The organism is Paraburkholderia solitsugae (assembly GCF_013177695.1).
Taxonomy (GTDB): domain Bacteria; phylum Pseudomonadota; class Gammaproteobacteria; order Burkholderiales; family Burkholderiaceae; genus Paraburkholderia; species Paraburkholderia solitsugae.
In genome coordinates this window covers 1-56,270 of record NZ_WOEY01000009.1, presented here as the reverse complement: position 1 = coordinate 56,270, position 56,270 = coordinate 1, and the positions used below count along the sequence as shown (strand labels likewise).

The window sequence follows — 56,270 nt, the reverse complement described above, 5'->3', positions numbered from 1 at the left end:
GACGGCGGTTTCTGGCTGATCAAGGAATACTTCGGTATGACGGTGGGGCAGACCTTCAAGACATGGTCGCTCCTCGAAACTATCATTTCACTGATGGGCTTGGGTTTGACTTTCGCGCTCGCGACGGTCGTGTAAGGAGTTTTTGATGATTCTGATCGCAATGGGCGTGTCGGGCGCCGGCAAAACGAGGATTGGCGAAATGCTGGCAGAACGCCTGCACTGCGCGTTCACCGACGGCGACGCGTTTCACAGCGCCGCCAACAAGGAGAAAATGCACCACGGCATTCCGCTCACCGACGAAGACCGTTGGCCATGGTTGCAAACTATCCGTGCGGCGATCGAAGAGAAGCAGAGGGCGGGCGAGAAGGCGGTGTTCACGTGTTCATCGCTGAAGCGTTCGTACCGCGATGTGCTGCGCGGCGGTAGCAACGGTGATAAGGACGTGTGCTTCGTCTATCTGAAGGGTTCGTTCGAGGTGCTGCGCGGGCGGTTGACCACGCGTACCGGTCACTTCTTCGATCCGTCGCTGTTGCAAAGCCAGCTCGATACGCTCGAGGAGCCGGGCCCGGACGAGGCGATCACAGTGAGTATCGAATTGTCGCCGGAGGAGATTGTCGACGAGGTATTGGTACAGATGACCGCGCGGTGAGGCTCTAAGGCACACACTGCATATCGACGACCCGGCCGCGTAAGTGGCCGGGTCGTTTCAATTTGGGCGCGGTTTGCGCATGTGCGCCGAAGTTTCGGTCAGGAATCTGTGCGCTTTAGGATGCATCCGATTCTTTTGTTTTCCGCGCTTTGGTCCAATCGCAGTCTCTCTGGCGGATCGAAACTCAAAGGCGGCGAACATGATGCATATCGAGGGCGACAGGCTCGACCCGGTCGGACGCGTTTCAATCTGCAAGATTTGCCGGAGCACGGCACCGCTTTGCGGGGTGGTCGATTTCAACAAGAACTGCGAGGAACGCCGCGGACATTTCTTGCCGCTTGCCGCGATCCCCATTTACTACCACCGCTGCGATGACTGCGGACTGGTGTTCACGCATGCGTTCGATCGGTGGAGCAAGAGCGCGTTTGCGAAGCACATTTACAACGCGGCTTATGCGGATGTCGATCCCGACTATATCGAGGCCCGTCCGGCGGCCAATGTGGCGACGATCGCGAATTTCATCGCGAAAGGCGACGGGCTCAAGTGTCTGGACTACGGAGGCGGAAATGGCCTCATGGCGGAGTTGTTGCGCGAACGTGGCGTGGATGCCCACAGTTGGGATCCGATGGGACAAGGGGGCGCCGAACCTGCGTCTGACTCATTCGATCTGGTGACGGCCTTCGAAGTGCTGGAACATACACCCGAGCCGCGCGAGACGGTCGCAAGTGCACTCAGCATGCTCAGGCCATACGGTGTGATGCTGTTTTCGACATTGACGATCGACTCTCTGCCGCCGCGCGCGATGGACCATTGGTACATCGCACCGCGTAACGGACACATCACGATCCACTCATCCCGCTCATTGGACGCGCTCTTCGAGCCGTTCGGCTATCGAGTGCATCACTTCGACCAGAATATCCACCTGGCCTTGCGCGAAGTGCCGGACTTGTTGTCGTAGCATCCCTGCGGCGCGCAAATGAAAAACGCCGTTCAGGGTTCAACTGAACGGCGTTGACTGCGCGGGCGGTTGTCGCGCGGCAGTGTGCAGTTGCGTGCTGCCTTAAGCGATCCGCTTCGCCAGTTCGACCGCCTTGCCGATATACGAACCCGGCGTCATGGCGAGCAAACGATCCTTCGCATCTTGCGGAATCGCCAGACCGGTAACGAACGTTTGCAGCGCTTCGCGCGTGATGCCCTTGCCGCGCGTCAGTTCCTTCAACTGCTCGTACGGGTTCTCGATGCCGTAGCGGCGCATCACCGTTTGCACCGGCTCGGCCAGCACTTCCCAGCAGTTGTCGAGGTCTTCGTTCAGACGCTGCGCATTCACTTCGAGCTTGTCCAGACCGCGGATCAGCGAGTCGTACGCAAGCAGCGAGTAGCCGAACGCGACGCCCATATTGCGCAGCACCGTTGAGTCGGTCAGGTCACGCTGCCAGCGCGAAATCGGCAGCTTGTCGGCGAGGTGGCGCAGCGTGGCGTTGGCCAAGCCCAGGTTGCCTTCCGAATTTTCGAAGTCGATCGGATTGACTTTGTGCGGCATCGTCGACGAACCGATTTCGCCGGCCTTCGTGCGTTGCTTGAAGTAACCGACCGAGATGTAGCCCCACACGTCGCGATCCAGATCCAGCAGGATCGTGTTGGCGCGTGACACGGCGTCGAACAGTTCGGCCATGTAGTCGTGCGGTTCGATCTGGATCGTGTACGGATTGAACGTGAGCTTCAGGCGCTGTTCGACCACTTCGCGCGAGAACGCTTCCCAGTCGAATTCCGGATACGCCGACATGTGCGCATTGAAGTTGCCGACCGCGCCGTTCATCTTGCCCAGCAGTTCGACCTTCGCGATACGGTCGATCGCGCGTTCCAGACGCGCGGCGACGTTGGCGATTTCCTTGCCGAGCGTGGTCGGGCTGGCCGGCTGGCCGTGCGTGCGCGACAGCATCGGCTGTTCGGCTTGTGCATGAGCCAGCGCAACGAGGCGCTGATGCACCGAGCGCAGCGCCGGCAGAATCACGTGTTCACGGGCGCCGGCGAGCATCAGGCCGTGCGACGTATTGTTGATGTCTTCCGACGTGCAGGCGAAGTGGATGAACTCGCTTGCGCGTTCCAGTTCTTCCTGACCCTTCACGGATTCCTTCAGCCAATACTCGACCGCTTTCACGTCGTGATTCGTCACACGTTCGATGTCCTTGATGCGCGCGGCGTCGTGCGCGGTGAAACGCTCGGCCAGTTGCAGCAGGAATTGTTCGGCGGCTTCGGAAAAGCGCGGCACTTCGGCGAAACCGGCGTGCGAGAGCGCGATCAGCCAGTGGATCTCAACTGTCACGCGATTGCGCATGAAAGCGGCTTCCGAGAGCCACTCGCGCAGGGCTTCGGTCTTCGAGGCGTAACGGCCGTCGAGCGGGGAGAGCGCGTTCAGCGCGAACAGGGTGTCGGGGCGGGTGTCGGACATGATGGGGGCGCGAGTTGTGGCGGATTGGGGCGTTGAGCGCTCGGGGGCGCTCAGTGACCAGTTCGGGAACGGAGGGAACCGCGAATTTTACCACTCAACCCGGCGGCGGCACCCCGCGCCGCTAGAATGCTGACTTCCTCCCTCCCGCTGGCAGCAGGCTCCGCATGGAACTGAAATGGCTCGAAGACTTCGTTTCGCTCGCGGAAACGCGTAGTTTCAGCCGCTCGGCCGAATTGCGTCATGTCACGCAGCCGGCGTTTTCGCGGCGGATTCAGGCACTGGAAGCGTGGCTGGGCACGGAACTGATCGATCGTTCGGTTTACCCGACGCGGCTGACGGCGGCAGGCCAGGTGTTCTACGAGCAGGCGCTCGCCATGCTGTCGCAGTTCCACGAGGCGCGTGCCCTGCTGCGCGGGCACACGGCGACGCCGCAGGCGACCATCGAGTTCGCAGTGCCGCACACGCTGTCGCTGACGTACTTCCCGCGCTGGCTGCAGCGCATCGAAGCGCAGATGGGCCCGATCCACACCCGGCTGCGGGCGTTGAACGTGCACGATGCGGCTTTGGCGCTGGTGGAAGGCGGCTGCGATCTGATGATGGCCTATCACCATCCGAGCCATCCCATCGCGCTCGATCCGGCGCGCTATGACATGCTCACGCTCGGCAACGAGCCGATCAGCCCGTTCTCGGCGCCGGGCCGCGCCGGGCGTCCCCGGCACACGCTGCCGGGCACGGCCGAAGCGCCTACGCCCTATCTGACCTACACGCCGAACGCGTACCTCGGCCGCATGACCGAAGTGATCCTCGCTAATGCGCCGGAGCGCCTGTATCTCGACCGCCTGTACGAAACCGACATGGCCGAGGGACTCAAAGCGATGGCGCTGGCCGGCCACGGCATCGCCTTCCTGCCTTACAGCGCGGTGGAGGAGGCGGTCGCTGACGGCAAACTGATCCGCCTCGATCGCGCAACGCGTGGGACGCCCGAGGGGCAGCTCACGCTGACCATGGAGATCCGCCTCTATCGCGACAAGCTGGCCGCGAAAGGCGACGATGCGCGGCAGATACTCGTGCGGCAGTTGTGGGACGTGGTGTCGGAGGAGTTGGCGCAAGGCGCGGGCGCGGCCTGAAAACCTGCGTCCCCACGACGCGAATTTGCAGCTTCTTAACGGTCATGCAAAAAAAACATAATCGGATAAGGAAACGGCATTGGATTTCAAAACGGCGTTTTTCGACAATGCTGTCACTCGATCAACGCCGGAGCGTTCATGTCATCCCAGCAACAAGCAGCACAATCCGCATCAACGTTGCAGTCGGTTCCTTCCTACCTGAATAAAGACGACCTCGGCCCGTGGGGCAACTACCTGCGTCAGGTCGACCGCGTCGCGCCGTACCTCGGCTCGCTGTCCCGCTGGCTCGAAACCCTGAAGCGCCCGAAGCGCATTCTGATCGTCGATGTGCCTATCGAACTCGATAACGGCACGGTCGCGCACTTCGAAGGCTATCGCGTGCAGCACAACGTGTCGCGCGGTCCGGGTAAGGGTGGCGTGCGTTATCACCAGGACGTGACGCTGTCGGAAGTGATGGCGCTTTCGGCGTGGATGTCGGTGAAGAATGCTGCTGTGAACGTGCCGTACGGCGGCGCAAAGGGCGGTATTCGTGTCGACCCGCGCACGCTGTCGCGTGGCGAGCTGGAGCGCGTGACGCGCCGCTACACCAGCGAAATCGGCATCATCATCGGACCGAATACCGACATCCCCGCGCCGGACGTGAACACGAACGAGCAGATCATGGCGTGGATGATGGACACGTACTCCATGAACCAGGGCCAAACGGCCACGGGCGTGGTGACGGGCAAGCCGATCGCGCTGGGTGGTTCGCTGGGCCGCCGTGAAGCGACGGGCCGTGGCGTGTTCGTGGTGGCTTCCGAAGCTGCACGCCGCATTGGCGTCGACATCGAAGGCGCGCGTATTGCCGTGCAGGGCTTCGGTAACGTGGGCGGCATCGCAGCGCGCCTGTTCCAGGAAGCGGGCTCGAAGCTGGTCGCGGTGCAGGATCACACCGGCACGGTGCACAAGTCGACTGGTATCGATGCTGTCGCGCTGGCGGATTACGTGGCGAAGAATGGCGGCGTGGGTGGCTTCCCGGAAGCCGACGCAATCGCGAACGACGACTTCTGGACGGTCGAATCCGACATCCTGATTCCGGCCGCGCTGGAAAATCAGATCACCGAAAAGAACGCCGGCAAGATCAAGACGAAGATCGTCGTGGAAGGCGCCAACGGCCCGACCACCACGGCAGCGGACGACATTCTGCACGACCGTGGCATCCTCGTGATTCCGGACGTCGTGGCCAACGCTGGTGGCGTGACGGTGTCGTACTTCGAATGGGTCCAGGACTTCTCGAGCTTCTTCTGGACGGAAGACGAGATCAACCAGCGTCTCGAGCGCGTGATGCGTGAAGCCTTTGCCGCAGTGTGGCAAGTGTCGAGCGAACAGAAGGTGTCCGTGCGGACCGCGGCGTTTATCGTCGCGTGTAAGCGGATCCTGGAAGCGCGCGAATTGCGCGGCCTGTACCCCTGATCTGATTGCGTGAAACGGCGGGGCCGCTACCTCGCGGACCGCTAAAAACTTGCTCCAACGCCGTTCACAAGACGGCGTGCATCACCCGGCGGGCGGCATCGTATCGATGCCGCCCGTCTTCGCATGTCCGAAAGATTGACCAACCGTCCAGGAAGCGCCATTTAGAACGACAATGCGGGTAGCGGCGCGCGCACCGGAGGAAGTCCCCCGGCCCGAAAGACGTCCCGTTGGGGGATTGGCGGACACGCAACAAACATGGTTTATAGCGATACTTTCAGAATAATTACTTTGCTAAACTGGCGCCGGTTCTTGCCAAGGAGATCACACATGAAGATTAAAAAAGCTGCGCTGCTGCTCGCGACTCTCGGACTGTTTACGGTTGGCGCGCATGCGCAAGACGCCGGTACGCTGAAAAAGATCAAGGACACGGGCGTCATTTCGCTGGGTCATCGCGAATCGTCGATCCCGTTTTCGTATTACGACGACAAGCAGAATGTCATCGGCTACTCGCAGGAATTCGCGCTGAAGGTGGTGGAGGCGGTTAAGCAGAAGCTGAACATGCCTAACCTGAAGGTCAAGCTGACGCCGGTCACGTCGCAAAACCGTATTCCGCTGGTGCAGAACGGCACCGTCGACATGGAATGCGGCTCGACCACGAATAACGCCGAGCGCCAGCAACAAGCTGCGTTCTCGAACACGATCTTCGTGATCGGCACGCGCCTGATGACCAAGAAAGACTCCGGCATCAAGGACTTCGCGGACCTGAAGGGCAAGACGGTCGTCACGACCGCCGGCACAACCTCCGAGCGCCTGCTTCGTAAGATGAACCAGGAAAAGAGCATGGGCATGAACATCATCAGCGCGAAAGACCACGGCGAGTCGTTCCTGACGCTCTCCACCGGCCGCGCTGCTGCGTTCATGATGGACGACGCGCTGCTGGCAGGCGAGCGCGCCAAGTCGAACAACCCGGGCGACTTCGTTATCGTCGGCACGCCGCAATCGCATGAAGCGTACGGCTGCATGATTCGCAAGAACGATCCGGAATTCAAGAAGGTGGTCGACGACGCGATTGCGAAGGTCGAGACCTCGGGCGAAGCCGATCAGATCTACAAGAAGTGGTTCGAATCGCCGATTCCGCCGAAGGGCCTGAACCTGAACTTCCCGGAAAGCGATGACATGAAGGCGCTCTACAAGAGCCCGAATGACAAGGCAATCGATTAAACCTTAGCTGTTTTTTTGAAACGCTGAACGAGACGGAAGGGGCCGCGCGCTTCTTCCGTTTCTTTTTGCTGGAGTCTTGGTCATGTCATATCACTGGAACTGGGGCATTCTGCTGAGTCCGGTCTCCACCGGCGAGCCGACTACCTATCTGGGCTGGCTGATGTCCGGCTTCTGGGTGACGATTACCGTGTCGCTGTCGGCATGGGTGATCGCGCTGATCGTCGGTTCGTTGTTCGGTGTGCTGCGCACGGTGCCGAACAAATGGGCGTCGGGTATCGGCACGCTCTATGTCGCGATCTTCCGCAACATCCCACTGATCGTGCAGTTCTTCATCTGGTATCTGGTGATACCGGAGTTGCTGCCCGTGTCGATGGGGAACTGGTACAAGCAACTACCGCCGAGCGCGCAGTTTTTCTCGTCGTCGATCATCTGTCTCGGGCTCTTCACTGCCGCGCGCGTGTGCGAGCAGGTGCGCTCGGGCATCAACGCGTTGCCGCGCGGCCAGCGCGCCGCGGGTCTGGCCATGGGTTTCACGCAATGGCAGACATATCGCTACGTGCTGCTGCCGGTTGCGTACCGGATCATCGTGCCGCCGCTCACGTCCGAGTTTCTGAATATCTTCAAGAATTCGGCAGTGGCATCGACGATCGGTCTGCTGGATCTGTCCGCCCAGGCGCGCCAACTGGTCGATTACACGTCGCAGACGTATGAGTCGTTCATCGCGGTCACGCTGGCGTATGTGCTGATCAATCTGGTCGTGATGCAACTGATGCGCTGGGTCGAACACAAGACCCGGTTGCCCGGCTATATCGGAGGTAAGTGATGCATCATTTCGACTGGAGCGGTATTCCGGGCGCACTGCCTACGCTGTGGACCGGCGCGATCATCACCATCAAGATCACGCTGATTGCGATCGTGATCGGCATCATCTGGGGCACCATTCTCGCGATCATGCGGCTCTCACCATTCAAGCCGTTCGAATGGTTCGCGAAGGCTTATGTCACGATCTTCCGTTCGATCCCGCTGGTGATGGTGTTGCTGTGGTTCTTCCTGATCGTGCCGCAGGTGCTGCAAAACGTGCTGGGCTTGTCACCGGATATCGACATTCGTCTCGCGTCGGCGATGGTCGCTTTCTCGCTCTTCGAGGCTGCGTACTATTCGGAGATTATCCGTGCCGGTATTCAGGCGGTGCCGCGCGGGCAGGTCAATGCCGCGTTTGCGCTCGGCATGAGCTACCCGCAGGCGATGCGTCTCATCGTGCTGCCGCAGGCGTTCCGCGCGATGGTGCCGCTGCTGCTTACGCAGGGTATCGTGCTGTTTCAGGATACGTCGCTCGTCTACGTGATCAGCCTCGCCGACTTCTTCCGCACCGCCACGAATATTGGCGACCGTGACGGTACGAATGTCGAGATGGTACTGTTCGCGGGCGCGTGTTATTTCGTGATCTGCGTGATCGCGTCGAGCCTCGTCAAAGGTCTTCAGAAAAAGGTCGCAAGATGATCTCTATCAAGAATGTTTCGAAGTGGTACGGCCACTTTCAAGTGCTGACCGACTGCACGACGGAAGTCAAAAAAGGTGAAGTGGTGGTGGTGTGCGGGCCGTCGGGCTCGGGCAAGTCCACGCTGATCAAAACCGTCAACGGCCTCGAGCCGTTCCAGAAGGGCGAGATCGTCATCAACGGCCAATCGCTGACCGACAAGAAAACCAATCTGTCGAAGCTGCGTGCCAAGGTCGGCATGGTGTTCCAGCACTTTGAGCTGTTCCCGCATCTGTCGATCGTGCAGAACCTGACGCTTGCGCAGATCAAGGTGCTGGGCCGCTCGAAGGACGAAGCCACCACCAAGGGCTACAAGCTCCTCGACCGCGTCGGTCTGCGTGCGCATGCGGATAAGTTTCCGGGGCAATTGTCGGGCGGTCAGCAGCAGCGTGTGGCGATTGCGCGCGCGCTGTCGATGGACCCGATCGCGATGCTGTTCGACGAACCGACCTCGGCGCTCGATCCGGAAATGATCAACGAAGTGCTCGACGTGATGGTCGAACTCGCGCAGGAAGGTATGACGATGATGTGCGTCACGCACGAAATGGGCTTTGCCAAGAAGGTCGCGCACCGCGTGATCTTCATGGATAAGGGCTTGATCGTCGAAGACGACCGCAAGGAAGACTTCTTCGCGAATCCGAAGTCGGATCGCGCGAAGGATTTTCTGGCGAAGATCCTGCACTAAGGGTGTCGCCTGGCCGCGCTGGCTGGTTGGCGTGGCCCATGCAGAAAACCTGGCCTGAAAAACAAAACCCCTCGCTCCGAAAAACGTGGGGTTGGTCAGCAGTCTGAAGCCGCCTCGAAAGAAGCGGCTTTTTCGTATCAGGATTCGAAAGCGGCGGTGTCGTCGGCCGCTTCGAGGTCGACCTCGGCCGTGGCTACCGCCTCAATCGTGGCCGCAATCGTAGTCGCCGAAGCCGATGCGTCCAATTCCGGATTGCGCAGCTTTTCCAGCACCGAGGCCGGCACCGGCACATTGACCCGACTGATCACTTCGCCGTGCTGGAACATCATCAGATCGCCTGGCTGGAAAGCGGTCCACACTTCGTTATCGGTGAGCGGCTTGGTCGCGATGACGGCGACGCGGTCTTCCGGCGTCGTGTATTTGGCGAAATCGATTGACACGTCCGCATCGACCAGATGGGCGGTCGAGAACGGCCAGCGCCGCACGATGTAGTGCAGATGCGTCGAGCAATGTGCGAACTGCGCCTGGCCGTTCGACATCAGGAAATTGAACACGCCGAATTGCGTGATCTCGCGCGTGAGGGTTTCGAGCGCCTCGAACAGTTCTTCCAGCGGCGGTTGGCAGCCCGGGAACGCCTTGCGCAAACCTTGCAGCAGCGCGCAGAACGCGAGTTCGCTATCGGTCGTGCCGACAGGTTGATAGACGCCGTTTAGCGCCGGCGAATAATCTTTCAGGTCGCCGTTGTGCGCGAAGATCCAGTGGCGCCCCCACAGTTCGCGCATGAACGGATGGCAGTTTTCGAGCAGGATGTGCCCTTGCGTCGCCTTGCGGATATGCGCGATCGTGTTCTTCGATTTGATCGGGTAGCGCTTGACCATCTCGGCGATCGGCGAGGTGGCCGACGATTGATGATCGATGAACAGGCGGCAGGCTTTATCTTCGAAGAAGGCGATGCCCCAGCCGTCTGCATGGTGATCGGTGACGCCGCCGCGCGCCGCAAAGCCGGTGAACGAGAACGTGACGTCCGTCGGCGCGGCGCAGTTCATTCCGAGAAGTTGGCACATGTTGCGGGTAAGCCTGTGAACGGGGCAAGCCGTTACAATGATGATTTTCCAAGCATATCACCGAGCCAGAAGCGCCAAATAGCAAAATTGACGTATGTTTAGGCCTTAGCGTTGCGATTTGCTGTGATTTGTACCGCTTTGAGCATGCCGATTTGCTTTTTTGCCGCCGAATCTCGTTCCCCTCTCGCCATGACCGCTTCCAACGCCCCCCTCGATTCCATCGACTCCGTTACGCTCGCCCGCCCGGACGACTGGCACCTGCACGTTCGCGACGGCGAGATGCTCGCTGCCGTGCTGCCGGACACCGCGCGCCAGTTCGGCCGCGCGATCATCATGCCTAACCTGAAGCCGCCGGTCACCACAACCGCGATGGCGCAGGCGTACCGCGAGCGCATCGTCGCCGCGATCCCGGCCGGGGCGAAGTTCGAGCCGCTGATGACGCTGTACCTGACCGACAACACGCCGCCCGACGAAATCCGCCGCGCGCGCGAAAGCGGCTTCGTGCATGGCGTGAAGCTGTACCCGGCGGGCGCGACGACCAACTCGGACGCGGGCGTCACGGACATCATGAAGTGCGCCAAAACGCTCGAGGTGATGCAGGAGACCGGTATGCCGCTGCTGGTGCACGGCGAAGTGACCGATTCGTCGATCGACCTGTTCGACCGCGAGAAAGTGTTCATCGACCGCGTGATGACGCCGCTGCGCCGCGAATTTCCGGCGCTGAAGGTGGTGTTCGAGCACATCACCACGAAGGATGCCGTCGACTACATCCATGAAGCCGGCGTGGCGCCGGGGCTCTTGGGCGCGACGATTACCGCGCACCATCTGCTCTACAACCGTAACGCGATCTTCCAGGGCGGCATTCGCCCGCATTACTACTGCCTGCCGGTGTTGAAGCGCGAGACGCATCGCGTGGCGCTGGTCGAGGCGGCGACCTCGGGCAATCCGCGCTTTTTCCTCGGCACCGATAGCGCGCCGCATCCGAAGGGCTTGAAGGAGCACGCCTGCGGTTGCGCGGGTTGCTACACGGCGCTGCATGCGCTCGAGCTGTATACGGAAGCGTTCGACAAAGCCGGCGCACTGGACAAGCTCGAAGGCTTCGCCAGCTTCTTCGGTGCGGATTTCTACGGTCTGCCGCGCAGCGAAGAGAAGGTCACGCTGCGTCGCGAGGAATGGACGCTGCCGGCTGAATTGCCGGTCGGCGACACGCCTGTTGTGCCGCTGCGTGGCGGTGAGTCGATTGGTTGGCGCCTCGTCTGAGGTTGCGTTAGATGCAGGTGCAAGAGGCGGCGCGCGTGGGCTTCGGATTCGCCGATATCGACTGGTCCAGGCCGTGGTTCGCGCAGTTCGCGACGCGTGGCGAACGCTGGCAGCAGGGCGCGCTGACGAGCTACGCGGCCTTGCTGGCAGAAATGAACGCCGATGCCGGCGAGATGCGGCAGGTCACGGGGCGCGGTCAGCGCCTCGCGTTCATTGCCCAGGACGATCTGCCGCCGGGCGCGGCTTACGAGGCGCACATCGCGTCGACGGGCTGCGTGCCGACGCGCCACAACCTGCATGACTTCTTTAACGGGGCGATGTGGTTCGCGTTTCCGCGTATCAAGGCGGCGCTGAACGCGCGGCAGTCGGCGGCAATCGACGTGTTGGGCGTCGGCCCGACCCGCGGCGGCGTGCGCGACACGTTGACCTTGTTCGACGAGAACGCTTTGCTTTTCGCCTGTGCCGACCCCTCGCTGAGCGCGGCATTGCGCGGGTTCGACTGGCAGACGCTGCTGGTCGCTCACCGTGATGCCTGGGGCATGCGCTGCGAAGTGCGCTGCTTCGGTCACGCGCTGCTGGAAAAGCTGATCGCACCGTTCAAGGCCTGCACGGGCCATGCGTGGATCGTTGATGTGCCATCCGAGTACTTCGGCTGGGGCGCCGCGGCACGCGACGCATGGCTCGACGAGTCTGTCAGCACGGCACTATTGGGCACCGATGCATTGACGAGCCGCATGTTTGCGCCGCTGCCGGTGCTGGGGATTCCGGGCTGGTGGGCAGAGAACGAATCGCCCGCGTTTTACGACGATACGTCCGTCTTTCGCGCGGGGCGGCGTTCGCGCTAAAGGCCCGCAGGGCTTATATCCCGGCTCAAGCGGCTTGGGCGGTTGCCGCGCGTAGGGTCGGGCCGAAGTGTCGATGCAGTTTGAGCGAGAGAGCGGCGCCATCCCGCTGTTCCAGTCGTCGAAGTCGCACGTATCCGCCCTAGTGTTAAAATGCGCCTCAGCAAAGCAGGCCAGGCAGTCGCGGCCTCTGCGGTTTCGGCCAAAGAGGGCGAGGAAAGTCCGGACTCCATAGGGCAGGGTGATGGCTAACGGCCATCCGTGGTGACACGCGGAACAGGGCAACAGAAAGCAAACCGCCGATGGCCCGGCGCAAGTCGGGATCAGGTAAGGGTGAAACGGTGCGGTAAGAGCGCACCGCGGCTGCTGCAAGGCAGACCGGCACGGTAACCTCCACCCGGAGCAATTCCAAGTAGGCAGGCTAGCATCTTCGAGATGCAGGACGGGGCCCCCGTCACGTCTGCGGGTAGGAAGCTTGAGCGCGTCAGTAATGGCGCGCCTAGAGGAATGACTGCTACGCGCGTCGCGTTTTCGGACATGGCGCGTGCACAGAATCCGGCTTATCGGCCTGCTTTGCCACCCAACAAAAAAATGCCGGCATCCTGGCGGACGCCGGCATTTTTATTTTGCCCCGCTGGTTGGGTCACATGCGCGGCGACTTGCGCCGGCGCATCACGCTCAACCCGCGACGATCTCGAACGAGTGTGTGAGGTCAGCGGTCTTCGCAATCATGATCGACGCCGAGCAGTATTTGTCGTGCGACAGATTGATCGCGCGTTCCACGGTGGCCGGGTTCAGGTTCTTGCCCGTCACGGTGAAGTGGAAGTGGATCTTGGTGAACACTTTCGGATCTTCGCTGGCGCGTTCAGCCTTCAGCGTCACCGAGCAGCCGGCGATTTCCTGGCGGCTTTTCTTCAGGATCATCACGACGTCGTACGCCGTGCAGCCGCCCGTGCCGAGCAGAACCATTTCCATCGGACGCGGCGCGAGATTGCGTCCGCCGCCTTCCGGCGCGCCGTCCATCGTGACCAGATGGCCGCTGCCCGTCTCGGCCGCAAATGCCATCCCGTCTTGCCCCATCCAGCTAACTTTGCATTCCATGCTGTGCTCCACCGCGTTGCGCTGATATTGAGACGGCATTGTAGCCCGCTGTTTGCGCGCCCGCCCGAAGGGACTTTCGCCGGAACTTATGCGCGATGATGGCTTGCGTGTTGCAGTGCGCCATGTTTCGCCAATTCGGGAATGCCCTGACGGGTTTAGGGGTTTTACTCTAGACGATGTCTGCTTATGCAGTTGCTTAAAAATTACTTAGTGTTTGATTTAAAAGGAAACTCGTCGTTTTTTGCCCTGAAGATGGCAATCTCACATTATGAGATTGCGTTTCGCAATGCAAATGTTCTTGCGTCGCACAAGGGCGCCTCATATAATCGTTTCCATCGGTTGCAGCAGTTCTGCAACCTCCGCTGTCTCCTCCACCTCCTCCTTTGGTGGATTAAACCCGAACCACTCGTTTGGGTTTTTTTTCGCCCGAGCATTCCTGCCACCGATGCTGTTCGGCGGACCACGAGGAAGGTCATAGGGCGCTGTCCGGCCGTCGCCGCGCACGACTTCTTGCCCCAAATCCCACAAATTTTGACTCGGTGTAGCAAATTCCTTTATAATTCAGGGCTTTTCCGCATCCGCGCCCGCGGAGGAAGTACCAGGGAGAGCCTGCACGCGCCTCGATGCGCACACTACAAGCAGGAAAAAATACATTGGGCGCAGCAATTTTTTTGGATCGATCATGAAGACGTTTTCCGCAAAAGCCCATGAGGTTACGCGTGAATGGTACGTGATTGACGCGACGGATAAGGTTCTCGGGCGTGTCGCCAGCGAAGTGGCACACCGTCTTCGCGGCAAGCACAAGCCTGAATTCACTCCGCACGTCGACACCGGTGATTTCATCATCGTTATCAACGCGGGCAAGCTCCGTGTCACGGGCAACAAGGCTACTGACAAGAAGTACTACCGTCACTCGGGTTACCCGGGCGGTATCTATGAAACGACGTTCGGCAAGATGCAAGAACGCTTCCCGGGCCGTGCGCTCGAGAAAGCGGTCAAGGGCATGCTGCCGAAGGGCCCGCTCGGCTACGCGATGATCAAGAAGCTGAAGGTCTACGCTGAAGCAACGCATCCGCATTCGGCACAACAGCCGAAAGCGCTCGAGATCTAAGGGGAGCCCACATGATCGGTAACTGGAATTACGGCACGGGCCGCCGCAAGAGCGCCGTCGCACGCGTCTTCATCAAGGCTGGCAAGGGCGAGATCATTGTAAACGGCAAGCCTATCGCCGATTACTTCTCGCGCGAAACGTCGCTGATGATCGTGCGTCAGCCGCTGGAACTCACGAACCACGGCGTCACGTTCGACATCAAAGTCAACGTGAACGGTGGCGGTGAAACGGGTCAAGCCGGTGCGGTTCGTCACGGCATCACCCGCGCGCTGATGGACTATGACGCAACGCTGAAGCCGGAACTGTCGAAGGCTGGCTTCGTGACGCGTGACGCTCGTGAAGTCGAACGTAAGAAGGTCGGCTTCCACAAGGCACGTCGCCGGAAGCAATTCTCGAAGCGTTAATCGCTTCGTGTGCGATCCGGCTTTCGGGCTGGAGCGCTGCAAAAGCCGCCAACGCTTTCGCGAAGGCGGCTTTTTTTATGATTTTTCGCGTTGGGTTTGCGACAACGGTTTTCTCGCTGGCGCGGTGATTTGGGCAGCTCAGGCAGGCTGGCAGCGGCTAGCGTGCCCGTCGATACCGTTTCGTGGAAGAACCCATTGATTTTGTGGGCTTCAGCACGATATTGAGATCAGCCCTACAATAGCGGTTAGAAGCTTTTTGGAGAGTTCGAATGAACGCAGTCACCGATACACCCGTGACCGAGATGCCCGCCCCCTTCGTTTTTACCGACGCAGCGGCTGACAAGGTCAAGCAACTGATCGAAGAAGAAGGCAATGCGGACCTCAAACTGCGCGTTTTCGTGCAGGGCGGCGGCTGCTCGGGCTTTCAGTACGGTTTTACGTTCGACGAAGCCGTCAATGAAGACGACACCGTCATGAACAAGAGCGGCGTCCAGCTGCTGATCGATTCGATGAGCTACCAGTATCTGGTCGGCGCTGAAATCGACTATAAGGACGACATCAACGGTGCGCAGTTCGTCATCAAGAACCCGAATGCTACGACCACCTGTGGTTGCGGCTCGTCGTTCTCGGTCTGATGGTCGGCCGGTCAGGCAAGAGGTTGTAAAAGACAGGTTGTAAAAGAAAACGGGGCTTCGGCCCCGTTTTTCATTGCATGAGCTCAAACCCAGACTCGGCGATTAGCGCGGGTAGATCGCGCCTAGCACGCGCTCCGCAGCGGCGCCCGTGACTGCCGGCAAATTGCCCGGCAAGCGCGCCACGCAGCGCATCGCCAGCCATGCGAACGCCAGCGGCTCGACCTGGCTCGGCGGCACGCCGAGCGCGTCGGTTGTCATCACGGGCACGCCGCCTACGCCGCTGTCCTCCAGCGCCTGCTGCAGGGCTTTCATAATCTCCGGATTGCGCGCACCGCCGCCACACACATAGACCGCCTTGGCGTCCGATGCATGCCGTTCGATTTCGCGAGCAACCGTTACCGCGGTCAGCGCGACCAGGGTGGCTTGCACGTCGGCGGGGGCGAGAGCGGCGAACGGTTGGAGCTTTGCATCCAGCCATTGTGCGTTGAACAAGTCGCGGCCGGTGCTTTTCGGCGGTTGCTGCGTGAAAAAGGGCTCGTCGAGCAGCGCGTTCAGCAACGTGCGATCGACCTGTCCGCTCGCGGCGAAATGGCCGTTTTCGTCGAAGGGCTTGCCGAGATGGCGCTGCGCCCATTCGTCGAGTAGCGCGTTCGCCGGCCCGCAGTCGAAGCCGCGCACGCCGCCGGTCCCGTTCAGGATCGTGATATTGCTGATGCCGCCTAGATTGCAGACCACCCGCGTTTCGTCTTTCGCGCCGAACACCGTGGCGTGAAACGCCGGCACGAGCGGCGCGCCCTGGCCGCCGGCCGCGACGTCGCGGCTGCGGAAATCGGCGACTACGTCGATGCTCATCATTTCCGCGAGCAGTGCGGGGTTGTTGATCTGCCGCGTGTAACCCTTTTCCGGCCGATGCCGCACCGTCTGGCCGTGGACGCCGATTGCACGGACTTCCGAGGCTGGCACGCGGCTGCCGTGCAGCAATTCGTGGCAGCACACGGTGTAGCGCGTGGCGAGCGCGTTAGCGGCCAGCGCTTCGCGTTCGATCTCGTTGTCCCCCGGCTGTTGAAGCGCGAACAGCGCCTCGCGCAAGCCCGCCGAAAAGCCGACAAACGCCTCGGCCAGCACCACCGGCGGCTTGCCTTGGGCAAACCTGACGGCGACACCGTCCACGCCGTCCATGCTCGTGCCGGACATCAATCCAAAGTAGACGCCGTCTGCGGGGTCTCGCGCCACGTTGCTGCTCCTCTCGATGATTCGTTGCGATCTGTTTTAGCAGATTATCGGTGCAATCGCGGTCGAATATAAAGCCTCACGAAGCCAATGGCGCGGCCCGGCACGCCGAAATCGTGCACAGGCGGGGGCGCTTGTGGCTGAGTCAGTGGGCGCGGCGGCGCGCATCTATGGGACAATCTCCTTTTTTCGCGACTTCACGTTTCCAGCATGAGCACCGAGTCCACCAAGCCTAGCCCCGCCTTCCCGATCACTGACGAAGTCCGTCACGCACTCGCCGTCACTAAACGCGGCGTCGACGAACTGCTGATCGAAGACGAATTCGCACAGAAGCTCGCGAAGAGCGCGGCCACCGGTGTGCCCCTGCGCATCAAGCTCGGCCTCGATCCGACCGCGCCTGACATCCATATCGGCCACACGGTCGTGCTGAACAAGATGCGCCAGTTGCAGGACCTGGGTCACACGGTGATTTTCCTGATCGGCGACTTCACGTCGCTGATTGGCGATCCGTCGGGCCGCAACGCCACGCGTCCGCCGCTCACGCGCGAGCAGATCGAATCGAACGCGAAAACGTATTTCGAGCAGGCCGCGCTCGTGCTCGACCGCGACAAGACCGAAATCCGTTACAACAGCGAATGGTCGATGCCGCTCGGCGCCGACGGCATGATCAAGCTCGCATCGCGCTACACGGTGGCGCGGATTCTCGAGCGCGAAGATTTCACCAAGCGTTTCCAGGGCGGCGTGCCGATCTCGATCCACGAATTCCTGTACCCGCTGATGCAAGGTTACGACTCGGTCGCGTTGAATGCCGACCTCGAGCTCGGCGGCACAGATCAGAAGTTCAACCTGCTGGTGGGCCGTGAACTGCAGAAGCAGTACGGTCAGGAACAGCAGTGCATCTTGACCATGCCGCTGCTCGAAGGCCTGGACGGCGTCGAGAAGATGTCGAAGTCGAAGAACAACTACATCGGCATCAGCGAAAAGCCGACGGACATGTTCGGCAAGCTGATGAGCATCTCCGATGTGCTGATGTGGCGTTATTTCGAATTGCTGTCGTTCCGTCCGATGGACGAGATCGCCGGCTTCAGGAAAGAGATCGAAGCGGGCCGCAATCCGCGCGATTTCAAGGTGATGCTCGGTCAGGAAATCGTCGCACGCTTCCACTCGCAAGCCGATGCCGAGCGCGCGCTCGAAGACTTCAACCATCGCGCGAAGGGCGGGGTGCCGGACGATATTCCGGTGGTCACGCTCGCGGGCGCACCGCTCGCGATCGGCCAGTTGCTCAAGCAGGCCAACCTCGTGCCGTCGACCAGCGAGGCGCTGCGCAACATCGAGCAGGGCGGCGTGAAAATCGACGGCGCGACTGTGTCAGACAAGGGCTTGAAGGTTGAAGCCGGTGAGTACGTCGTGCAGGTCGGCAAGCGTCGTTTTGCGCGCGTCACGCTGACGGCTTGATGGCTTGTTGGCCCAGCGATAACGCGATGATGATTCGAGCGTTGCATTCGGAGTCGAGCCGATGATCGCGCTGATCCAGCGCGTGCGGCGCGCGGAAGTGCGGGTAGGCGACCGCGTGACCGGCGCGATCGAGGCGGGCCTGCTCGCGCTCGTCTGCGCCGAACGCGGCGACACGGAAGGCGCAGCCGACCGGCTGCTTGCCAAGGTGCTCGGTTACCGCGTCTTCAGCGATGCGGCCGGCAAGATGAATCTCTCCGTGCAGAATCTCGACGGTGCCGGGCGCGCGGGCGGCTTGCTGCTTGTTTCGCAGTTCACGCTGGCGGCTGACACCAACAGTGGCCTGCGTCCGAGCTTCACGCCTGCAGCGCCGCCCGATGAAGGTAAGCGGCTATTCGATTACTTCGTCTCGGCGGCGCGCGCAAAGCACCCGATCGTCGAGACGGGCGAGTTCGGCGCCGACATGCAGGTGTCGCTCGTCAATGACGGGCCGGTCACGTTCTGGCTACAGACCAACGCTTGAGTTTCGACTGCCGTCGCCTAGTGTAGGCGGGGCGCGGGCCGGTCACGTTCTGGCGGCAGACCAACGCCCGAGTTTCGACTGCCGTCGCATGGTGCATGCGGAGGCACGCATCCACTCCTCCAGCCGCTTTTTGCGACAATAGCGGCTCGGCATAACTGGCTCCTGGTGCCCACTCTGATCCCATGACCACGCAGATTCTGTTCATCCGCCACGGCGAGACCGACTGGAACCGCATCAAGCGCATTCAAGGTCACATCGACATCCCGCTCGCGACGACCGGCCTCGCGCAGGCGCAGCGCCTTGCACGCCGCATCGCGAATGAGGTGAAAGAGGGCGTGCGGCTCGACGCGATCTATTCAAGCGATCTGCAACGCGCTCAGCAAACCGCGCAGCCGATCGCCGACGCGCTCGGCCTGCCGTTGCAACTACGCGAAGGTTTGCGCGAGCGTTCATACGGCGCGTTCCAGGGGCATGACAGCGATGAAATCGCCGTCCGCTTCCCAGATGAGTACGCGCACTGGCAAACCCGCGATCCGGGTTTCGCGCCGCCGGAAGGCGAGTCGCAACGCACGCTCTACCATCGCGTATTGCATGCGATCGAGCCGATCGTCGCCGCGCATCCAGGCGGACGGATCGCCTGTGTCGCGCACGGTGGCGTGCTGGACTGTGTGCGCCGGTTCGCGTGCGGCTTGTCACTCGATGCGCCGCGTGATTACGCGTTGCTGAACACGAGTGTCAACGTGGTGGATTACGCCGACGACGCCAGCAAGGCGACGATCGTGTCATGGGCGGACGTGTCGCATCTCGATGCGCCGAGCGATGACGATAGCTTCAAGAAGGTGCCCGAACCGGGGCGTTGATCGGCGAAGCGTTATTTGGCTTGGAGCTATCTTGCGGCAAGACGATTTCGCAGGGAGCGCTCTCGTCGACGCGGACTACTTCGACTCGCGCGTAGCCGCCACACGTCGGCGTGCCCGCTTCGAGACACCGTTCACCAGCGCCCAGCGGATCACCGGTGCGACCAGCCTCACGCCGGGCCTCGTGACCGCACGGCGAATGCCGGCGAATCGTTCGAACCCCAACATCGTTTGCGCCCAATCGGGCAGCAGATCGACGCCGGCATTCAACATCAATGCTCCCGCGGGCCGCATCGCTGCAGTCGGGGCGGGCGCATTCATCAGAACTCTCACGACTTCTTGAGTGCGCTCGCTGGCCACCAACTCGGGCTGCATGGCGAGCAGATAAGCGTCAATCTCGGCACGTGAGCGCGGAATGTTCGACGCGCCGAGCATCTCGGCGATGCGCGCGGTTTCCGCGAAGTATCGATCCTGCGCGGCGACGGGCAGCAAAGGGTTCACGTACCGCAGGTGCGCAGCCATGAAACTCGACACTTCAGCCACGTGCACCCACGTCAGCAGGGCAGGGTCGCTCGCGCGATACGGCCGGCCATCAGGTCCAACGCCAGTGACGCCAAGGTGAATGCGCTTTACGCGCTCAATCAGCGCTAAAGCATCGAGCTGGCTGCCATACGTCGTGCCGGAGATGAAAGTCGCGGTTCGGCGCAGGCGCCCCAGAATATCGGTGCGAAACGTCGAATGGTCCCATACGCCGGCGAGTGCCAGCGGATGCAGCGCCTGGAGCAGCAATGCGCTGATGCCGCCCGTCATCATCGACGTGAAGTCGGCGTGGACTTTCCAGCACACGGAGTCGGGCCCGAAGAGGCCGGGGTCTCCTGGCGGCGATGAGTAGTCGAGTGTGGGGCCGCTGCCGGTTGTCAGATGCGTGACGCCGGCCGCCAGTTTCGAGCGGATTCTGCCCGCGAGTAACTGCGCGAGGCCGCCGCGTGAAGTGGGCTGCTTGATTTGATCGGACATCCCTAAATCGGTCTCACGCGGCGTGTATCCGGCTCAGGTTGCGGCCGCATCCCACAGGCCGGATATGGGACTCGAAGCGTCCGGCGCGGCGAGACCGAAATGCCGGTACGTGAGCAGTGTAGCGACGCGGCCGCGCGGCGTGCGTTGCAGGAAGCCTTGCTGGATCAGATACGGTTCGAGCACGTCTTCGATCGTGTCGCGCTCTTCGCCGATTGCCGCCGCCAGATTGTCGACGCCGACCGGGCCGCCGTCGAACTTGTGCAGGATCGCTTCGAGCAGTTTGCGGTCCATCAGGTCGAAGCCGACCGCGTCCACGTCGAGCATTTTGAGCGCGGCGTCGGCCACTTGCGCGGTGATGTTGCCGTCCGCTTTCACTTCGGCGAAATCGCGCACACGGCGCAGCAGCCGGTTCGCGATCCGCGGCGTGCCACGTGCGCGCTTGGCGATTTCAAATGCGCCGTCCGGATGGATCTGCGCATGCAGCAACGACGCCGAACGCGTGACGATGCGCGCCAGTTCTTCGGCATTATAAAACTCGAGCCGTGCGACGATCCCGAAGCGATCGCGTAGCGGATTGGTCAGCATGCCCGCACGGGTGGTTGCGCCGACCAGCGTGAACGGCTGCAGATCGAGCTTCACGCTGCGCGCGGCCGGTCCTTCGCCGATCATGATGTCGATCTGATAGTCCTCCAACGCCGGATACAGAATTTCTTCGACGACCGGCGAGAGCCGATGGATTTCGTCGATGAACAGGACGTCGTTGGCTTCGAGATTGGTGAGCAGCGCGGCAAGGTCACCGGCGCGTTCGAGCACCGGGCCGGAGGTTTGCCGCAGATTGACGCCCATTTCCCGCGCGATGATGTGCGCGAGCGTGGTCTTGCCGAGACCCGGCGGCCCAAACAGCAGCACGTGGTCGAGCGACTCGGACCGGCGCTTGGCAGCCTCGATGAAGATTTCCAGCTGACCGCGTATTTTTTCCTGCCCAACATATTCTTCGAGCTGGCGCGGGCGCAACGCGCGCTCGAACGCTTCTTCGTTCGGCGAGACGGGCGTGGCCGCGATGATGCGCTCGGCGGCGAGTTTGTCGGTTTCGATCATCCGGTCATTGTACCGCGCGCGCCCCGAAGGAAGTCCCCTTGGGCGGCGCCCGGTGCGAAACCCGGCCGAACGGCCAGGGTGTGCGGCGCGCCGCCGTATGCGAAGCTTGACCCATCGCATGCGGCGCCACCGACATGGCCTGTTTTAACCCTTGGACAACGCCTTCAACGCGAGCTTGATGCCCTCGGAAACGCCGGTGCCGGCCGGCACGTTCTTGACGGCCGCCAACGCTTCTTTTTCGGAGTAACCCAATGCGAGCAGTGCGTTCAGGATATCGGAGGCATGGTTGGATGCCGACGCCGCGCCGGCCATCGCGCCCAGGTCGGCGCCGATCTTGCCCTTCAGTTCGAGGAGCAGCCGCTCCGCCGTCTTCTTGCCGATGCCCGGCACGCGAGTCAGGCGCGCTGCGTCCTGCATCGTGACGGTCTGCGCCAGTTCGTGCACGCTCATCCCGGAGAGCACGGCGAGCGCCATGCGCGCGCCGATGCCCGTAATCTTCAGCAACTCGCGGAAGGTCGAGCGTTCTTCGGCGGTGCCGAAGCCATAGAGCAGATGCGCGTCTTCACGCACGATCATTTGCGTGAGCAGCACGACGCGTTCGCCGGTCGACGGCAGGTTGTAGAACGTGCTCATCGGCACATCGACTTCGTAACCGACGCCGTTGCAGTCGACGAGCAGATGCGGCGGGGTTTTTTCCAGCAGAACGCCGGCAATGCGACCGATCATGGCGAATTCAATCTTGAGAGAAAGGGCGAGTGTAGCGCAGCGAGTGCGCGTCGGGCGTGGCGCGCACCACGATCCGTGCGCGCGTAACGCGAACGTGGCTGGAGCGCCGCCTTCGCCTACCCCACTAACCGCCCGCGCCGCACTCGCAAGCCTTTCTTGGCCAGCGATGGCGCAATACCGCCCAGCGTGCTCAGAGTCGTGCCGCCGTGTGCGTGGCAAATCGCCATGCCGAGGGCGTCGGCCGCGTCGGTGCTGGGCACGCCGGAGAGGTTGAGCAGTCGCACCACCATCTGCTGCATCTGCTCCTTGGTCGCGCGGCCGTAGCCGACCACAGCCTGCTTCAACTGCAGCGCCGTATATTCGGCGACCGGCACACCGCCCGCCACCAGGCCACAGATCGCCGCACCGCGCGCCTGGCCGAGCAGCAGGGTGGATTGCGGGTTGACGTTGACGAACACCTTTTCGATCGCCGACTGATCCGGCGAATGCTGACGGACCAGCGTCGAAATACCTTCGAAAATGGTGCCGAGACGCGATGGCAGATCGGCGTCGGCGGTCTTGATCACGCCGCTTGCGACGTAGCTAAGCGTGTGTCCAGTTTGATCGATTACGCCAAAACCGGTCACGCGCAAGCCGGGGTCGATGCCGAGAATTCTCATGAGGTGCCGCATCTGCGGTGAAAACTAAGTGCTTGCGATACTACAACGAACGCGTGGTGCGGCGGTCGGTGTGCAGCGATGCCGACGGAATAAAAACTGTCGCATGCGTTGAAAGGGGATCACGCACACACGCAAAAGAAAACGGCCCGGCGGAAATCTCCGTCGGGCCGTTTCGCTCAAGCCTGGTTTGCGACTACCGCGTCATAAAGAATCAGGCGGTGTCCGCGAAGCCGGAATCAATGCCGGAAGTGACGCACGCCAGTCAACACCATCGCAATGTTGTGCTCGTCCGCCGCGCTGACCACTTCGTCATCGCGCATCGAGCCGCCCGGTTGAATCACGCAGGTCGCGCCTGCCGCGACCACCACGTCCAGACCGTCGCGGAACGGGAAGAACGCATCCGACGCCACGGCCGAACCGGTCAGCGTCAGACCGGCATTCTGCGCCTTGATGCTGGCGATGCGCGCCGAGTCCACGCGGCTCATCTGGCCCGCGCCGACGCCGAGCGTCATGCCGTTGCCGCAGAACACAATCGCGTTCGACTTCACGTACTTCGCCACGCGCCATGCGAACAGCAGGTCGTCCATTTCCTTCGGCGTCGGGTGACGTTTCGTGACCACGCGCAATTCGCGCGGCTGCACGTTCTTCGAATCGAGCGATTGCACTAGCAGGCCGCCGCCGACGCGCTTCAGATCGAACGCGTTATGGCCGTCACCCAAAGCGATTTCCAGCAGACGCACGTTCTGCTTGGCCGCGAACACCTGGCGAGCCGCCGTGCTGAACGACGGTGCGATCAGCACTTCGACGAACTGCTTGGCCACCGCTTGCGCCGCCGTTTCGTCGACTTCACGGTTGAACGCGATGATGCCGCCGAACGCCGAGGTCGGATCGGTCTGGAACGCCTTTGCATACGCTTCGTTCGCGTCCGCGCCCACTGCAACGCCGCACGGATTCGCGTGCTTGACGATCACGCAAGCCGGCACGTCGAACGTCTTCACGCATTCCCACGCTGCATCGGAATCGGCGATGTTGTTGTACGACAGTTCCTTGCCTTGCAACTGGTTGTAGTTTGCCAGCGCGCCCGGTTGCACCACCAGGTCGCGGTAAAACGCAGCGCTCTGATGCGGGTTTTCGCCGTAGCGCAGGTCCTGCACCTTGTCGAACGCCAGGTTGAACGTAGCCGGGTAAGCATTGCGCGACGAATGTTGCAGCTCGTCGGTCAGGCTCGTCAGGTAGTTCGTGATCGCGCCGTCGTACTGCGCGGTGTGCGCGAATACCTTGGTAGCCAGACGGAAGTTCGTCTTGTACGAAACCGCGTTGCTGTTCGCGCGCATTTCCTCGAGCACGACCGCGTAATCCGCCGGATCGACCACCACCGTCACGTCGCGATGATTCTTCGCGGCCGAGCGCAGCATGGTCGGGCCGCCGATGTCGATGTTCTCGATCGCGTCTTCCAGCGAGCACACTTCCTTCGACACGGTCTGCACGAACGGGTACAGATTCACGACCAGCAGGTCGATCGTCGGGATGTCGTGCTTTTCAAGCGCTGCCATGTGTTCCGGCAGGTCGCGGCGCGCGAGAATGCCGCCGTGCACCTTCGGATGCAGCGTTTTCACGCGCCCGTCCAGCATTTCCGGGAAGCCCGTGTAGTCGGCGACTTCGGTGACGGACAGACCCGCGTCCGCGAGCAGTTTCGCGGTGCCGCCGGTCGACAGGATCTTGACGCCGAGGTCCGACAGCGACTTGGCGAAGTCGACGATGCCGGACTTGTCGGAAACGGAGATGAGCGCTTGCTTGATCATGATGAAGACGAAAAGCCGAAGGGAAACGTGGCAGGGCGCCGAAAAACTACAACAAACCGTGCTGTTGCAGCTTCTTGCGCAGCGTATTGCGGTTGATGCCGAGATACTCGGCGGCCAGCGACTGATTGCCGCCGGCCTGCTCGAGCACCACTTCGAGCAAGGGTTTTTCCACGCACGAAATCACCATGTCGTAGACGTCGTGCGGATTGGAGCCGTCGAGATCCTGGAAGTACATCCCCAGGCTATCGCGGACAGATTGTTCGATATTGTTCTTGCTCATGCTGCTAGTCGGTCGGTATGGTCCGGCTCGCCGTCGTTCTTGGTGAGCGTCTCGTCGACGTAGACGAGGCGGTCGGAGATCGCCTTTTGGGCGTCGAAGAATTCGTTGACGGCGAGGAGTTGTTCGCGCGTGGTGTCCAGCGTATTCATGCGGTGCCGGAACACGTTGGCGCCAGAAAGGCCGCGAGTGTACCAGCCGATATGCTTACGTGCTGTGCGCACACCCGTAAATTCGCCGTAGAACGCGTAGTGATCTTCGAGATGCTCGTTCATCACCTGCTGGATTTCGTCGATGCGTGGCGGCGGCAGCAACTCGCCCGTTTGCAGGAAATGCTCGATCTCGCGGAACAGCCACGGACGCCCCTGCGCGGCGCGGCCGATCATGATGGCGTCGGCGCCGGTGGCGGCGAGCACCTCGCGGGCTTTTTGCGGCGACGTAATGTCGCCATTGGCGACCACCGGAATGCGCACCGCCGCTTTGACGGCGGCAATGGTCTCGTATTCGGCGTCGCCGTGATACAGGTCGGCGCGCGTGCGGCCGTGCACGGTCAGCATCGAAATGCCGGCGGCCTCGGCCAGACGCGCTACCGTCAAAGCGTTCTTGTTGTCGCGATCCCAGCCGGTGCGGATCTTCAGCGTGACGGGCACCGCGTCAGGGCCGATGCCCACCGCGCCTACCACCGCCTCGACGATGCGCTGCACCAGCGGTTCGTTCTGCAGCAAGGCGGAGCCCGCGGCCACGTTGCACACCTTCTTGGCCGGGCAGCCCATGTTGATGTCGATGATCTGCGCGCCGTTCGCCACGTTGTAGCGCGCGGCTTCGGCCATCATGGCCGGATCGGCGCCGGCGATCTGCACGGCAATCGGCTCGACCTCGCCCGTGTGGTTGGCACGGCGCATGGTCTTTTCGCTTTTCCACAGTTGCGCGTTCGAGGCGACCATTTCCGACACCGCATAGCCCGCGCCCAGCCGTTTGCACAACTGCCGGAACGGCCGGTCGGTCACGCCGGCCATGGGGGCGACGAACAGGTTATTACGCAGATTGTGGGAGCCGAGAGTAGGCATGACTTGGACGCGCCTGCGACCGATTGATCAAATTCTGTCAATCGGAGCATTCGCGAAATGCGAGGGAAAACCGCTATTTTAGCGTTAACGGATAGCCGACACCCGACTTGCGTCTGTCGTAACTCATTAAATCTTCTATGAAAGTGGTCCGGTTCATAGAACCGGCACCGCTCGCGGGGCCCTGCCTGATCTGCCTAAAAAGGCTGCAGCGGCCGCGGGGCGCGAGCGGGCGGCGCGCTCAGCGGCGCTGACCGAACATCATTTGCCGCGCCAACGCGGTTTTCACCGGCGGCACGAATTCGAGCGCGGTGAGGGCGAGGCCGCGCAAGGTGGCGAGCGGGGGGAAGTCGACGGTGAACAGGCGCGCAAGCGTGTCGGTCGCGCCGATCGTCAGGCGCCGGTCGAGCGCGCGGCGTTGCGCGAACGTCGCCAGCGCGAGCGGGGTGGGGCCTTCCGTGGACAAGGCATCGGCGAGCGCGTGCGCGTCGCGCAGACCGAGATTCAGACCTTGGCCCGCCACTGGATGCAGCGTTTGCGCCGCATTGCCGATTGCGACGACATGGCCCTTTACCAGCGTATCGACCGCATTCAGTCCTAGCGGGAACGAGGCGCGCCCCCTTATTTGCGTAAAGCGGCCCATGCGGTTGCCGAATGCGGCACCGAGTTCGCTCAGGAATTCGTCGTCCGTGAGTTGCGTGCGTCGCGCGGCTTCGTCGGGTGCGCAGCACCAGACCAGCGCGTAATTCGCGCCGCGCACGCCGCCCATCGGCAGCAGCGCGATCGGCCCTTGCGACGTGAAGCGCTCCCATGCCACATGCGGTTGCGGCGCCGACACGGTGACCGTGCCGACCAGCGCGGTCTGCCCGTAATCGCGCGTGCCGCCGCTGGCACTGTGACCAGCGCTGCTACCCGCGCTCCCGGCGGGTTTCTGGTCGCCGAACAGGCCGCCTTCGGCATTCACCAGAATCCGCGTGCGCAGATTGCGTGTGACACCCGCGGTTTCGATCGGCAGCGTGACACCGTCGAGGTCCTGAGTCGGGGCCGCGGCGGAGGTGGACCGGAACCAGTGCACGGACGTCGCATGAACCGCTTCGGCAAGACCATGCACGATCGACCCATAACGCAGCACGTAGCCTAGCGCCGGCAGGCCGTGCTCGCTGTGGTCGATCAGCGTGCGGCCGAAGTGGCCGCGCTGCGACACGTGGATGCGCTGGATCGCGGTGGCGTCAGCGGGCCAGCGCAGCGGTTCGAGAATCATCCGGCTGCCATGCGACACGGCGATCGCACGCGGATCGGCAATCGAATCTTCCGGCTCGCGCGCGTCGATCAGTGCGATCTTCAGCGCCCGCGTCGCGCTGCGGCGCGCCAGCCAGCCGGCAAGCGCCAGCCCGACCGGCCCGGCGCCGACGATCGTCACGTCGAAATCGAAGGAATGATCGGACGCGGCGGGCTTCAGAATCACCGTCGACTGGGAAACGTCGTTCATTGCGGGTTACTTCCTTGGGTGACTGCCTGGGTTGCTACTGGGTTACTTCCCGGCTTCCTGGGCCGTGCGGGCTTCCTGCATCAGCGCCTCGATCTCGTCGGCCGCCACCGGGACGTCGCGCGTGAGCAGCTCGCAGCCGGTGGGCGTGACGATCGCGTCGTCCTCGATGCGGATACCGATGTTCCAGTAGCGCTCGGGCACACCTTCGGTCGGACGAATATACAGACCGGGCTCGACGGTCAGCGTCATCCCCGCCTGCAGCGTGCGCCACGGCAGTGCGCCCGCTTCGTCGCGCGGCGCACCGCGTTCGCGGTAGTCGCCGACATCGTGCACGTCCATGCCGAGCCAGTGGCCGGTACGGTGCATATAGAACGGCGCATAGGCGCGCTCGGCGATCACGGCGTCGACCGAGGCGAACTTCGTGCGGTCGATGATGCCGGTATCGAGCAGACCCTGCGACAGCATCCGCACGGCGGCCTGATGCGGATCGTCGAAGGTGGCGCCGACGCGGGTGGCGTCGACGGCAGCCTGCTGCGCGGCCAGCACGATGTCGTACAGCTCGCGCTGCGCCGGCGTGAAGCGGCCGCTCGCCGGGAAGGTGCGGGTGATGTCGGATGCGTAGCCGTCGAGCTCGCAGGCGGCGTCGATCAGGATCAGGTCGCCGTCCTGGGCAATCGCGTTGCCGGCGGGGTAGTGCAGCACGCAGGCATTGGCGCCTGCGGCGACAATCGACGTGTAGGCGGGCGCCTGCGCGCCGAATTTGCGGAATGTGTAGAGCAGCTCGGCTTCGAGTTCGTACTCGCGCACGCCGGGGTGGCAGGCGGCCATCGCACGGCGATGCGCTTGCGCGGAAATCTGTCCGGCGCGGCGCATGATGGCGAGTTCGTGGGGATCCTTAACGAGCCGCATGTCGTCGATCAATGGGATCAGGTCACGCGCGACGGTAGGGGTGGCGACCCCGCCGCGGCCTTGTGCGCGTACGGCATCGAGCCAGCCGCGCACCTGTTCGTCCAGTTGCGCCGAGGTGCCGAGCGCGTAATGCAGCGACGGCTTGTCGGCGAGAATGCGCGGCAATTGCGTATTGACTTCGCTGACAGCGAAGGCTGCGTCGAAGCCGAACGCCTCGCGCGCGCCGTCTGGCCCAAAACGGAAGCCTTCCCACGTCTCGCGCTCGACATTCTTCTCGCGGCAGAACAGGATCGAAGCCGGCTCGCCCGGCGCGGCGCTTGCATCGAGCACCAGCCACGCCTCGGGTTCGGTGAAGCCCGTCAGATAGTAGAAGTAGCTATCGTGCCGGTAGGGGTAGTCGGCGTCCCGGTTACGCAGCTTTTCCGGCGCGGTGGGGACGATGGCGACGCCCCCGCCCGCCGCGCGCAGCGCGGCGAGTACGCGCTCGCGGCGCGTGCGGTAGACGTCGATGGCGATGGTGGGTTCGGTCGGCTGGTTCATCGTGCGATTGTAGCGCCCAATGTGGAGACTTATTCTGCACGGATACTGGGGTTCCAGGTGGGGGCGCCTGGCTGGCGCGTCCGGCAAGCGCTGTGCCCGGGTCAGGCGCGATGGCGGCAGCCCGCCGTGCCTGGCGCCTGTCTTTCCGTCAATCGGCCAATTAGCCGGGTAGACGCCTGGCGCGCGGCGCGGCAATGTTGCTATCCATCCACAGCCAGCATTCATGCGGCTTGCGAAGATACGGCGCTATGCTCGGGAACGGCGCCAACCACTTATACTTTCGCCGAATTCAAGAAAAGGCAGACGGTAATGATGAAACTCATCGGTTCGCTCGCCAGCCCGTTCGTGCGTAAGGCACGGATCGTTCTGGCCGACAAGAAGATCGACTACGAATTCGTGCCCGAGAACGTCTGGGCGCCGGATACCACGATTCACACCTTCAATCCGATCGGCAAGGTGCCGTGCCTCGTGATGGAAGACGGCGAAGCGGTATTCGACTCGCGGGTGATCTGCGAATACGTGGATACGCTGTCGCCGGTCGGCAAGCTGATTCCGCCGTCCGGGCGCGAGCGCGTCGAAGTGCGCTGCTGGGAGGCGCTCGCCGACGGCATCCTTGACGCTGCGGTGCTGATTCGCCTCGAAGGCACCCAGCGCACGCCCGAGCAGCGCGTGGACGCGTGGGTGGCGCGGCAACAACGCAAGATCGACGAAGGCCTGATCGCGATGTCGCAAGGCTTGGGCAGCAAGCCGTGGTGCGCGGCCAATCACTACACGCTCGCGGACATCGCGTTGGGCTGCGCGCTGGGCTACCTCGATTTCCGCATGCCCGAGTTGAACTGGCGCGAAGGGTATCCGAATCTGGACAAGCATTTCCAGAAGCTGTCCTTGCGTCAGTCGTTCATTGATACGGTGCCGGCGGATTGAGCGCGAATCGGTAAAGCGGTACTTTTTTGCAAAACGCGCGCTCGTGGCATGCCAGAGCGCGCGTTTTTTACATGCGATGGGATTGTCGCTGCGATTCAACCGGCGCGTGGGGATACCGGGCCGGACTGCTTGCTGCTTAGGCAGTCCGGCTGAGGCTTACTGCTTGCCGTTCCGGCGTCGCGTAATTCCCGGCCCGAACGCAAACCCGAACGCCAGCAGCAGCAACGAAACCGCCAGCACCGTGTTATTGCCGCTCGTCACATAGGGCGTGCTGCCCGAGGTGCCTTGCACCGTCACATCGAGCGAGCCGATCGTGTACGGCGTCAGGCGTCCGATCACCTTGCCGTTGGCGTCGATTGCGGCGGTCATGCCGGTGTTGGTGGCGCGCAGCATTGGCCGGCCGGTTTCCAGTGATCGCATGCGCGCGATCTGCAGATGCTGGTCCAGGGCGATGGTGTCGCCGAACCAGGCGAGATTGGTCGAGTTGACCAGCACGCCTGCCGGCGTATCGCTCTCGCGGATGTTCCGCGCGATCTCTTCGCCGAAAATATCCTCGTAGCAGATGTCGACGGACACCGGCTGGTTGTGCACGATGAACGGCTTTTGCACCGGCGCGCCGCGCGCGAAATCGCCGAGCGGAATGTTCATCAGATTCACGAACCAGCGGAAGCCCCACGGCACGAATTCGCCGAACGGCACGAGATGGTGTTTGTCGTAGCGATACACCTCGCGCGTGCCCGGTGTGACGCCGAACAGGCTGTTCGTGTAGTCGACCACCTGGCCTTCCGGCGTGATGGTGCCGCCGATCGCACCGAACACGATCGAGGTGCCGGTCGTATCCGAGAAGTTGCGCACCGCCGACGCGAACTGCGGCGGCAATTGCTGTGCGAGCACCGGAATGGCGGTTTCCGGCGTGACAACCAGGTCGGCCGGTTTCGACGTGATCATCTGCTGATACTGGTCGATCGCGGCGCGCATGCCGGCTTCTTCGAACTTCATTTCCTGTTTGACGTTGCCTTGCAAGAGGCGCACCGTCAGCGGCGCGTTGGCCGGCAGGGTCCATTGCACGAGCGGCAGCAGCAGGCCGGCTGCGATCAGCGCAACCGCGATTCCCCCCGGCACGACGACGCCCGCGATACCGCGTTTAGCCCCATTGCCGGCATTTCCAGCCTTGCCGATTGCGGCGGCATCAAGCCGCCCGCGCGAAGGTAGCACCGGTACCAGCGCCTGCACGATCAACGCCGCGACCAGCGCCAGCATCCAGCCGACGCCGTACACGCCCGCCACCGGTGCAAACCCGGCGAGCGGGCCGTCTACCTGCGCATAACCGCTCGCGAGCCACGGAAAGCCGGTGAACACAGTGCCGCGCAACCATTCACCGATCGCCCACGCGCTCGCAAAAGCCAGCGCGCCGTGCCAGGTCGGCGAGAACGGTTGGTCGGTGTCCGACGCGCCGTTGCGCGCGTGCCCCGCGCAGAACGACCAGATGCCCGCGGCGAGCGCCGGATACACTGCCAGATACAGCGAGAACAGGACGACCGCCGCGCCCGCGAGCGGCGCGGCCATGCCGCCGTAGTCGTGCATGCTGACGTACAGCCACCAGACACCGGTGGCGAAGTTGCCGAAGCCGAACGCGCCGCTCGTCAGCGCGGCGCTTTTCCAGCCGGTCGTGCGCGTGAGCCATGCGAAGAAGAACACGAAGATCACGAGTTCGAGCCAGCCGCCATGCGGCGTGGGCGCGAATGACAGCGTATTGGCCGCACCGGCGGCCAACGCGACGAGGTAATGCCAGCGGGGCAGGACACGGCCGCGCGCTTCTCGAGCGGCCGGGGCACTCACGCCGCGGCGCGAACGGGATGTAATCGGGTCGGCCATTGTTGCGCGGTCGGCGTGAGGAGTGGAAGAAGCGAAGAAAAGAAGCGGATCAGGTCTGCACGTGCTGGGCTTCGCGCTCGCGCTGGCCGGCAAGCGGGTCGCGGCGCACCAGCAGCATGTGAATCTGGCGGGCGTCGCCGCGCAGAATCTCGAAGATCAGATCGTCGAGGCGGACTTTTTCACCACGATGCGGCACCCGGCCGAAATGATGTGTGACGAGCCCGCCGATCGTATCGACTTCGTCGTCCGAGTAATGCGTGCCGAAGGCCTCGTTGAACTGCTCGATCTCAGTGAGCGCGCGCACGCGGAAGCGGCCGTCCGGCGAGGCGATGATATTGCCGCTTTCCTCGTCGAAATCGTATTCGTCTTCGATATCGCCGACTATCTGTTCCAGCACGTCTTCGATCGTAATCAGGCCGGCCACGCCGCCGTATTCGTCGACCACCACCGCGAGGTGATTGCGATTCACGCGGAAGTCGTGCAGCAGCACGTTCAGGCGCTTCGATTCCGGGATGAAGACGGCGGGGCGCAGCATGCCGCGCACGTCGAATTCGTCTTCAGCGTAGTAGCGCAGCAGGTCTTTCGCGAGCAGCACACCGATGATGTTGTCGCGATTGCCCTCGTAAACCGGATAGCGCGAGTGCGCCTTTTCCAGCACGTAGGGGATGAATTCGGCGGGATTGTCCGCGATGTTGATCGCGTCCATTTGAGCGCGCGGCACCATGATGTCGCGGGCGCTGAGTTCGGACACCTGGAATACGCCCTCGATCATCGACAGCGAGTCGGCATCGATCAGGTTGCGCTCGTGCGCATCCTGCAGGATTTCCAGAAGTTCGGCGCGCGAGTCGGGCTCGGGCGAGATGAAGTCGGTCAAACGCTCGAGGAGTGAGCGTTTCTCTTGCGGTTTGTCGATTTGGCGTCGACTGGGATACGTGTCGTTCATGGTAGTGCGCCCGGCGAGGCTGGGCGCGCTGTTGCAGAGTATTAAGGATACACCAGGCACATGGCAGGACCGTGTCCTGCCGGGCTGGGCGTGAGTGATGTGACAAATCCGCCCGGCCGCGTGCGGTGGGCGTGGGTCAATCCTAACTGATTACGCGAGGAAAAGCGTTTTGGAGCAAAAAAGTAGGGTGGCCCTCGTGGTTGCCCCGCGGTTGCCTTATTTCTGCCGGGCCTCGCGGCTTTCCTCGCGGCAACGCTCGAGCAGCGCTTCAAGCGCGCGGTCGGGCATGCCGCTTTCGCGCAGCGCATGGACGGTGCGGCTGACATAGTCGAGCGTGGTGCCGTAGCGGCCGCTCGCGCAGCCGAACACGGTTTTGACGACCTCGTCGCGCAGTTTGCCGGTGTAGGACGGCGCGTCGCGGCGCATCACGAAGGCGAGCGCGTCGACGCGCCGGCCGTCGGCGAGGACGCAGGGCAACCAGGCCGGGCGGTACGAACCCATCGGCATTTCGCGGCGCCACAACGCTTCCAGATGCGGCATCGCACCCTGGGCGGCAAGGCGGAAGGCGATGCCGGAGCACGAGCCGCCGCGATCGAGCGCGAGCACGAGGCCCGGCTGTTCGGGCGTACCGCGATTCACGCGCGACCACAGATACAGGCCGCGGTGATAGCCGTGCACTTTCGAACGGGCCGCTTCGACGGTGGGCAGACCGGGATTCCAGATCAGCGAACCATAACCGAACAGCCACAGATCGCTTTGACGGTCCCAGTCGCGCAACGCGCATGCAAGCGATGCGCGCAACTCCTCGTCCGTTAGCAGCCGCGATTCGCCGAGTGCGGGCGGATAGTCCGGGCAGGGCGTGCTTCGCGTATCGGCTTCAGGGGAGGACGTGCTCACGGTGGTTTTTGAACGGTGATGGCAAAGACTATTGATAAGGATCCGGGAAACCGAGCTTGCCGAGAATTTCAGTCTCGATCGCTTCCATTTCCTCGGCCTCTTCCTCGACCTCGTGGTCGTAGCCTTGCGCATGAAGGGTGCCGTGCACCAGCAGATGCGCGTAGTGCGCGATCAGCGGCTTACCTTGTTCGGCGGCTTCCTTTTCCACTACCGGGCAGCACAGGATCAGGTCGCCGGTCACCGGATCGTCTTCCGATTCGGCGTATGCGAAAGTCAGTACGTTGGTCGAATAGTCTTTGCCGCGATAGGTGCGGTTCAGTGTGCGGCCTTCTTCGGCGTCGACGAAACGCACGGTCAGCTCGCCGTCTGCGAAGAGCGCCGCCTTGACCCAACCGGCCACAGTGGCGCGGGGCAGCAGCGCCTTGTGTTCCGGCCAGGCTTTGGCGGCGGGAAATTGCAGATTCAAAGTCAGTTTCGGTGCGCGGCTCATGCGGTATCGATGTGTTGCCTGGGTTGCAGCGGCATATCCAGTGGTATTTTGCGCAATAAGTGACGCAATAAGTGGCGCAAATTAACGCCACAAATTAACGAGAATCCGCCGGATTGGCGGTTTTCTGCGAATGCGCATCGTACGCCTCCACAATTCGCGCGACCAGCGGATGCCGCACCACGTCCGCGCTGGTGAAGCGCGTGAGCGCAATGCCGCGCACGTCCGACAGCACCTGCTGCGCTTCGATCAGTCCGCTCTTCGCGCCGCGCGGCAGGTCGACCTGGGTCGTGTCGCCGGTGACCACCGCCTTCGAGCCGAAGCCGATCCGCGTGAGGAACATCTTCATCTGTTCGGGCGTGGTGTTCTGCGCCTCGTCGAGGATGATGAACGCGTGATTCAGCGTGCGGCCCCGCATGTAGGCGAGTGGCGCGATTTCGATCATTTGCCGCTCGAACATCTTGGCGGTCTTGTCGAAGCCGAGCAGGTCGTACAGCGCGTCGTACAGCGGACGCAGATACGGATCGACCTTCTGAGCCAGATCGCCTGGCAGAAACCCGAGGCGCTCGCCTGCTTCGACGGCCGGACGCGTCAGCACGATGCGTTTGACCTGATCGCGCTCCAGCGCGTCCACCGCGCAAGCCACCGCGAGATAGGTTTTGCCGGTCCCCGCCGGACCGACGCCGAACGTCACGTCGTGCGAAATGATCTGCTTCAGATACTCGCGTTGCGCCGGCGTGCGGCCGCGCAGGTCGGCGCGCCGTGTATACAGCTTCGGGCCGAGTTCTTCGAGGTCATCGTCGCCGTTGTCGGCGGGTTGATCGAACGGATGATCCGGGTTGCCGGGGAAACGTGAGTCGATCGTTCCCGCACCTTGGCCGTTGCCGTTCGCACGATGGCGCGCCGGTTGGCGCACTTCGACGAGCGCGAGTTGGATGTCGTCGACCGACAGTGGCTCCTGCGAGTTGTTGTAGAACCTTTCGAGCGCGGTGAGTGCGAGTTTCGCGCCGCGCCCGCGAATCGCGATGCGGTGGCCACGGCGTTGCAGCGTCACGTCGAGCGCCTGCTCGATCTGCCGCAGATTTTCGTCGAGCGGTCCGCAGAGGTTGGCGAGCCGCGCGTTGTCGTCGCGCGGTGCGGTGAATTCCAGATGCTGCTGAGTGGTCTTCAAGGCGGAGGATCGATCCTGTCGGGTTCGTGACGCTGGCTGGCGTCGCTCAGTGGGTGGTCGCGGGCGCGTCGTCGTGCACCAGCACAAGCTCGCCACGCAAGGAATGTGGGTACGCATGGACGATTTTCACGTCCACCATCTGGCCGATCAGCCGCGCGTGCGACGCGACCGGCGCCGGGAAATTCACCACGCGGTTGTTCTCGGTGCGGCCCGCGAGTTCGTTCGGATCCTTGCGCGCCGGGCGTTCGACCAGAATGCGCTCGACCTTGCCGACCATCGAATCGCTAATGCGCTGCACGTTTTCTTCGATCGTAGCCTGCAGATGTTGCAGACGTTTGAGCTTCACTTCGCGCGGCGTGTCGTCGTGCAGATTCGCGGCCGGCGTGCCAGGACGCGGGCTGTAGATGAACGAGAAGCTGGTGTCGTACTTCATCTCGTGGATCAACGCCATCATCTTGTCGAAGTCTTCTTCCGTCTCGCCAGGGAAGCCGACGATCATGTCGGTCGACAAAGACAGGTCCGGGCGGATCGCGCGCAGCTTGCGGATTACGGACTTGTATTCGAGCACCGTGTAGCCGCGCTTCATCGCCATCAGGATGCGGTCGGAGCCGTGCTGCACCGGCAGATGCAGATGGCTGACGAGTTTCGGCACCTTGGCGTAGGTGTCGATCAGGCGCTGCGTGAATTCCTTCGGATGCGACGTGGTGTAGCGAATCCGTTCGATGCCCGGAATATCCGCGACGTATTCGATCAGCTGAGCGAAGTCCGCGATTTCGCTCGAGCCCAGTGTAATGCCGGCACGGTAGGCATTCACGTTCTGGCCGAGCAGCGTGACTTCACGCACGCCCTGGTCGGCGAGGCCGGCGATTTCGGTCAGCACGTCGTCCAGCGGACGCGACACTTCTTCACCGCGCGTGTACGGCACGACGCAGTAGCTGCAGTACTTGCTGCAGCCTTCCATGATCGACACGAACGCGCTTGCGCCATCGACGCGCGCCGGCGGCAGGTGATCGAACTTTTCGATTTCCGGGAACGAGATGTCAACCTGAGCACGGCCGCTTTCGCGACGCTTGTCGATCATTTGCGGCAGACGGTGCAGCGTTTGCGGACCGAATACCAGATCGACATACGGTGCGCGCGCCACGATCGACGCGCCTTCCTGGCTCGCCACGCAACCGCCCACGCCGATGATCAGATTCGGGTTCGCTTCTTTCAACTCGCGCACACGGCCGAGTTCGGAGAAGACTTTCTCCTGGGCTTTTTCGCGCACCGAGCAGGTGTTGAAGAGAATGACGTCCGCGTCTTCCGGGGTGTCGGTCTTGACGAGGCCTTCAGCCGCGCCGAGTACGTCGACCATCTTGTCGGAGTCGTACTCGTTCATCTGGCAGCCGTAGGTCTTTACATAAACTTTCTTGGTCATCGATTTTCGCCGGTCGCAGTGGTTAACCTGGGGGCGTCGTTTATAGGTGAAGTGGGGTCAAACGTGCGGGTGGTGTGCGGATCGGCCGCGGGGCGGCGCTTCTGGCCACTTTCAATGCACGTTTGCAGCGTAGCTCAATATTATAGCCCTTCATCGGATGCGGTTTCCGCCCCGGCCGTTGCTCGCGACCGCTCCGGCGGCAAGCCCAGCAGGCCTTCCAGTTCGTCCGATACCTGCGCGAAGCGTTCGGTCAGGAAATCCAGCAGCACGCGCACGCGCGGCGCCATGAAACGGTTGCGGTGGTAGAGCGCGTGGAGCGGCGCGTCCGGATAGCGCCATTCGGGCAGCAGGATTTTCAGGCAGTCGCCCCGCAGGTCCGCTTCCACGTCCCACATCGACTTGATGACGATCCCGTAGCCGCGCCTCGCCCATTCGCGGGCCACGGCGCCGTCGTTGGTTTCCCGGGAGGTCTCGAACGGCACCGTATAGTGCTGCACCTCGTCGCCGCGCGTGAACCTCCATTCGTTGACCGGACCGGATGCGGTGCCGAGCACGATGCAGTCGAAATTCACCAGATCGTGCGGATCCTTCGGTTCACCCTTGCGTGCGATGTAGTCCGGCGACGCGCACAGCACGCGCCGGTTCGGCGCCAGTTTGCGGGCGACCAGCGAGCTGTCTTGCGGCACACCGAAGCGGATCGCCAGATCGATGTCTTCCTGCACCAAATTCGACAGCGAGTCCGACAGCGTCAGCGCGAACGTCACCTCGGGGTAGAGCGCGTTGAACTCGTCGAGCCAGTGCATCAGCAGATTGCGGCCGAAGTCCGACGTTGCTGAGATTCGCACCTTGCCGCGCACGACGCCTTGGCCCGCTTGCAGCGCGGCCTCTGCGTCGTCGAGCGATTGCAGCGCCTGGCGGCAGCAGTTCAGGTAGAGGCGGCCTTCGTCCGTGAGCCTCAACTGACGGGTGGTGCGCTCGAACAGGCGCGTTTTCAGGCCGGCTTCGAGTTTGGCCAGCCGCGCGCTGGCGGCGGCCGGCGTCAGGCCCATCTTGCGACCTGCCGCCGACAGGCTGCCTTGCTGCGCCGCTTCGACGAATAGGCGGATGTCACCGAGATTATCCATCGTCATCTTTCAGAGAAATTTGAAAATGCTTCAAATGCTACGCCAATTATCAAATTGACGTGTTCCGCTCACAATGCACTCCTCGTAAACCCTTTGTGCTCTGTGCAGCCCACACCATGCAACTCGATCACGCAACGATCGTCACCGCCGACCTCAAGACCACGCGACGTTTCTTCGTCGACGTCGCCGGGCTGACGGACGGCGCGCGTCCGCCGTTTTCGATCGACGGTTACTGGCTGTATGCAAACGGCCGGCCGGTGATTCATCTGATTGACGCGACGGTGCCGGCCGTAGCGGGCAGGGCGGCGCCGCGCATCGACCATATCGCTCTCCGGCTGGAGAGCGCCGACGAATGGCAAGCGCTATTGCAGCGCCTGCATGCGGCGGACATGCCTTATCAGCTCGCCGAAGTGCCGCAGATGGGGCCGCAGCAAGCCGAATTGCAACTGTTCGTCGCGCTCGCGCCGGGGGTGGTCATCGAATTCGTGACGGCGCCGCGTCACGCTCACCGCCACTCACTCGCTCAACTTTAGAACCTGGAGTAAAAAAATGCCCATTCCATTACTGGCGCTAGCAATCAGCGCTTTCGCGATCGGCACGACCGAGTTCGTGATCATGGGCTTGCTGCCCGAGGTCGCGCGCGATCTGGCCGTGTCGATTCCGTCGGCCGGTTTGCTGGTGAGCGGCTATGCGCTCGGTGTCGCGGTCGGTGCGCCGCTGCTCGCGGTGGTCACCAGCAAGATGCCGCGCAAGCTCGCGTTGCAGTTGCTGATGGGGGTGTTCATCGTCGGCAATACGCTGTGCGCGATCGCGTCCAGCTATTCCGTGCTGATGATCGCACGCGTGGTGACGTCGTTCGCGCATGGCTCGTTCTTTGGCATCGGCGCGGTGGTGGCGGCTTCGCTCGTGCCGGCTGAGAAGCGGGCGAGCGCGATTGCACTGATGTTCACCGGGTTGACGCTGGCGAATGTGCTCGGCGTGCCGTTCGGCACTTTCGTCGGTCAGGAATTCGGCTGGCGCGCGGCGTTCTGGATCGTCAGCGCGTTTGGGGTGCTGTCGCTGGCGGGCGTGTCGCTGCTGGTGCCGAATCGTCATGATTCCGGCCCGGTCGGCTTGGGCCATGAAGTACGCGTGCTGAAGGACCCCCAGGTCTGGACCGCGCTTGCGATGACCGTGCTCGGTTTTGGCGGCGTGTTCGTTGTATTCACCTATATCGCACCGATTCTCGAGCAGGTGAGCGGCTTCTCGCCGCGCGGTGTGACGCTGATTCTGGTGCTGTTCGGTATGGGTCTCACGATCGGCAATACCGTGGGTGGCAAGCTGGCGGACCGTGCGCTGATGCCTTCGCTGATGGGCATTCTGGTGGCGCTCGCGGTAGTGATGGCAATCTTCGCGCGTACCAGTCATTCGCAGGTGGCCGCGGCGATTACTATTTTCGTGTGGGGCATTGCGGCGTTCGCGACCGTGCCGCCGTTGCAGATGCGCGTGGTCGAGAAGGCCGCTGCGGCGCCGAATCTGGCTTCGACGTTGAACATCGGCGCGTTCAATGTCGGCAATGCGGGCGGCGCGTGGCTCGGCGGTCTGGTGATCAATCACGGCCATTCGCTCGATACGCTGCCGTGGGTCGCGGCGGCAGTCAGCGTGGTGGCGTTGCTGCTGACGTGGTTTGCCGCTCGGGCGGATGCGCCTGCGTCGACCGTAGCGCAGCGGGCTTGAGTGTGCATGGGCGCACCTGATTTCCCCGGATGTGCCTGGCTGAATGTACGCGCGTGTGGGTGTGCTCGAGCGCATCCAACCCCGAACACGTCCATATGAAGAATTCGTACAAGCTTTGCGAGAACCGTCCTCCGCAATGCTGATAACAGTGTGAAGATAACTTCGTTGGGCGCAGCAAGCCGCGATGCTATCTTGCTTCCACTAACCGCTTGCCCGCCGTCCGGCGGCGCTCCTGGAGGCAATCATGCATTCCCCGCTTGCGCTGGTTCGCGATCCCACGGCTGACACCGTTGCGTCGTCGCGTGCCGCTGAACCTTTCGATGCGCTTGAACATCTGGTCGGCGTGAATCTCGCCCGTTTGCGCGCCGAGCGCCAACTGTCGCTCGACGCCTTGGCCCGCGCCTCGGGCGTTTCGCGAGCGATGCTCGCGCAGATCGAGTCGGCGCGCAGTGTGCCGTCGATCAAGGTGCTGTGCAAGGTGGCATCGGCGTTGAAGGTATCGGTGGCGGCGTTTTTGCGGCGTCATGCGACCAATGGCTTCGAGCATTTGCCGGCAGAGCGTTCGTCGCGCCTCGTCAGTTCGAATGGGCGCTACTCGGCCCGGCCGTTGTATCCGGATGCCGAGCCGACCGCCGCCGAGTTTCACGAGTTGCGTATCGCGCCGTTGCATACCGAGGCCGGCACGCGGCGCGCGCCGGGCACCACGGTGAATCTGGTGGTCAGCGAAGGCACGCTGGAAGTCAGCGTGCACGACCAGCGCCAATTGCTGGCAACGGGCGACGCGATCGTGTTCGACGCCGACCAGCCGCATAGCCTGCGCAATCCCGGCGATACCGAAGCGCGTGCGTTTCGCGTGACGCTGAAGGCGGAAACGCCGCCGCGCTGGGATGTGCCCGCGCCGCACGATCTGGCGCGCCAGGCCGCGCCAGTCTGACGAATGAGGGTTTTCAGGCGGATGTGCGGTGAAGCCGAGATGTCCGTCTAGTCAGTAGGGGTTGCGCTGCAGGTTTTGCGCGACTGTTGTATTCTTTGCCAGCCGGTTGATCCGGCAATCAGTGCGTCTTCAGGGCGGGGTGAAATTCCCCACCGGCGGTATACCGGCAGCGCGAAAGCGTGAGCCGGTGAGCCCGCGAGCGCCCGCGTCGTCAATGTATTTGGCGCTGTGCAACTACGTTGCATAGGACCAGAGTAAGAGCTTTGCATGGGGTCAGAGTAAGCGCTAAAGAGCTAACTCTGATCGACAGCTAAAGCGCTAACTCTGGTCGACACGGGGTCAGCAGATCTGGTGAGAAGCCAGAGCCGACGGTTAGAGTCCGGATGGAAGAAGATGTGCAGATAGTCATGTTCGTTTCCGTGTCGCCGCTAGAGGTTGGAGCGGTGCGTGAGCGTCGCTTTGCGCGGCGTTCAACGGCGCGTCTTTGTCTGTTTGCAATGCCCTGAAACGTTTCTCGCCCAACTTTTGCGATGAGCGTTTCAACTATGTCATTTACTACTTTTCCTGCTTCGTCGACGATTGCGGATGACGCATTCCTCGATCTCCCGCTGCTCGCCACCGAGCCCGTTCCGCCGCGTATCGCCGCCGCCTTGCAAGCCATGCGCGATGGTCGCGCCGTCGTCTTGCAAGACGATCACGACCGCGAGAACGAAGCCGATCTGATCGTCTCCGCTGAGCGACTTTCCGTCGAAACCATGGCCTTGCTGATCCGCGAATGCAGCGGCATCGTCTGTCTGTGCCTGCCTGACGACAAGATTCGCGCCCTCGAATTGCCGCCGATGGCTGTCAACAACGAAAGCCGTCATGGCACCGCGTTCACGGTTTCGATCGAAGCCCGCGATGGTGTGACCACCGGCGTCTCCGCACTCGATCGCGTGACGACGATTCGTGCTGCGATCAGCGATACTGCGAAGCCTGCCGATATCGTGCGCCCTGGCCACGTGTTTCCGCTGCGCGCGCAGCCCGGCGGTGTGCTCGCGCGCCGTGGCCATACCGAAGGCACCGTCGATCTGGCGATTCTCGCGGGTCTGAAGCCGGCCGGCGTGCTGTGCGAGTTGATGAACGCGGACGGCACGATGACGCGCGGCGCGGATGTGGAGCGCTTCGCTCAACAACACAATCTGCCGATGCTGACGATCGCCGAGCTAGTGGAATTCCGCCAGACGCTGGCGACGGCGCGCGAATGCGTCGCGGATGAGGTTTGATGTTTTAAGGGTGTGCCGCGTACAGTGACCTGGTTGGCGATTGAACGTGAACGCTTGGTCGTTCTGTACGACCGTGCCGACCAGCATGAACTCGACGAACTCGCGCGCGTCTGAAAGAAAAAACCCCGCGCTCGGAAAAGCGCGGGGTTTCTCAGGAATTTGAAGCCGGCTATTGCAGCCGGCTTTTTTCGTGTTGCGCCCGTTAAGACTGCACGTCGCCAAACTCACCGCGCACGCCGGCTTCGACCAGCGCAGGCAGCTCATCCATATGCTTCATGATGCGCGTCATACCCATCTTGCGCAGCGCATCCGCATAACCGCCGGGGATATGGCTCGCGCCGACGAAGGCAATCGTTTTCATGCCCGCCGCACGCGCCGCATTCAAACCGGCCACGCTATCTTCCACGACGATGCATCGCGAAGGCTCCACGCCCAGCGCCTTCGCAGCGAACAGATACACATCCGGATAAGGTTTCGGCCGCGCCACCTGTTCGGCGCTGAAAATCCGCTCGCCAAAAATCTGCTGCAAACCCGCGCGCCGCACCGACGCATTCACGCGCGCCATCCGGCTGTTCGACACGACCGCAGCTGGCAGCGTTACGCGTTGCAAGGCGTCGCGCACGCCGTTGATCGGGCTGAGCGATGCCGCGAGCTCAAGCTCGACGTTGTGTTCAATCGTATTGAAGAAATCGGCCGGCAGCGTGATATCGAACGACTTCTCGATCCCTTCAAGAAAGCGCGAGGTCTGCTGGCCGAACGCCGTCTTGACGACGGGTTCGAAGTCGAGGCCGGGGAAGGTGGCGGACAGCGTTTCGAGCATCACGCGATCAGCGATGATTTCGCTGTCGACGAGCACGCCGTCGCAGTCACAGATGAGGTGGTCGATCATGCTTTAAAACGGAAAGCGAGAGGCGTGCGGGCAAGACAATTGCAAGCTCATACGCGGAGATTGAAAGCATCATGATACGTGCTTTGGCGCCGCGTGCGCGGCGCCATCGCTTCCCGTCGGCGTTTATTTACGCCCTTACTCTGTCCGTAGTTTGCCCGCAGTGTGCCTATCGTGCGCCAATGTGCGCCCTACGTGCGCCCTACGTGCGCCGCAGGATCAGTGCGCGTGCAGGTACAGATACAGCCCAGTTGCCGCCGCGCCGCCCATCAGCGGACCGCACACCGGAATCCACGAATAACGCCAGTCGCTGTCGCGCTTGCCCGGAATCGGCAGCAGCGCGTGCATCAGACGCGGCGACAGGTCGCGCGCGGGGCTCATCGCATAACCGGTCGGGCCACCGAGCGAAATACCGATGCCGAGCACCAGCAGGCCGACCGGCAGCGCGTCGAGCGCACCCAGGCCAACTTGCGGTGAAGCCAGATACAGCACGCCGAGAATCAGCACGAAAGTCGCGATCATTTCGGTGAGCAGGTTATGCGGCACGCTGCGAATGGCGGGCGACGTGCAGAACACGCCGAGCTTCACGTCAGCATCGCCTTCCTTATTGAAGTGCTGACGATACGCGACCCACACGAGCAGGGCGCCCGCCATCCCGCCGAGCATCTGCGCCGCGATGTAGCCTGGCACTTTGGCCCACGCGAATTTGCCTGCCAGCGCGAGGCTGATCGTCACGACGGGGTTCAGGTGTGCGCCGCTGTACGATGCCGTGACGTACACGGCGATGAACACGGCCATCGCCCAGCCCATCACGATCACGATCAGGTCCGCGCCTTTGCCTTTGGTGCGCGCGAGCAGCACGTTGGCAACCGCGCCGTTGCCGAGCAACACCAAAAGCGCGGTGCCGATGAATTCCGCAATGTAAGGAGACATAATTGGTTATCCGAAATATAGTTGTTAGGGAAGCCGCTGGATAGGCGGCTTCGTTATGTCGAATGGTGTCTTATGGAACCAATGGACAGCAATCAGGGCGTGTCGGCCCAAGCCTTCGCGGCGCGGATCGCGCGCTTCCAGCCGTCGAGGCATTCCTTGACATCGGCGTGCGGCAGCGCAGGCGTGAAACGACGATCGAGCGCCCACTGGCTTTGCAGTTCGTCCACGTCTTTCCAGTAGCCGACCGCGAGACCGGCGAGATACGCGGCGCCCAATGCGGTTGTCTCCGATACTTTCGGACGCACTGCGTCGACGCCGAGAATATCCGCCTGGAATTGCATTAGCAGATTGTTCGCGCAAGCGCCGCCGTCCACGCGCAATTCGCCGATGCGAATGCCGGAGTCGGCTTCCATCGCTTTCAGCACGTCGAGCGATTGATAGGCGATCGAATCGAGCGCGGCGCGGGCGATGTGCGCCGAACTCGTGCCGCGCGTCACGCCGAACAGCGTACCGCGAGCTCGTGCGTTCCAGTGCGGCGCACCAAGACCTGCAAACGCGGGCACCAGATAGACGCCGTCACTATGCGGCACGCTGCGCGCCATCGTTTCGATTTCAGCCGCGTTCTTGATGATGCCGAGGCCGTCGCGCAACCATTGCACTACCGCGCCACCAATGAAGATGCTGCCTTCGAGTGCGTAGTTGATCTGGTCGCCGATCTGCCACGCAATCGTGGTGACGAGATTGTTCTTCGATTCGATCGGCTTGTCGCCGGTGTTCATCACGAGGAAGCAGCCCGTACCGTAGGTGTTCTTCACCATGCCCGACTGCGTGCACATCTGGCCGAACAGGGCCGCGTGCTGGTCGCCTGCAATGCCGGCGAGCGGAATCTTCGAGGCGAACACGGTGGTCTTGGTCGGCCCGTACACTTCCGACGACGCACGCACTTCCGGCAACATGTTGCGCGGAATGTCCATCGCTTCGAGCAGCTCGTCGTCCCACTTCAGCGTGTGGATGTTGAACAGCATCGTGCGCGACGCGTTGGTCACGTCGGTGACGTGCAGGCCGCCCTTGGTGAAATTCCACACCAGCCAGCTATCCACCGTGCCGAAGGCGAGGCGCCCTTGCTTCGCTTTTTCGCGTGCACCTTCGACGTTGTCGAGAATCCAGCGGATCTTGGTCGCCGAGAAGTACGAATCGATCGGCAGACCGGTTTTCGCACGGACTTTCTCTTCGAGACCTTGTTCTTTGAGCTGATCGCAGAAGTCGGCCGTACGGCGGTCCTGCCAGACAATCGCGTTGTAGATCGGATGGCCGGTTTCGCGATCCCACACGATGGTGGTCTCACGCTGATTGGTAATGCCGATCGCAGCGATCGAGGTGCCGTTCATGCCGGCGCGCGTGACCGCTTCGGCGGCGACGCCGGCCTGCGTCGACCAGATTTCCTGCGGGTCGTGCTCGACCCAACCTGGACGCGGATAGATTTGCTGGAATTCTTTCTGAGCGGTCGACACGATATTGCCGAGCCGGTCGAACAGCATCGCGCGCGAGCTGGTGGTGCCTTGGTCAAGCGCGAGGATGTACTGATCCTGCATTGTCTCTTCTCCATGCGTTTTATGAATCGCCGGACTGCTAACCGGCGACGGGAACGGCTTGTTGTTTTAAGCGGGCTGCAACAGTTTGTGGTTGTGCGTCCCGGCTTTGTCAGTAGCCGAGGGGTGAAAATCGATTCGGTTCATGCGGGTTCATCCACGTAGCCGGGCCGTGTTGCTTTAGCCTGACCAGGTGGTCTGACTAAGTGGCGCAGCTAAGTGGCTGAACTGAGTGACCTAACTAAATGAGCAAACTAAGTGACCAAACTAAGTGGCCTAACTGAACGATCTAACTAGCTGGTTTAGCTAAGCACTCTGTCGGACCGGTTCGCGCGCGAACCACGTGTCGATGTCGCGTGTGATCGAATCCAGCGTGCCCGGTTCGACGTGCAGGCCGAGTTTCGAGCGGCGCCACAGCACGTCCTGCGCGCTGCGCGCCCATTCGGTGTCGCGCAGGTAAGTGAGTTCGGCTTCGTAGAGACCCGGCGCGAAAGCGCGGCCGAGGTCGGCCACCGAGCGCGCGTTGCCAATGACATGCTTCACGCGCGTGCCGTACGCACGAGCGAGGCGGTGAGCCAGATCGGCGGGCAGCCATGCATTCTGCTGCTTGAAGCCGGCGAGGAAACGCTCGAAGTTGGCTTGCGGAATATCGCCGCCGGGCAACGGCGCACCGGCCGTCCACGTAGGCGTGCCCTTATGCAGCGCGTGCGCGAGTTTGTCGACGGCTTCTTCCGCCAGCTTGCGGAACGTCGTGATTTTGCCGCCGAACACGGACAGAAGTGGCGCTTCGCCTGAAGGCGCATCGAGTTCGAGCGAGTAATCGCGCGTGACGGCCGACGGGTTGTCCGCGCCTTCTTCTTCGAGCAGCGGACGCACGCCCGAGTAGGTCCAGCGCACGTCTTGCGGCGATATCTTCTGCTTGAAGTAGCGATTGATCGAGTCGCACAGATACTGTGTTTCGTCGGCGCTGATCGCCACTTGCGACGCGTCGCCGTGATATTCGAGGTCAGTCGTGCCGATCAGCGTGTAATCGTGTTCGTACGGAATCGCGAAGATGATCCGCTTGTCTGGATTCTGGAAGATGTACGCGTGATCGTGTTCGAACAGACGGCGCGTGACGATATGGCTGCCTTTCACGAGGCGCACGCTGTGCGTCGCTTCCCGGCCGAGTGCACCATGCAGCAATTCGCCGACCCACGGGCCGGCCGCATTCGCAATCGAGGCAGCGCGCACGTCGAGGATCGTGCCGTCCGCGCGCTTGAGTTGCGCGCGCCATTCGCCACCGGCGCGCACCGCGCTTAGCAGTTTGGTGCGCGTAAGAATCTTTGCGCCACGTTCCTGCGCATCCAGCGCGTTCAGCACGACCAGACGCGCGTCGTTCACCCAGCCATCCGAATACACGAAACCGCGCTTGATCGAATCGACCAGCGGCGCGCCGGCAGGATGGTTGCGCATGACGATGCCGCGCGAGCCGGGCAGCAGCTCGCGTTTGGCGAGGTGATCGTAAAGGAACAGGCCGGCGCGGATCAGCCAGGCCGAACGCAGATCGGGCATGTGCGGCATCACGAAACGCAGCGGCCACATGATGTGCGGCGCCGCGCGCAGCAGCGTTTCGCGCTCCTGCAGGGCTTTGCGCACCAGCCCGAACTCACGGTACTCGAGGTAGCGCAGGCCGCCGTGAATCAGCTTGGTACTGGCCGACGACGTATGGGCCGCCAGATCGTCCTGTTCACAGAGCAACACCGACAGGCCGCGGCCCGCCGCATCGCGTGCGATGCCTGCGCCGTTGATCCCGCCGCCCACGACGAGCAAATCGTACCTCGAGCCTTGCGTCACCTGCTGTGTCCCCTGCGTCGTATTCCGAAAGCCGTTTGGAAAAACTATCGAACCGATAGTGTTCGTTTGCGAACTTTAATGAACATATTCGAAAAAGTAAAGTTCGGTTTTCTTAGGTGTTCCTCTAGTGCTTGGCTAAGGTGGTGGCGTAACGCGCGGCCACGGACGATACTCCCAATAGCAGCTATTTCGAGGTGAATTCATGCGTGGACTTTGGATGATCGGCGCCGTTGCACTCCTGACAGGATGCGTCAGCTCGCCGAGCTTGAACGGAACGATGGGCGCGCCCTCGTTCGTATCGTTGCAGCAGATGTGCAGTGCTCAGACGGTCGACTACGGCAATGACGCGCAAGGCGTCTACGCGACGCTGTTTGATGCCTACGTGGCGAATCGGCGTGGCAAGTTGTCGAAGGACGATTTTTGCGCGTTCCAGGCGTCGCTGGCGCAGCATTACACGAGCCTCGGGGTGAGTACCGACCCGCAGGTGCGTAATCAGTGGGTGACCTTCTTCACTGATCAGCGGGCCAGGGCGTTGAGCTGGCGCGCGGCAGCCGATCCAACCTTGCGCGCGGGCTGAGAGTCGCGTTGCGCTCCTTTCATCCGGCGCTTCACGCCAGGGGTATGCGCGTTGGGTGAGTTGATGGACTAACTTGGGCTAACGCGGGCTAGCCGCGCTGCGGCTGGGCCCCGCGCCACAACATGCGGCGAATCTGCGCGAGCACGGCCTCGCGCGTCGGCGCGTTGCTCCCGGCGGCCTGTTGCGCCTGTGGCAAAGGTAACTGATTGGCGAGCGCCAGCATCGTGAAGCCATGCAGGCTGGCCCAGTAGGCGTAGCCGATCAATTGTGGATCGCCTTCCAGCATGCCCGCGGCAACGAGCTTTTCGAAGTGCGCACCGAGCATGCGCCAGGCGCGGTGTGATGCGGCGGTGAGTTCCGGGTAGGCGCCTTCCTGCTGCGTCAAATCGAACATCAGGCGGTAGGCGTGCGGCTCGTCAAGCGCGAAGGCCACGTAGGCGTCGCTGACGACGGAGCGGTCGGCCGTGGGCGCGTCCTTCGCCGCTGCTTCGAGCCGCGCCGCGAAGCGGTTGAACGCCGCAGCGCGGACCATCGCAAGGATTTCGTCCTTGTCGCGGAAGTAGCGATAGGGCGTCATCGCGCTGCAACCCAGTTCCTTCGCCAGTTCGCGCATCGTCACGCCCTGCGCGCCGCGCGTGGCGAACGCATTCTCGGCCACGCGCCGCATGGTTTCGCGGAATTGCTGGATATCGTCGGAGGAGAGTGTTTTTGGCATGCGCGAAGGCAGAAGGTCCGTCGCATCAATTTACTGTGTAAATGAATTGGACACAACAAAGCCGCCGTCTGCGCGGCGACTTGGTTCCAGACAAAGAAAGCGAGGCAGCCTTGAAGCGGCGAGGGCGCGCGCTTTCACCGCGGCGCAGCCCGCCGTCATGCCGCCGGACGTTGGCTTCAAATCTCGACGTACTAGGAGAAACGCTTGATGGCCCTGAGTGCGCTGTCGCCCGTTTCGGTCACGCGCCATTGTTCGTTGCCCGACGCGAGCCGTTCTAGTTGCACAAGCTGGCGTTCCAGCAGGGCGTCGAGTTCCTCTCGCTCCATATCGACTTGATTGGGGGCGTCCTTGACGAGCAACAACGTGGCGAATTCATGCGGACTCAGCATCGTTCTCTCCATGTCAAGCTAACGCGGACGGCCTTGTCGGCGACTGGCCCGATGCCAGTGAAGTCCGCTAAATGATCAGGCGGGAGGTACGGCTCATGCTCACAGGTTCACACTGCCAGCGCGCCGCGTAGCGCGGAACGGACGCTGGGGAACTGGAGTGTAGTCAACCGCCGGATAAACACCAAAGGGGCCGCAGTAAATTTTCCCTTTGACAATTTGGCGTCGCAGAGGCGGTTTGGAGCTGCGGGCAGATCCTTGAGTTCACTCGAAGTTTTGCGTGCGCTGCAACATGGCCGAAGACGCCTGGATTACTCGGCGATATACACCTGGCAATTGGCGGCAGCGAGGGTTTCGTTCATTTCGGCGGGCGGCGCGGCGTCGGTGAAAAGCGCGTCGATCTGATCGAGATGACCTTGGCGGACGAGCGCCGGGCGGCCGAACTTGGAGTTGTCGGCCGCGAGAAATACCGTGCGGGCGTGCTGGATGATCGCCTCGGCCACCCGCACTTCGCGGGTATCGAAATCGCGCAGCGTGCCATCCGTTTCAATGCTCGACGTACCGATGATCGCGAAGTCCACCTTGAACTGGCGGATGAAGTCGATCGCGAGTTCGCCGACGATGCCCTTGTCCCACGGCCGAACGATGCCGCCCGTCACCAGCACTTCGCAATCCGGATAGCCGCTCATCATGCTGGCGACGTTCAGATTGTTGGTGATCACACGCAGGCCGCGATGCCGGTTGAGCGCCCGTGCGACTTCTTCGGTGGTCGTGCCGAGGTTGATGAAGAGGGACGCCTGATCAGGAATGTGAGTGGCCACTAGCGTCGCGATGCGCCGCTTCTCTTCGTGGAACATCCGCTGACGCGCCGTGTACGAGACATTCTCGGAACTGGTCGGCAGACTGGCGCCGCCGTGATAGCGGCGCAGCAGGTTCATGTCGGCGAGCCAGTTGACGTCGCGGCGGATCGTTTGCGGCGTCACGTCGAAGTGGGCCGCGAGGTCGTCCACGGTCACGAAGCCGTCGCGTTGCACCCACTCCAGCAGTTCCTGTTGCCGGGCGTTGAGAGTCAGGCGGGGGTCTCGGGTCATGTGTCTCGGGTCGTGGGTTTTTATCGGCGCTGCCCGCCACCGGCGCAATATGCTGTGCCGGAAACGGGTGATGCGTGAACGAGGGTGAGCGTATTGTAAGACCATCGCACGTCTTGTCTGCCAACTCGTGCGTCATGGCTCCGATCCAGGGCGACCGTGCAATGACGCATTCAGCTCATTTGCGCATTTATTCATTTGATAAATGAATTTGTTTTTTGTGCCATATCGCGCTGCAATCCAATGTTCCGCGTTTCACCTGTGTGTTACCCGTTTCCCAAGGTTTCCGGCGTTCGAGAACGCGCCGGGCCACGCTTTCGAGAGTGTCCGACATGACTGGCTTCAACTGGCAAAACCCCTACCCGACGCCGCGTCTGCCTGTGTTCGCGCGCAACATCGTTTCGACTTCGCATCCGCTCGCCGCGCAAGCCGGCCTGCGGATGCTGTGGAAAGGCGGCAATGCCGTCGACGCAGCGATCGCGGCGGCCGCCGCCATTACGGTGGTTGAGCCGGTGTCGTGCGGCCTCGGCGGTGACGCCTTCGCGCTGGTGTGGGACGGCAGCAAGCTGCACGGCCTGAACGCTTCCGGCGTGTCGCCGGCGGCCTGGAACGTCGATTACTTCAAGCGCAAGTACGGCGAGGAAAACGGCCTCGCGAAGCAGCCCAAACGCGGCTGGGATGCCGTGACCGTGCCGGGCGTGATTGCCGGCTGGGAAGCGCTGCATCAGAAATTCGGCTCGCTGCCGTTCGCCGATCTGATGGAGCCGGCGATCGAAATCGCCGAGCGGGGTCACGCGGTGGCGAGCATCGTCGCGTACAAATGGGCGGCCGCCGTGCCCGAACTGAAGGACTTGCCGGGTTTCGCGCAAACCTTCATGCCGCGCGGCCGTGCGCCGGAAGTCAGCGAACTGGTGCGCTTTCCCGGCCACGCAAAGACACTGCGCAAGCTCGCCGAGCAGGGCCCACGTGCGTACTACGAAGGCGAGATCGCCGAACAGATCGCCGCGTTTGCGCGCGAAGGCGGCGGCGCGTTGACGCTCGACGATCTGCGCAACTTCCGCGCGGATTGGGTCGAGCCGATCGGCAAGGATTATCGCGGTTACACCGTGCATGAAATTCCGCCGAACGGCCAGGGCATCGCGGCACTGATCGCGCTGGGCATCCTCGAAAAGTTCGGCGTGAAAGAACTCGCCGTCGACAACGTCGAGTCGCAGCATTTGCAGATCGAAGCGATGAAGCTGGCCTTCGCCGACGTCTACCGTTACGTCGCCGATCCGCGTTCGATGGAAGTCACGCCCGAGCAGATGCTCGACGACGCGTACCTCACGTCGCGCGCCAAGCTGATCGACCACAAGCGCGCTACCCAATTCGACTTCGGCATGCCGAAGGCCGGCGGCACGATTTACATGTCGGTGGCGGACGAGCGCGGCATGATGGTCAGCTTCATCCAGTCGAACTACATGGGCTTCGGCTCGGGCATCGTGGTGCCGGACAGCGGCATCGCCATGCAGAACCGCGGCTGCGGCTTCTCGATGGACCCGAAGTCGCCGAACGTGGTGGAAGGCGGCAAGCGGCCGTTCCACACCATCATCCCGTCGTTCCTCACTCAGCAGGTGGACGGCAAACAGGAAGCGGTGATGAGCTTCGGCGTGATGGGCGGCGATATGCAGCCGCAAGGCCACCTGCAATCGATCGTGCGGATGCTCGACTACGGTCAGCAACCGCAGGCCGCCTGCGATGCGCCGCGCTGGAAGGTCAATCGCGACTTCACGATCGACATCGAATCGACGCTCGATCCGACGACCGCCACAGCCCTGCAGAAGCTGGGTCACACGATCAAGTCGGTCGACGACCCGTACATGGACTTCGGCTCCGGCCAGTACATCTGGAAGCTCGACCGTAACGATCCGGACCGCGGCTACGTGGCGGCAAGCGACAGCCGTCGCGACGGGCTGGCAGCTGGGTTCTAAACGATTCGAACGAAGCGCAGGCGCGGCTCAGGGAGTGCCTGCGCTTGGCCGCGCAGATGGGCGATGCAGGGCGCATCGTGAAGAGGCGGCATCAAGGATCGCAATACAAAGCCAGGCGTGGTGCGCAAACCCGAAACGGGTTGCGCACGGCAGCCAGGCATCAAGCGTCATAAGCGCATCCAGCGCAACGCGCATCAGGCAGGGTAGGAGACACCATGAACACCCCCGCGTCGCATTCCGCGACAGCTTCCCGCCATTCCACGCCCGCACCGCTTTCCAAAGCGATGGTGCGGCGTATCGTGTTTTCGTCGTCGGTCGGCAATGCGCTCGAGTGGTTCGACTTTCTGGTCTACGGTTACTTTGCGACCATCATCGCGAAACAGTTCTTCCCGATGCAGGACGAGTGGCTCTCGACGCTGCTCGCCATCGCCACGTTCGGCATCTCGTTCCTGATGCGGCCGCTGGGCGCCGTCGTGCTGGGCGTCTACGGTGACCGCAAGGGCCGTAAGGCGGCACTCACGCTGGCCATTGCGCTGATGATGGTCGGCACCTTCACGATGGCGGTGATGCCACCCTACGCGTCGATTGGTATTGCGGCGCCCGTGTTGATCCTGCTGGCGCGGCTCGTGCAAGGCTTCGCGGTGGGCGGTGAGTTCGGCAGCGCGACGGCCTTCATGGTCGAACACAGCGCGTCGCGGCGTGGCTACTACGCGAGTTGGCAGTTCGCGAGCCAGGGCCTGGCCGCGATCACCGCAGCGGCTTTTGGTTCGCTCCTGACCGCGTGGATGCCGCCCGAGCAACTCAATAGCTGGGGGTGGCGCCTTCCGTTCATCTTCGGTCTGCTGGTCGGGCCGGTGGGTTACTACATCCGTTCACATCTCGATGAGACGCCGGAATTTCTCGCGTTGCGTGAAGCGCGTGAGTCCGTGGGCAAGCGTCCGGAGATCTCTGATGAGAAGGACGCGTCTTTCAGCAACCAATGGGTGAATCTGCTGCTGGCCGTGGGCATCGTCGCGCAATCTACAGTCGGCGTATACGTGCTGCAACTCTACATGCCGATGTACGCGGTCAAGCAGTTGCACATGCCGGCTGCGGCGTCGTTCGGCGTGGTGGTGCTCAACGGCGGCATGCAGTTCCTGCTGTCGCCGGTGATGGGCGCATTGTCCGACCGTATCGGCCGGATTCGCATCATGCTGACCACGTCGATTCTGATGGGCACGCTGATCTACCCGATGTTCGCGTGGCTACAGACACATCCGACGATCGGTTGGCTGCTGCTGTTGCAAGGTACCGCCGGAATCTTCAAGGCGGCTTACTCCGGGCCGATGCCCGCGCTGATGTCCGAGATCTTCCCGACGCAGGTGCGCTCGACGGGTCTTTCAATCGGTTACAGCATCGGCGTCACGATTTTCGGTGGCTTTGCGCCGACGATTGTGGAGACCTTCATTCACTTGACCGGCGACAAGCTGGCGCCAAGTTACTACGTGCTGATTGCCGCAGTGCTCTCGGGGTTGTCGCTCGTCGTGGTCGCGTGGCGTAGGCGGCGCGTCCGGCATCTCGAGCACGTGCAGCCCGCATGACGGCGTTGCCGGCCGCGGTTGCGCCCCGCAGCGAGCCTTGCTACGTTTGACATGCGCAGTTTGTTCAAGCCAAAGCCAGCTCTTAGAGCTGGCTTTTTTTCGGTGCGCCGAGCATGCGCAACAGCTTGGGGGTGCAAGTCCCCTGCCCAACCTGATGGTGGTGAAGGGCTTCTATGAGGAGTGTCTTGTCAAGCGGTTTGACTAGGTGGTTGATGGCCGATAAAGAAGTCTCCCTGCGACTGTGTCGATAGCGGGACGCCATTGGGCAGAAACGCGGTGGTCGAAGGGCGTTTTTTGCGCTCGTGAAACGTGACGTTTCACCGACTTCTATCCGCCGGCGGGTAGCCGGCCTCATCCTGCATGCGCGTTACGCCGGCATGATTGCCGGGAGCGTGCCCCATCTAGAAAATCGGTTGCGAGTGGTGCAACCAGTCCTTCACACGGGCATGCTCGCTTCGATGTGTATCTGCGTTAGTCCGATAGCGGGATAAACGTTCCTGGTGCGGGAGTGCAGGTATCTATACCGGCTTCAGTTGTGCTCCGGCGGGAATGACGCCGTCCTTCAGATAGCGCCACAACGCAATCACCAGTCGCCGTGCCACCGCGACGATGGCAATGCGTCGGGCGCGACGATTCGGGCCGGTCTCCAGGGTACGCCGGTTGAACCACTGCGTGAGCGCGCTCGCAGGCTGATAGCGAATCCAGGACCACGCCATCTCGACCAGTAACGCGCGCACCCGTCGGTTGCCCTGTTTGCTGATGCCCTGATCCACCTGGCTCTCGCCGCTGTCGTAAGGCTGTGGCACCAGGCCGACGCATGCGCCGAGTTCGCGCCGGTTGTGGAACTGTCGCCAGAACAGCTCCAGCGCCAGGCGCGAGGCGCCCACTTCGCCAATGCCTTTCAGGCGCGCCAGGTCATCGCTTCGCTGGCGCGCAGGTGCCGGCAGGCTCGCCTGCCGCGTCTTCTCCAGCGCCGCGAGTTGCTGCTCGGCCAGCGCGAGCCGTTCGCACTCGCGCATCAGCCGCTCACGGAACTCTGTGGGCAGGGGTGCGCCGTCGTGGCATCGCACTTCGCCGTGTGCGAGCCGGCTTGCAAACTTCATGCTGCTGACCTCTTCCCAGCAGCCAAGTGTGGCCAGCAGTTTGCGCATGCGGTCGCGGTGTTGGAGGACTTCCTTTTGGAGTTGCCCGCGGTCCCGCACCAGATGGCGGGACGCTTCGTCCTGCGGCGACGGCACGTGAACAACGTGCATGCGGTCGCGCTCGCCGCGCAGCCAGGCGCGCAGGTTGATGACAAGTTTGATGGCGTCGAGCCGGTCGGTCTTCGCGCGCCGCTTGTGGCGTTCGACGGGGATGCTCGCGGGATCGACGACATAACATTCGATCCCGCGAGCCTGCAGGGCCCGGCAGATCCAGAACGCGTCCTGGCCGGCCTCGTAGCTGACGACGACCCGTGTGTTGACCGGCAGGGTCCACTTTGCCTTGTGCTGCTCAATGAGGGCCAGCACTGCCTGCAGGCGCGCCGCGGCTTGCGGCTGCGCGACCGTATGCACCGCCGGCTGCTCGCGCCGGCCATCGTGCAGCGCAACCTTCCACTTGCTGGCGGCCAGCTCCAGTGACACCGCCAGCACGACATCCTCAATGTGTGTTGTATCTACCAGATTTGCGCACATGTTGCTCTCCTTTGAGCCGCTCCCGAGAAGCCAATGTTACAGATCGGCCATTAGGATCTTCTCCCTCATAGGATCTAGTGAAACGCAAGGGCGTCGTCGCGAGGCGGGGTCTGAAGGAAGCGTGGAGCAAAGCCACGACCTGACGAACAGAAACCAGATATGAGGCCTACCCGGCCGGACGAGCGAGCCGATGATCGCGAAGTCCATAACCATTAAGGCCCGGGGTGGTAGATCTGGCAGGCGTGTGGCGAAGGCGGCTGTGCTTACCTCGGGAGGCCTGCCCGGTGTCCTGGACTCAGGACTGAGCAACTTGCAAGGGTTGCTGATCGCCGTGCAGGAGTCAGCAGCGGGCATAGTAGGGCGGCAGCGCCTGAAGGCCCAAACGGAGAGGAGCGGCGAGTAAGCCGGAGAACTCGACATGGGAGAGCAGCAGAAAACGCGATGCGTCCTTGGCGGCGGAGGTCTGGGTGAAGCCCGGATGACTGCCGTCCGAGGGGCTGAACCTATGGCGGCGGACCCCGAAACTGAAAGCCCGTCGGCTTGTGACCGACTGATGGAAGAAGTCTGTGAGCGGGGAAACCTGCAACGGGCGTTGAAACGTGTGAAGGCGAACAAGGGTGCGCCGGGCGTGGACGGTATGACGGTTCAGGCACTACCGGCGTACCTGCGTGAGCATTGGCCGTCGATACGGGCCTCATTGCTCGAAGGAACCTACAAGCCACAACCTGTGAGACGGGTCGAGATACCCAAGCCGGATGGAGGTGGCGTGCGTAAGCTCGGCATTCCCTCTGCGCTTGACCGGTTCGTCCAGCAGGCGGTATTGCAGGTGCTGCAAAGGCAGTGGGACCCAACGTTCTCGGATACCAGTTACGGCTTCCGTCCGGGACGCTCGGCGCATCAGGCCGTGGCGCGCGCAAGACTACATTCAGGCGGGACATCGCTGGGTTGTAGATTTGGACCTCGAGAAATTCTTCGGTGCGCCAGGTTAAGCCCGGCGCTTTCAGCGGGTGAAATTCCCGCCCCGGAAAGGGGACGAGCCACCTCACCGGGAATCGAGTCTTGGGCTCATGAAGGTAACGACATGAGTTAAGCGTAGACAGA

At 62.4% G+C, this 56,270-nt stretch carries 53 protein-coding genes, 1 other RNA gene and 1 riboswitch (1 of these 55 running past the window's edge); of the genes, 26 read left to right on the top strand and 28 right to left on the bottom strand.

The window, feature by feature from the left end:
* The 3 genes from GNZ12_RS01625 to GNZ12_RS01615 all read left to right on the top strand — a co-directional run.
* Positions 1-135 carry the 3' end of a GntT/GntP/DsdX family permease gene (locus GNZ12_RS01625; RefSeq protein WP_172308700.1) on the top strand. Its footprint begins 1,251 nt before the window's first position, so the window shows 135 of its 1,386 coding nt (coding positions 1,252-1,386); the start codon falls outside the window, past its left edge; its stop codon occupies positions 133-135.
* Positions 136-145: 10 nt separating this feature from the next.
* Positions 146-649 carry a gluconokinase gene (locus tag GNZ12_RS01620; protein WP_172308699.1) on the top strand — a complete coding sequence of 168 codons (504 nt, stop codon included), beginning with the start codon at positions 146-148 and terminating at the stop codon, positions 647-649.
* 199 nt (positions 650-848) lie between these two features.
* Complete coding sequence (locus tag GNZ12_RS01615) at positions 849-1,607, top strand: class I SAM-dependent methyltransferase (RefSeq protein ID WP_172308698.1); 759 nt, start codon at positions 849-851, stop codon at positions 1,605-1,607.
* 102 nt (positions 1,608-1,709) lie between these two features.
* Here the strand turns inward: GNZ12_RS01615 and purB are convergent, their stop codons facing one another.
* A complete protein-coding gene (gene purB, locus GNZ12_RS01610) occupies positions 1,710-3,098 on the bottom strand; it encodes an adenylosuccinate lyase (protein WP_172308697.1) in 1,389 nt (462 codons plus the stop codon).
* A 164-nt stretch (positions 3,099-3,262) separates the two neighbouring features.
* Here purB and GNZ12_RS01605 point away from each other — a divergent pair, with 164 nt between their 5' ends.
* From GNZ12_RS01605 to GNZ12_RS01580, 6 genes are all read left to right on the top strand, one after another.
* On the top strand, positions 3,263-4,225 hold the full coding sequence (locus tag GNZ12_RS01605) for a LysR family transcriptional regulator (protein ID WP_121108660.1): 963 nt from the start codon (positions 3,263-3,265) through the stop codon (positions 4,223-4,225).
* A 138-nt stretch (positions 4,226-4,363) separates the two neighbouring features.
* Positions 4,364-5,677, top strand: coding sequence for a Glu/Leu/Phe/Val family dehydrogenase (locus GNZ12_RS01600; protein ID WP_172308696.1), 1,314 nt, complete (start codon positions 4,364-4,366; stop codon positions 5,675-5,677).
* A gap of 327 nt (positions 5,678-6,004) precedes the next feature.
* On the top strand, positions 6,005-6,898 hold the full coding sequence (locus GNZ12_RS01595; protein ID WP_172308695.1) for a glutamate/aspartate ABC transporter substrate-binding protein: 894 nt from the start codon (positions 6,005-6,007) through the stop codon (positions 6,896-6,898).
* Between the two features lie 82 nt (positions 6,899-6,980).
* Positions 6,981-7,721, top strand: coding sequence for an amino acid ABC transporter permease (locus GNZ12_RS01590; RefSeq protein ID WP_172308694.1), 741 nt, complete (start codon positions 6,981-6,983; stop codon positions 7,719-7,721).
* On the top strand, positions 7,721-8,398 hold the full coding sequence (gene gltK / locus GNZ12_RS01585; protein WP_172308693.1) for a glutamate/aspartate ABC transporter permease GltK: 678 nt from the start codon (positions 7,721-7,723) through the stop codon (positions 8,396-8,398). The genes GNZ12_RS01590 and gltK overlap by 1 nt, the downstream gene beginning before the upstream one ends.
* Entirely contained in the window at positions 8,395-9,120 is a 726-nt protein-coding gene (locus GNZ12_RS01580) for an amino acid ABC transporter ATP-binding protein (protein ID WP_172308692.1), read from the top strand. Before gltK ends, GNZ12_RS01580 begins: the two co-directional genes overlap by 4 nt.
* 137 nt (positions 9,121-9,257) lie before the next feature.
* Here GNZ12_RS01580 and GNZ12_RS01575 read toward each other — a convergent pair whose 3' ends face one another.
* Positions 9,258-10,184, bottom strand: a complete 927-nt coding sequence (locus GNZ12_RS01575) for a class II glutamine amidotransferase (protein ID WP_172308691.1) — start codon at positions 10,182-10,184, stop codon at positions 9,258-9,260.
* Positions 10,185-10,373: 189 nt separating this feature from the next.
* Between GNZ12_RS01575 and pyrC the strand changes: the two genes are divergently transcribed.
* The 3 genes from pyrC (at position 10,374) to rnpB (ending at position 12,865) form a co-directional block, all read left to right on the top strand.
* Positions 10,374-11,444: a dihydroorotase gene (gene pyrC, locus GNZ12_RS01570; RefSeq protein ID WP_172308690.1), complete on the top strand. Its 1,071-nt coding sequence runs from the start codon at positions 10,374-10,376 to the stop codon at positions 11,442-11,444.
* 11 nt (positions 11,445-11,455) lie between these two features.
* Positions 11,456-12,289 (top strand): DUF3025 domain-containing protein, encoded by an 834-nt coding sequence (locus tag GNZ12_RS01565; RefSeq protein WP_172308689.1) that lies wholly within the window; start codon positions 11,456-11,458, stop codon positions 12,287-12,289.
* A 162-nt stretch (positions 12,290-12,451) separates the two neighbouring features.
* Positions 12,452-12,865: RNase P RNA component class A (gene rnpB / locus GNZ12_RS01560), an RNA gene on the top strand.
* Positions 12,866-12,964: 99 nt separating this feature from the next.
* Here the strand turns inward: rnpB and GNZ12_RS01555 are convergent.
* Entirely contained in the window at positions 12,965-13,387 is a 423-nt protein-coding gene (locus GNZ12_RS01555) for an OsmC family protein (protein WP_172308688.1), read from the bottom strand.
* A 682-nt stretch (positions 13,388-14,069) separates the two neighbouring features.
* Here GNZ12_RS01555 and rplM point away from each other — a divergent pair.
* The 3 genes from rplM to erpA all read left to right on the top strand — a co-directional run bounded on the left by rplM (position 14,070) and on the right by erpA (position 15,537).
* Positions 14,070-14,498: a 50S ribosomal protein L13 gene (gene rplM, locus GNZ12_RS01550; RefSeq protein WP_007180422.1), complete on the top strand. Its 429-nt coding sequence runs from the start codon at positions 14,070-14,072 to the stop codon at positions 14,496-14,498.
* 11 nt (positions 14,499-14,509) lie between these two features.
* Positions 14,510-14,902, top strand: a complete 393-nt coding sequence (gene rpsI / locus GNZ12_RS01545; RefSeq protein ID WP_007180423.1) for a 30S ribosomal protein S9 — start codon at positions 14,510-14,512, stop codon at positions 14,900-14,902.
* 269 nt (positions 14,903-15,171) lie between these two features.
* Complete coding sequence (gene erpA, locus GNZ12_RS01540) at positions 15,172-15,537, top strand: iron-sulfur cluster insertion protein ErpA (RefSeq protein WP_007180424.1); 366 nt, start codon at positions 15,172-15,174, stop codon at positions 15,535-15,537.
* A gap of 102 nt (positions 15,538-15,639) precedes the next feature.
* Here the strand turns inward: erpA and GNZ12_RS01535 are convergent, their stop codons facing one another.
* On the bottom strand, positions 15,640-16,770 hold the full coding sequence (locus tag GNZ12_RS01535) for an anhydro-N-acetylmuramic acid kinase (RefSeq protein ID WP_172308687.1): 1,131 nt from the start codon (positions 16,768-16,770) through the stop codon (positions 15,640-15,642).
* A 207-nt stretch (positions 16,771-16,977) separates the two neighbouring features.
* On the opposite strand from GNZ12_RS01535, the gene tyrS reads away from it, so the two are divergent.
* The 3 genes from tyrS to GNZ12_RS01520 all read left to right on the top strand — a co-directional run bounded on the left by tyrS (position 16,978) and on the right by GNZ12_RS01520 (position 19,602).
* A complete protein-coding gene (gene tyrS / locus GNZ12_RS01530; protein WP_172308686.1) occupies positions 16,978-18,222 on the top strand; it encodes a tyrosine--tRNA ligase in 1,245 nt (414 codons plus the stop codon).
* Positions 18,223-18,283: 61 nt separating this feature from the next.
* A complete protein-coding gene (gene dtd / locus GNZ12_RS01525) occupies positions 18,284-18,742 on the top strand; it encodes a D-aminoacyl-tRNA deacylase (RefSeq protein WP_120303006.1) in 459 nt (152 codons plus the stop codon).
* A gap of 182 nt (positions 18,743-18,924) precedes the next feature.
* Positions 18,925-19,602 (top strand): histidine phosphatase family protein, encoded by a 678-nt coding sequence (locus GNZ12_RS01520; protein WP_172308685.1) that lies wholly within the window; start codon positions 18,925-18,927, stop codon positions 19,600-19,602.
* Between the two features lie 75 nt (positions 19,603-19,677).
* On the opposite strand, the gene GNZ12_RS01515 is transcribed toward GNZ12_RS01520, so the two are convergent.
* From GNZ12_RS01515 to GNZ12_RS01475, 9 genes are all read right to left on the bottom strand, one after another.
* Positions 19,678-20,616: an oxygenase MpaB family protein gene (locus GNZ12_RS01515; protein WP_172308684.1), complete on the bottom strand. Its 939-nt coding sequence runs from the start codon at positions 20,614-20,616 to the stop codon at positions 19,678-19,680.
* Positions 20,617-20,649: 33 nt separating this feature from the next.
* Positions 20,650-21,714 (bottom strand): Holliday junction branch migration DNA helicase RuvB, encoded by a 1,065-nt coding sequence (ruvB, locus tag GNZ12_RS01510; RefSeq protein ID WP_172308683.1) that lies wholly within the window; start codon positions 21,712-21,714, stop codon positions 20,650-20,652.
* Positions 21,715-21,858: 144 nt separating this feature from the next.
* A complete protein-coding gene (gene ruvA / locus GNZ12_RS01505; RefSeq protein ID WP_172308682.1) occupies positions 21,859-22,440 on the bottom strand; it encodes a Holliday junction branch migration protein RuvA in 582 nt (193 codons plus the stop codon).
* A 116-nt stretch (positions 22,441-22,556) separates the two neighbouring features.
* Entirely contained in the window at positions 22,557-23,099 is a 543-nt protein-coding gene (ruvC, locus tag GNZ12_RS01500; RefSeq protein WP_074282234.1) for a crossover junction endodeoxyribonuclease RuvC, read from the bottom strand.
* Positions 23,100-23,335: 236 nt separating this feature from the next.
* Entirely contained in the window at positions 23,336-24,901 is a 1,566-nt protein-coding gene (gene purH / locus GNZ12_RS01495) for a bifunctional phosphoribosylaminoimidazolecarboxamide formyltransferase/IMP cyclohydrolase (RefSeq protein WP_172308681.1), read from the bottom strand.
* Positions 24,902-24,947: 46 nt separating this feature from the next.
* Positions 24,948-25,181, bottom strand: a complete 234-nt coding sequence (locus tag GNZ12_RS01490; protein WP_007180440.1) for a Fis family transcriptional regulator — start codon at positions 25,179-25,181, stop codon at positions 24,948-24,950.
* Complete coding sequence (dusB, locus tag GNZ12_RS01485; RefSeq protein WP_120303011.1) at positions 25,178-26,245, bottom strand: tRNA dihydrouridine synthase DusB; 1,068 nt, start codon at positions 26,243-26,245, stop codon at positions 25,178-25,180. Before dusB ends, GNZ12_RS01490 begins: the two co-directional genes overlap by 4 nt.
* Positions 26,246-26,483: 238 nt before the next feature.
* Positions 26,484-27,731: a UbiH/UbiF/VisC/COQ6 family ubiquinone biosynthesis hydroxylase gene (locus tag GNZ12_RS01480; protein ID WP_172308680.1), complete on the bottom strand. Its 1,248-nt coding sequence runs from the start codon at positions 27,729-27,731 to the stop codon at positions 26,484-26,486.
* Positions 27,732-27,773: 42 nt separating this feature from the next.
* On the bottom strand, positions 27,774-29,180 hold the full coding sequence (locus tag GNZ12_RS01475; protein WP_172308679.1) for an aminopeptidase P N-terminal domain-containing protein: 1,407 nt from the start codon (positions 29,178-29,180) through the stop codon (positions 27,774-27,776).
* 309 nt (positions 29,181-29,489) lie between these two features.
* Between GNZ12_RS01475 and GNZ12_RS01470 the strand changes: the two genes are divergently transcribed.
* Positions 29,490-30,104, top strand: coding sequence for a glutathione S-transferase C-terminal domain-containing protein (locus GNZ12_RS01470; protein ID WP_172308678.1), 615 nt, complete (start codon positions 29,490-29,492; stop codon positions 30,102-30,104).
* Positions 30,105-30,260: 156 nt separating this feature from the next.
* Here GNZ12_RS01470 and lnt read toward each other — a convergent pair whose 3' ends face one another.
* From lnt to GNZ12_RS01435, 7 genes are all read right to left on the bottom strand, one after another.
* Complete coding sequence (gene lnt, locus GNZ12_RS01465; RefSeq protein WP_172308677.1) at positions 30,261-31,979, bottom strand: apolipoprotein N-acyltransferase; 1,719 nt, start codon at positions 31,977-31,979, stop codon at positions 30,261-30,263.
* A 49-nt stretch (positions 31,980-32,028) separates the two neighbouring features.
* Positions 32,029-32,922, bottom strand: a complete 894-nt coding sequence (locus GNZ12_RS01460) for an HlyC/CorC family transporter (RefSeq protein ID WP_074282241.1) — start codon at positions 32,920-32,922, stop codon at positions 32,029-32,031.
* Positions 32,923-33,138: 216 nt separating this feature from the next.
* Complete coding sequence (locus tag GNZ12_RS01455; RefSeq protein WP_172308676.1) at positions 33,139-33,819, bottom strand: gamma-glutamylcyclotransferase; 681 nt, start codon at positions 33,817-33,819, stop codon at positions 33,139-33,141.
* A 28-nt stretch (positions 33,820-33,847) separates the two neighbouring features.
* Positions 33,848-34,309: an rRNA maturation RNase YbeY gene (gene ybeY, locus GNZ12_RS01450; RefSeq protein WP_172308675.1), complete on the bottom strand. Its 462-nt coding sequence runs from the start codon at positions 34,307-34,309 to the stop codon at positions 33,848-33,850.
* A 94-nt stretch (positions 34,310-34,403) separates the two neighbouring features.
* On the bottom strand, positions 34,404-35,477 hold the full coding sequence (locus GNZ12_RS01445; protein ID WP_172308674.1) for a PhoH family protein: 1,074 nt from the start codon (positions 35,475-35,477) through the stop codon (positions 34,404-34,406).
* A gap of 46 nt (positions 35,478-35,523) precedes the next feature.
* Positions 35,524-36,897: a tRNA (N6-isopentenyl adenosine(37)-C2)-methylthiotransferase MiaB gene (gene miaB, locus GNZ12_RS01440; RefSeq protein WP_172308673.1), complete on the bottom strand. Its 1,374-nt coding sequence runs from the start codon at positions 36,895-36,897 to the stop codon at positions 35,524-35,526.
* Positions 36,898-37,037: 140 nt separating this feature from the next.
* Positions 37,038-38,021, bottom strand: a complete 984-nt coding sequence (locus GNZ12_RS01435) for a LysR family transcriptional regulator (protein WP_172308672.1) — start codon at positions 38,019-38,021, stop codon at positions 37,038-37,040.
* A 116-nt stretch (positions 38,022-38,137) separates the two neighbouring features.
* Here GNZ12_RS01435 and GNZ12_RS01430 point away from each other — a divergent pair, with 116 nt between their 5' ends.
* The 4 genes from GNZ12_RS01430 to ribB all read left to right on the top strand — a co-directional run bounded on the left by GNZ12_RS01430 (position 38,138) and on the right by ribB (position 41,936).
* Complete coding sequence (locus tag GNZ12_RS01430; RefSeq protein WP_172308671.1) at positions 38,138-38,554, top strand: VOC family protein; 417 nt, start codon at positions 38,138-38,140, stop codon at positions 38,552-38,554.
* 16 nt (positions 38,555-38,570) lie between these two features.
* Positions 38,571-39,737: an MFS transporter gene (locus GNZ12_RS01425; RefSeq protein ID WP_172308670.1), complete on the top strand. Its 1,167-nt coding sequence runs from the start codon at positions 38,571-38,573 to the stop codon at positions 39,735-39,737.
* A gap of 244 nt (positions 39,738-39,981) precedes the next feature.
* On the top strand, positions 39,982-40,671 hold the full coding sequence (locus tag GNZ12_RS01420) for a helix-turn-helix domain-containing protein (protein WP_172308669.1): 690 nt from the start codon (positions 39,982-39,984) through the stop codon (positions 40,669-40,671).
* 121 nt (positions 40,672-40,792) lie between these two features.
* Positions 40,793-41,070: riboswitch (FMN riboswitch) on the top strand.
* Positions 41,071-41,216: 146 nt separating this feature from the next.
* On the top strand, positions 41,217-41,936 hold the full coding sequence (ribB, locus tag GNZ12_RS01415; protein ID WP_172308668.1) for a 3,4-dihydroxy-2-butanone-4-phosphate synthase: 720 nt from the start codon (positions 41,217-41,219) through the stop codon (positions 41,934-41,936).
* A gap of 202 nt (positions 41,937-42,138) precedes the next feature.
* On the opposite strand, the gene GNZ12_RS01410 is transcribed toward ribB, so the two are convergent.
* From GNZ12_RS01410 to glpD, 4 genes are all read right to left on the bottom strand, one after another.
* Positions 42,139-42,825 carry an HAD family hydrolase gene (locus GNZ12_RS01410; RefSeq protein WP_172308667.1) on the bottom strand — a complete coding sequence of 229 codons (687 nt, stop codon included), beginning with the start codon at positions 42,823-42,825 and terminating at the stop codon, positions 42,139-42,141.
* A gap of 216 nt (positions 42,826-43,041) precedes the next feature.
* The gene (locus GNZ12_RS01405; protein WP_172308666.1) at positions 43,042-43,755 is read right to left on the bottom strand and encodes an MIP/aquaporin family protein; all 714 of its coding nucleotides are present in this window, start codon (positions 43,753-43,755) and stop codon (positions 43,042-43,044) included.
* A 92-nt stretch (positions 43,756-43,847) separates the two neighbouring features.
* Positions 43,848-45,347 (bottom strand): glycerol kinase GlpK, encoded by a 1,500-nt coding sequence (gene glpK / locus GNZ12_RS01400; protein ID WP_172308665.1) that lies wholly within the window; start codon positions 45,345-45,347, stop codon positions 43,848-43,850.
* A gap of 303 nt (positions 45,348-45,650) precedes the next feature.
* On the bottom strand, positions 45,651-47,180 hold the full coding sequence (glpD, locus tag GNZ12_RS01395; protein ID WP_172308664.1) for a glycerol-3-phosphate dehydrogenase: 1,530 nt from the start codon (positions 47,178-47,180) through the stop codon (positions 45,651-45,653).
* 202 nt (positions 47,181-47,382) lie between these two features.
* Between glpD and GNZ12_RS01390 the strand changes: the two genes are divergently transcribed.
* Positions 47,383-47,757: a hypothetical protein gene (locus GNZ12_RS01390; protein WP_172308663.1), complete on the top strand. Its 375-nt coding sequence runs from the start codon at positions 47,383-47,385 to the stop codon at positions 47,755-47,757.
* 88 nt (positions 47,758-47,845) lie between these two features.
* On the opposite strand, the gene GNZ12_RS01385 is transcribed toward GNZ12_RS01390, so the two are convergent.
* The 3 genes from GNZ12_RS01385 to GNZ12_RS01375 all read right to left on the bottom strand — a co-directional run bounded on the left by GNZ12_RS01385 (position 47,846) and on the right by GNZ12_RS01375 (position 49,949).
* The gene (locus GNZ12_RS01385; RefSeq protein ID WP_172308662.1) at positions 47,846-48,472 is read right to left on the bottom strand and encodes a TetR/AcrR family transcriptional regulator; all 627 of its coding nucleotides are present in this window, start codon (positions 48,470-48,472) and stop codon (positions 47,846-47,848) included.
* 191 nt (positions 48,473-48,663) lie between these two features.
* On the bottom strand, positions 48,664-48,861 hold the full coding sequence (locus GNZ12_RS01380; RefSeq protein ID WP_054034465.1) for a hypothetical protein: 198 nt from the start codon (positions 48,859-48,861) through the stop codon (positions 48,664-48,666).
* Between the two features lie 308 nt (positions 48,862-49,169).
* Complete coding sequence (locus tag GNZ12_RS01375; protein WP_063497289.1) at positions 49,170-49,949, bottom strand: DeoR/GlpR family DNA-binding transcription regulator; 780 nt, start codon at positions 49,947-49,949, stop codon at positions 49,170-49,172.
* 329 nt (positions 49,950-50,278) lie between these two features.
* Between GNZ12_RS01375 and GNZ12_RS01370 the strand changes: the two genes are divergently transcribed.
* Together GNZ12_RS01370 and GNZ12_RS01365 are read left to right on the top strand one after the other, a co-directional pair.
* On the top strand, positions 50,279-51,916 hold the full coding sequence (locus tag GNZ12_RS01370) for a gamma-glutamyltransferase family protein (RefSeq protein ID WP_172308661.1): 1,638 nt from the start codon (positions 50,279-50,281) through the stop codon (positions 51,914-51,916).
* 215 nt (positions 51,917-52,131) lie between these two features.
* Positions 52,132-53,496 (top strand): MFS transporter, encoded by a 1,365-nt coding sequence (locus GNZ12_RS01365; RefSeq protein WP_172308660.1) that lies wholly within the window; start codon positions 52,132-52,134, stop codon positions 53,494-53,496.
* Between the two features lie 518 nt (positions 53,497-54,014).
* Here the strand turns inward: GNZ12_RS01365 and GNZ12_RS01360 are convergent.
* Positions 54,015-55,169 (bottom strand): IS110 family RNA-guided transposase, encoded by a 1,155-nt coding sequence (locus tag GNZ12_RS01360; protein WP_172308659.1) that lies wholly within the window; start codon positions 55,167-55,169, stop codon positions 54,015-54,017.
* Between the last annotated feature and the right edge of the window lie 1,101 nt (positions 55,170-56,270).

Bases quoted from the DNA above. Each gene is read 5' to 3' on its own strand.
- GNZ12_RS01515 (WP_172308684.1), bottom strand. From the start codon at position 20,616: ATGTCCGATCAAATCAAGCAGCCCACTTCACGCGGCGGCCTCGCGCAG.
- GNZ12_RS01420 (WP_172308669.1), top strand. From the start codon at position 39,982: ATGCATTCCCCGCTTGCGCTGGTTCGCGATCCCACGGCTGACACCGTT.
- GNZ12_RS01475 (WP_172308679.1), bottom strand. From the start codon at position 29,180: ATGAACCAGCCGACCGAACCCACCATCGCCATCGACGTCTACCGCACG.
- GNZ12_RS01580 (WP_172308692.1), top strand. From the start codon at position 8,395: ATGATCTCTATCAAGAATGTTTCGAAGTGGTACGGCCACTTTCAAGTG.
- ruvA (WP_172308682.1), bottom strand. From the start codon at position 22,440: ATGATCGGTCGCATTGCCGGCGTTCTGCTGGAAAAAACCCCGCCGCAT.
- GNZ12_RS01360 (WP_172308659.1), bottom strand. From the start codon at position 55,169: ATGTGCGCAAATCTGGTAGATACAACACACATTGAGGATGTCGTGCTG.
- ybeY (WP_172308675.1), bottom strand. From the start codon at position 34,309: ATGAGCCGCGCACCGAAACTGACTTTGAATCTGCAATTTCCCGCCGCC.
- GNZ12_RS01620 (WP_172308699.1), top strand. From the start codon at position 146: ATGATTCTGATCGCAATGGGCGTGTCGGGCGCCGGCAAAACGAGGATT.
- tyrS (WP_172308686.1), top strand. From the start codon at position 16,978: ATGAGCACCGAGTCCACCAAGCCTAGCCCCGCCTTCCCGATCACTGAC.
- ruvC (WP_074282234.1), bottom strand. From the start codon at position 23,099: ATGAGAATTCTCGGCATCGACCCCGGCTTGCGCGTGACCGGTTTTGGC.
- dtd (WP_120303006.1), top strand. From the start codon at position 18,284: ATGATCGCGCTGATCCAGCGCGTGCGGCGCGCGGAAGTGCGGGTAGGC.
- GNZ12_RS01520 (WP_172308685.1), top strand. From the start codon at position 18,925: ATGACCACGCAGATTCTGTTCATCCGCCACGGCGAGACCGACTGGAAC.
- GNZ12_RS01435 (WP_172308672.1), bottom strand. From the start codon at position 38,021: ATGGATAATCTCGGTGACATCCGCCTATTCGTCGAAGCGGCGCAGCAA.
- GNZ12_RS01370 (WP_172308661.1), top strand. From the start codon at position 50,279: ATGACTGGCTTCAACTGGCAAAACCCCTACCCGACGCCGCGTCTGCCT.
- GNZ12_RS01365 (WP_172308660.1), top strand. From the start codon at position 52,132: ATGAACACCCCCGCGTCGCATTCCGCGACAGCTTCCCGCCATTCCACG.
- GNZ12_RS01615 (WP_172308698.1), top strand. From the start codon at position 849: ATGATGCATATCGAGGGCGACAGGCTCGACCCGGTCGGACGCGTTTCA.
- rplM (WP_007180422.1), top strand. From the start codon at position 14,070: ATGAAGACGTTTTCCGCAAAAGCCCATGAGGTTACGCGTGAATGGTAC.
- GNZ12_RS01375 (WP_063497289.1), bottom strand. From the start codon at position 49,949: ATGACCCGAGACCCCCGCCTGACTCTCAACGCCCGGCAACAGGAACTG.
- ribB (WP_172308668.1), top strand. From the start codon at position 41,217: ATGTCATTTACTACTTTTCCTGCTTCGTCGACGATTGCGGATGACGCA.
- GNZ12_RS01575 (WP_172308691.1), bottom strand. From the start codon at position 10,184: ATGTGCCAACTTCTCGGAATGAACTGCGCCGCGCCGACGGACGTCACG.
- purH (WP_172308681.1), bottom strand. From the start codon at position 24,901: ATGATCAAGCAAGCGCTCATCTCCGTTTCCGACAAGTCCGGCATCGTC.
- GNZ12_RS01600 (WP_172308696.1), top strand. From the start codon at position 4,364: ATGTCATCCCAGCAACAAGCAGCACAATCCGCATCAACGTTGCAGTCG.
- GNZ12_RS01590 (WP_172308694.1), top strand. From the start codon at position 6,981: ATGTCATATCACTGGAACTGGGGCATTCTGCTGAGTCCGGTCTCCACC.
- GNZ12_RS01480 (WP_172308680.1), bottom strand. From the start codon at position 27,731: ATGAACGACGTTTCCCAGTCGACGGTGATTCTGAAGCCCGCCGCGTCC.
- gltK (WP_172308693.1), top strand. From the start codon at position 7,721: ATGCATCATTTCGACTGGAGCGGTATTCCGGGCGCACTGCCTACGCTG.
- GNZ12_RS01595 (WP_172308695.1), top strand. From the start codon at position 6,005: ATGAAGATTAAAAAAGCTGCGCTGCTGCTCGCGACTCTCGGACTGTTT.
- GNZ12_RS01405 (WP_172308666.1), bottom strand. From the start codon at position 43,755: ATGTCTCCTTACATTGCGGAATTCATCGGCACCGCGCTTTTGGTGTTG.
- lnt (WP_172308677.1), bottom strand. From the start codon at position 31,979: ATGGCCGACCCGATTACATCCCGTTCGCGCCGCGGCGTGAGTGCCCCG.
- GNZ12_RS01430 (WP_172308671.1), top strand. From the start codon at position 38,138: ATGCAACTCGATCACGCAACGATCGTCACCGCCGACCTCAAGACCACG.
- GNZ12_RS01565 (WP_172308689.1), top strand. From the start codon at position 11,456: ATGCAGGTGCAAGAGGCGGCGCGCGTGGGCTTCGGATTCGCCGATATC.
- miaB (WP_172308673.1), bottom strand. From the start codon at position 36,897: ATGACCAAGAAAGTTTATGTAAAGACCTACGGCTGCCAGATGAACGAG.
- GNZ12_RS01385 (WP_172308662.1), bottom strand. From the start codon at position 48,472: ATGCCAAAAACACTCTCCTCCGACGATATCCAGCAATTCCGCGAAACC.
- erpA (WP_007180424.1), top strand. From the start codon at position 15,172: ATGAACGCAGTCACCGATACACCCGTGACCGAGATGCCCGCCCCCTTC.
- ruvB (WP_172308683.1), bottom strand. From the start codon at position 21,714: ATGATCGAAACCGACAAACTCGCCGCCGAGCGCATCATCGCGGCCACG.
- GNZ12_RS01410 (WP_172308667.1), bottom strand. From the start codon at position 42,825: ATGATCGACCACCTCATCTGTGACTGCGACGGCGTGCTCGTCGACAGC.
- rpsI (WP_007180423.1), top strand. From the start codon at position 14,510: ATGATCGGTAACTGGAATTACGGCACGGGCCGCCGCAAGAGCGCCGTC.
- GNZ12_RS01390 (WP_172308663.1), top strand. From the start codon at position 47,383: ATGCGTGGACTTTGGATGATCGGCGCCGTTGCACTCCTGACAGGATGC.
- pyrC (WP_172308690.1), top strand. From the start codon at position 10,374: ATGACCGCTTCCAACGCCCCCCTCGATTCCATCGACTCCGTTACGCTC.
- GNZ12_RS01490 (WP_007180440.1), bottom strand. From the start codon at position 25,181: ATGAGCAAGAACAATATCGAACAATCTGTCCGCGATAGCCTGGGGATG.
- GNZ12_RS01470 (WP_172308678.1), top strand. From the start codon at position 29,490: ATGATGAAACTCATCGGTTCGCTCGCCAGCCCGTTCGTGCGTAAGGCA.
- GNZ12_RS01605 (WP_121108660.1), top strand. From the start codon at position 3,263: ATGGAACTGAAATGGCTCGAAGACTTCGTTTCGCTCGCGGAAACGCGT.
- purB (WP_172308697.1), bottom strand. From the start codon at position 3,098: ATGTCCGACACCCGCCCCGACACCCTGTTCGCGCTGAACGCGCTCTCC.
- glpK (WP_172308665.1), bottom strand. From the start codon at position 45,347: ATGCAGGATCAGTACATCCTCGCGCTTGACCAAGGCACCACCAGCTCG.
- GNZ12_RS01380 (WP_054034465.1), bottom strand. From the start codon at position 48,861: ATGCTGAGTCCGCATGAATTCGCCACGTTGTTGCTCGTCAAGGACGCC.
- GNZ12_RS01555 (WP_172308688.1), bottom strand. From the start codon at position 13,387: ATGGAATGCAAAGTTAGCTGGATGGGGCAAGACGGGATGGCATTTGCG.
- GNZ12_RS01460 (WP_074282241.1), bottom strand. From the start codon at position 32,922: ATGAACGACACGTATCCCAGTCGACGCCAAATCGACAAACCGCAAGAG.
- dusB (WP_120303011.1), bottom strand. From the start codon at position 26,245: ATGCCTACTCTCGGCTCCCACAATCTGCGTAATAACCTGTTCGTCGCC.
- GNZ12_RS01425 (WP_172308670.1), top strand. From the start codon at position 38,571: ATGCCCATTCCATTACTGGCGCTAGCAATCAGCGCTTTCGCGATCGGC.